A 56093-nucleotide genomic window follows, 5' to 3' on the forward strand; every position below is an offset into this window, starting at 1 on the left:
GAAGAACGCGATGCTCAACCCCCGCGCGCGGGCGATCACCAAGGAAGAGCTGACGCTGGACAAGTACATGGACGCGCGGCTGATCTCGACCCCGCTGTGCCTCTATGACTGCGACCGCTTCTCCGACGCATCGACGGTGATCATCGTATCGGCCGGCGACGCGCTGGACGAGATCAAGGCGACGCCGATCCGCATCGCCGCGAGCGCAGGCTCGGTGAACCGCTACTCCTGGGACCAGGTCGAATGGCCCGCCGCCTACGAAACCGGCGCGGACCTTTGGACCCGCACCGACTATACCGTCGACGATGTCGACACGGTGCAGTTCTATGATGGCTTCGCGTTCCTGCCGATCACATGGTTGGAAGGCCTTGGCTTTGTCGGCAAGGGCGAAGGCGGCAAGTTCATCGAGGGCGGGCAACGTATCGCCCGCGACGGCGAGTTGCCGATGAACACGGCGGGCGGCCAGCTTGGAGCCGGGCGCCTGCACGGCTTCGGCTTCGCGCACGAGGCGGTGACGCAGTTGCGCGGCGTGGGCGGAGAGCGGCAGATCCCGGGCGATCCGAAGGTGGCGGTCGCGACCTCGGGCGGCGGGCCGCTCGCGGCGGCGCTGTTGCTGGCGAGGGATTGAGGCGAACGAGCAGGCGAGATCCTCCCCTGCAAGGGAACGGGGACCGCCGCCGCAGGTGGTGGTGGAGGGGTTTAACCCCTTAAGGCAGGCAATCCGCTGACGGTGACACCCCTCCGTCACGCGCGATGCGCGCGCCACCTCCCCTTGCAGGGGAGGATCTCGCAGCGGGAGCTGTGACCGGGCCTTAGGCCGGAGCCCCTTCCGAGTCCTCTCCGGGCGGGGTTTCGATGGGCGCCTGGGCCCGCTTGGCGGTGCGCTTCAAGCCGATCAGCGGGCGCAGCGGCCCGATCGCGCGACCTCCGAAGTAAAAGGCCAGCGAGCCGACGGCAGTGCCGGCTACCAGCACCGCAAACTCGACGAGCGGGTCCGGGTGGAGCGGACGCAGCCAGTATCCGATCACCAAGATCAGAGTCTGGTGGATGATGTAGAACGGGAACACTGCCTCGGCCAGCGTCGTGCGCCAGCGCCCTTCGCGGTTCCAGTACCGGTCGGCGATGCCGAACAGCGCGATGATCGCGCACCACGACTGGGTCGCACGCGCTACCCGAAATGGGTCCTGCCAAGCCTCATGGATGCGGACATCGGCGAGGAAGTGCCACTCGTATGCCGACACGCCGAGGTAGCCGAGGACGGCCAGCGCCGCTGCCAGCTTCCATTGGCGCGCGATCGCCAACCGCACCCCTTCGGACTTACGCAGCAGCACCCCGAACAGGAACATCGGCAGGTACGCCGCATGCGCGTGAAGGTCGTTGACGAGGTCGTGGTTGTCGGTCCAGCCGCCGGGCAACCGCCGCGCCAGGTAGATCCAGCCGATTCCCAGCGGCAGGAGCAGCCATCCCTCCAGCGCCCGCTCGCCCGTATCGTGCAGCCATGTCCTCACCCTGGCCGGCAGCAGCTTGAGAGCGACGAGGACCAGCGTGTAGGCCAGCAAGTAGACCACGAACCACAAGTGCATCCAGCTCGGCACCATGACGCCGTCGAGGTTGCGGAAGGTGAAGTAGTCGTGCGCCAGGAACCACAAGTACGAGTGGTCGTAACCCTTGGCCATGGTCAGCCAGACCCACGGCTGTGGCGGCACGACGACCGCCATCCCGAACAGCAATGGGATACCGAGCCGGGCCAGCCGGCCGCGCAGGAAGGCCGCGGTGCCGCTTGCGCGCGCAAGCACCGCGGCGCTGGCATACCCCGATATCGCGAACAGCAGCGACAATCGCCAGGCATTGAGCGCCAGGAGCGGGTATGCCACCCACTCGTAGCTTCGCGCCGACTTCAACTCGTATGGCCAGGTCGAGAAGACCAGCCCGACATGGTACAGGATCAGCAGCGCAAAGGCACCGATGCGCAGCCAGTCCATTCCATAGTGCCGGGACGAGAGTGGGCCGGCAGGCGTGGCATAATGGGCTGACAATCGCGGCTCCGCTGCTGGGCTGCGCCGACGACGGGCCGCTCCGATGCTGGAACGGGGCTGCTAGCAGCGACCGTCCGGCGCTGGAATAGCGTTTCCGGCCAAGCGTGTGGAATGCGCCATGCCTGCAGCTAAACCTTAACCGGTGTGGCGGCCGCCTCTTCAGACCGCGAGCTTATGCTCTGTATCCACGCCCCAACTCGGGTATGCCCGCAGTCCGAATAGCAGGGCAGCGCTGAACAGCGTGACGACAAAGCCAGCCCACAGCAGCACCTCGTAGCTGCCCCAGGTGTCGTGGATCCATCCGCCCAGGACGGGGCCAAGGCCGGAGCCGGCGGCGATCAGGCTGGCCATGGCACCGAAGATCGTGCCGAACTTGCGCATTCCGGTGTAGGCGGCGGTCAGGTAGCCGACCAGCTGCAGCTTGGTGCCGCCGGCATAGCCGTTGATCATCATGGCGATGACGATCACCGCCGTCGGTGCTCCCGGCCACAGCAGCAACACGAACGTCAGCGACGTTGCGGCGATCGTGATCCCGCCGACCCAGCGTGCGGGATATCGGTCCAGCAGCACGCCCGTCACCAGCTTGCCGGCAATGCCGACGAACCCGGCAATACCGGCGTAAAGTGCAGCGGTAGTCCGATCGACGCCGACCTCCTCGAGTATCGGGATCTGGTGGACGACGAGCGCGATCGTCACCGTCATGATCACAAAGGTCGATATCGCGATCCGCCACAAGTCAGGGTTGCGCCATGCCTCGGCCACGCTCAGGCCGGGAACGTTCAGCAGCGGTGCTTTCGCGCTGGTGACCGGCTCGGCCAGACGCTTGCGCCGGCTGATGTCATAGCCGTCGCGCAGCCACGCCCCGCAAAGCAGCACGGCCAAGGCGCCCCAGCCCAGCCCCAGCCACACGTAGGCGCCGCGCCAGCCGAAAGCGTCGATCAGGTAGTTGGTCAGCGGCGGCGCAATCCCCTGCGCCAGCGCTGCCCCGGACAGGACCAGCCCCAACGCCAGCCCACGTCCCGCATCGAAGGTGCTGTTCACGGCCGCGGTCCAGACCGTCGACTTGGTGGCGAGCGCGGCCAGGGCATAGAGCGTCCAGATCGCGAACCATTGGATCCGCGATCCGGTGAGCAGGCTGAGCGAGGCGATCACGCCCGCCATCAGGATGAGCCCCGGGATCGCCATCCGGCGCGTGCCCCACTTGTCGATGAACACGCCGAACAGCGGCGAACCCAGGAAAGTCAGCACTGCCGTGATCGATACACCCGAGGAGACAAGCGTGCGGCTCCATCCGAATTCGCGGCTCAGCGGCTCGATGAACAGGCCGGTCGAGGAGGTGATCACGGACGTGAACGAAAACCCGATCGCCGCCGCCAGCATCATGCGCCAGTGCTTGCCGAATTCGCGCCGCGCACCCTCGTTCCAGACCGCCAAATCCCGCTCCTTGTTACCCGCGCTCTAGTCGGCGCGCGCAAAGGCTTACCCGGGATTTGTGCGACTGCCAAATAGTCGCACTACGAAGACGGGCGGAGCTGCATCGTGCAGCTCCGCCCGGTTGTGAGGATGAATCGGCAGCTTAGGTCAGGGTTGCGTCGCAGCGGCCTTTTCCTTCGGCGTCGTCACCTCATGATCCTTTGAGATCACCGGCTTCTCGCCCTGCTGCTTGTAGATCGACATCGAGTGCGAGACGTCCGCGCCGTTCTTGCTGGCATGGCTGCGAGACATGGACCGCGCACGCTCGTCGGCATCGCGCGCGGTTGCCGTGGTGCGCTGATTGGCCGAGTTCTGGTTGAGGGTAGCCGTGCCCTCGGTCGTCGCCGTGCCGCCGTTCGCAGCGCGTGCATCGCCCGTGCCGGAGACGCCGACGCTGTCGGGTGTGCCGGTCGCGCTGCCGCTAGTCGAGGCGGACACGTCACCGGTTGTCGGGGTGGAAGCCGAAGTGCTAGTGGTCGGCGCCTGCTGCGCCATTGCGGTGCCGGAAAGGCCTAATGCAAGCGCGGAGGCAGAAAGGATCAGTCTGTTCATGGCGATGTCTCCCATCGACTTGTTATTGTAAAATCAGCGGCCGGTTGCGGGTCGTTCGTCGATCACGATCGTGCAGCCTTTGTCATCCCGGGTCACGGTGACGGAGCGATGTCCGTCCGAAGACGTGGCGCTGCTCGAACTCGATTCACCGCTGCTGTGCGAAGAGGCCGACACCGAGCTATGCGATGTGCCGAGGCCCGAGCTATGCACGGTTGCCGATGCGGTGCCCGCCTGCACCGCGCCGTCGTCTGCGACCCAGCTTTCCTGCCGTGTGCCATCGGCCCAATACTGGATCTTGTGGCACTGCCCGCTCGTGGACGCAGCGGCCGCGAGTATGAGCAAGAAGGTCGGCATGACCGCTCTCCCAGAGCTTGGGGACGGGTAGACCCCGTCCCCTGCCCTTCACCTCGCCGTTAGCGCGGCGTGGTCGTGCCGGTCGGCGCCGTGGGTGCCGTCGGGGTGGTCGAGTTGGCGGTCGCGTCCCCATAGACCTCACCGGTCGAGCCGTTCTTGTCGGTCGAGCCATAGGCATCGATCGAGGTAGAGGTCGACTGGTCACCAGTGCCGGTGGCCGATCCGCCTGCATTCACGCCGCCGGTTGCGCGGTTACGGTCGGTGTAGATCGTGCCCGAACCATGCGTGCTGGCCGAGTTTGCTGCGTCCGAAGCCGCACCGCCCTGCGAGCCGCGCATTGAGTGGTTGCGATGCTTGCCGCGGGTCTGCGCACCTGCCGAAGCGCCGCCTGCAACCGAACCGTCCGGGGTGGACGCGCTCGCGCTGCCGGTTGCCGTGCCAGTCGTGTCCTGCGCCATTGCAGGAACCGCAGCGAGACCCAGGGCCGCTGCCGAAACAATAAGAAGCTTACGCATGATACTCTCCAAAGTTACGCCGCCTTATCCTTGGCGATCAGAGCCGCCTTCGTTGGCGACTGCGGAGAGTAAAGCGTCCGGCAGCTCTCTAAGTTCATGCACTCATCGGGTACAAGCAACGGTTCGACCCCGTCTTTCACTCGGCTGAACGGAGTTGATCCTCCCCGTTCAGCCCTGAGCGGGCTGGATCGGCAATCAGTCCTGATCGGGCTCCACCCACTTGGTCCGGGTCACCCGCGGCGAGAGGTACTTCGTAGCCGTCCATCCACCGTCGACGACGATCGACTGGCCGTTGATCATCTCGCTCCCCGGCAAGCATAGGAACGCGATCACGCTGGCGATGTCGTCGGGCTGGGCCAGCCGCGGATAAGGGGTGGTCTCGACATTGGCCCGCTTGAACCCCTCGTCCTCGAAGCGGTGTGCGACCATGTCGGTCATCGTCACGCCGGGGGCAACGCAGTTGGACCGGATGCCGCGCGGACCGTATTCGCACGCCATGTGCTCGGTCAGCGACTTGAGGCCACCCTTGGCCGCGGAGTAGGCGCCGCCGCGGCGCCCACCGATGTGCGCGAAAGTGCTGGTGACGTTCACAACGCTGGCGCCCTGCTCCAAGTGCGGGATCACGTCCCGGCACAAGCGGAACGGCGCAACCAGCATGATGTCCAGAAAGTCGTCGAGCGTGGCATCGTCCGTCTCGTCGAGCGGCTTGGGGCTACCGACACCGGCGTTGTTGACCAAGGCGTCGATGCGGCCGAAGCGTTCGATCGTCTGGCGGACCACGTCGCCAGGCGCTGCGGGATCGGTCAGGTCTGCACTGATCGCCAGCACGTGATCGGGATTGCCGATCTCGGCCTCCAACGTCGCCAGCTTGTCCTTGCTGCGGCCCACGCCGACGATCGCCCAGCCCTCGCCGTGCAGGATCTTCGCGGTGGCAAGCCCGATGCCGCTGCCCGCGCCGGTGATGATGGCCACTTTCATGTGCATTCCCTTCCCAGTCGTTGACGCCTCGATAACCGCAGTGCTCCGGCCCGTCGAGATGCCAGTGAACAACAGCGTTGAGTGGCTACCCCCTTCACCCGGGTGCGGTGCGGGGTTAGGGGATGGGCGAATCCGAAACCACGGGAGCGGCGGGATCATGACTGACAAGAGCGCATTGGCGGGCATCCGCGTGATCGACATGAGCCGCGTCTTCGCGGCACCGGTCGGGGCGCAGATCCTTGGCGATCTCGGGGCCGACGTGATCAAGATCGAGCGTCCGGGCGTGGGCGATGACGGCCGCGGCTATGGCTTCAGCTGGGTGCCCGGCAAGGACGGCATAGAAACCCGGCACTCCAGCTTCTTCACCGTGTCCAACCGCAACAAGCGCTCGCTGACGCTGAACCACTCCAAGCCCGAGGGGCAGGAGGTGATCCGCAAACTGGTCGAGACCGCGGACGTGCTGATCGAGAACTACAAGGTCGGTGACCTGAAGCGCTTCGGGCTCGATTACGAGAGCCTGAAGGCGGTCAATCCGCGGCTGATCTACTGCTCGGTGACGGGCTATGGCCAGAGCGGGCCGATGGCGGCACTGCCGGGCTATGATGGGCTGTTCCAGGCGATTGGCGGCATGATGGCGGTGACCGGCATTCCCGAGGGCCAGCCTGGCGCCGGACCGCTGAAGACCGGCCCGAGCCTCGTCGACTTCGTCACCGGCCACAACACCGCCCTCGCGATCATGGGCGCGCTGATGTACCGTGAGCGCACCGGCGAGGGCCAGTTCATCGACATCGCCCTGCTCGACAGCTCGGTGGCGATGGTCAGCCACATCATGCAGGACTACCTGATCAGCGGCAACGCACCGCCGCGGCTGGGCAATGGCGGCAATGGCGGCGGCCCGGCCGACCTTATCTATTGCAGCGACGGCATCATCTATCTTACCGCCGGCACCGACGAGCACTACCGGCGTTTGACCGTGCTGATGGAGCAGCCCGAGCTCAACACCGATCCGCGCTTCGACACCAACTTCAAGCGCGGCAAGACCAACCGGGCCGAGCTGATGAACATCATCAACACCTGGAGCCGCCAGTTCACCGCCGACGAGGTCCAAGCCAAGCTGGACGAGGCAGGCATCCCGGCCGCGCGCTACAACGAACTGGGCGACGTGTGGAAGGACCCGCAGGTCCAGCATCGCAACTTGCGCGCGACCACCCCGCACGCCTTTGCCGAAAGCGGCACGGTGGACCTGATCCAGAGCCCGCTCGCGCAGATGTCGGAGAGCCCGGCAACGATCCGCATGGCCCCGCCGATGCTCGGCGAGCACAGCGACGAGATCCTGGCCGAACTGGGCTACGATGACGCTGCGATTGCAGCCTTGAAGGACTCCAAGGTGGTCTAAAGAGCGCGCCCTTCTCCCGGGTCGGGGGAAGGATACGCAGGCTTGTCAGCTTGCTGACTCGCCGAAGTTGGATGGGGGTTCCAACGCTTGCCGGACAGCTCCAGCTCCCCATACAAGCTGCGCTAGTCTCCTGCAGAGCCAAGCTTCGCCATCCTTCCCCGACCCCGAAGGAAGGGGAACTTGCCGACGACGGCACCGCTCATTAGGACAGCGCCATGAAGCGCACCCACCTGCCCCTGAACGCCCTGCGCGTGTTCGATGCCGCGGCGCGCCACCTCTCCTTCACCCGCGCAGCCGACGAGCTTGCCGTCACCCCGGCCGCCGTCGGCCAGCAGATCCGCGCGCTTGAGGATGTGCTCGGCGTCGTGCTCTTCCGCCGCACCAGCAAGGGCCTGGAGCTGACTGAGGAAGCCGGCGCCGGCCTGGAAGCGCTACGCTCTGGCTTCTTGCACTTCGAGGACGCCGTGCAGGCGATGCAGGCGGGCCAATCCAGCCACGTCTACACCATCGCGGCCCCGCGGGAGTTCTTCGCGGCATGGCTGGCGCCACGCCTTGCCGCCTTCCGCAAGGACAATCCGCAGGTGCGCTACGTGATCGTCGATGGCGAAATGACCGACTTCACCGAAGCAAATCTCGACTTGGCGGTGCGGTGGACCGAGGGCCCGGGCGACCTGGAGGGCGTATCCCTTGGTGTCGCCGAGCAGGTCACCATTGGGGCCGGCGACTGGATCGGTTGGCCGGGCGATCCCAGCCCTGCAGGTGATGGCGAAGAAGGACCAGCCATCGTCGTAGGAGATGCCGGGCAGGCGATGTCTGCAGCAATCTCCGGCCTTGGCCGCGCTCGCGTCCCGCTCCTGCTGGCGCGCGAGATGCAGGACGCCGGACGCATCGGCGGACTCGGCGCGCCGGAACCCGCCAGGCGCGGCTACTGGTTGGTCGCACCTGCTCCACAGTGGCGCCAGAAGAAGGTGCGCGAATTGGTGGCAGCGCTGACGGCCTGAGGCCGGTCCCTAGCGTCTCTTCTTCGTGACGTTCAGTTCGACCGCGCGCCTGATCAGGTCGGCAAGTGCTGCCTCGTCCAGCGCGTCGCCTTCGCAGATGTCGATCGCCCGTCGCACGTTCCCGTCGAGGCTTGCGTTGAATAGCCCGTTTGGGTCCGCCAGCGCCGCACCGTTTGCAAACGTCAGCTTGACCTTGTCCTTGTAAGTCTCGCCCGTGCAGACGACGCCGCCGCGTTCCCAGGTCGGCACGCCGCGCCACTTCCAAGCCTCGGTGATCTCCGGCTCAGCAGCATGGATGATCGCGCGCACCCGCGTCAGAACTTCGCCGCGCCAGTCTCCTAGCGCGGCGATGCGTTCGTCGATCAGTTCGCCCGCCGGCTTGGACGGGCCCGGCTCAGAAGCCAAGATCCTCGATCTTGCCGTCGAAGTTGCCGCCCAGCAGATGGCTGGCCTTGGCGAGGTTCTCCTGCGGCACACCGGCGAGATAGCCGTCGATGATGCGCTGGTAGTTGCTGATCAGACCCTCGATGTCCTTGGACAGGCGCATGAACTCGAAGCCCTTGGCGTGCATGCCCTTCTGCTGAATCGGGATATTCGCATAGTCCTGCCGGGGGATCGGCGGGAAGTCCGGGCTGTCGTACGGCAGCACGATCGGCTCCATCACCGGGTCGGGTTCCTGGCCTTCGGGGAAGAAGGTGAGCGACCATAGCTCGAAGAAGCAGCTTTCCGGACCCAGGGGGCGGATGCGGTAGGCCGACATCGAGCTGAAATAGGGCAGCAGGAAGTAGTGCGGGAACAGGAACTCGACCGCGTTGATCGGGTCCGACTGGGTGACCGCGCACAAGTCCGGGATCGGCTCGCCCTTGGCCTTCAACTGCTCGCTGATCTGGTGCATCACCATGCCCAGCCACATGAACACCGCCTGGTTGCGATCTTCGGGCAGGCCTTCCTCGATGCCCACCATCTGGCGGGCGATCTCGACTTCCTTCTCGTGGAGCATGCCCGCCATGCCTTCACTCAGCAGCTCCATCGACTTGATCTGGAGCTTCTGGTTATCGACGTGGCTGAGCGACGGATCGGCCATCTGCGGGAACGGTCCGCGCTCTGTCTTGTACATCGAATCGTACATCATCGGCGCGGCATGCTGCAGCTGCGGGTGCGTCTGCATGACGTGATAGCCTTCCATGAAGGCCTCCATCGCGACCTTCCAGTTGGCCGGCAGCACCGTGCCGTAACACCATTCCGCCTTGAGGTGCTGCAGATGATGCGCCTCCAGCCGGTCGGCGAGCGGACCCAGCGTTTCGCGGAACGAGGGGGCGTCGTCGTCGTGGTTGATCCAGACACTGCCGCCGAACACTTCGGCGCGGCACGGCACGAGGTTGATGTCGTCAGCGTCGAGCTGCTTGTCGGAGAACAAGTGCTTGCCATAGACCAGCGTGTTCTCGCCATCCATGTTCCAACGCCAACCGTGGAACGGGCAAACAAACCCGCTCTTGGCGCAGTTACCATGCGCGACTGCGTGCGAGGAGCCGATGGTGGTGCCGCCCGCAATCGGCACGCCGCGGTGGCGGCAGGCGTTGTGAAAGGCCTTGATCCCGGTGGTTGTGCGCACCACGATCACCGACTTGCCGACGTTCTCGTACTCGATCCAGTCGCCGATGTCCTGCAGCTGCTCTTCGCGGCAGGCCATCTGCCACACGTGCGGCCACAAGTGCTCGACCTCGGCATCGTAGAACGCCTGGTCGTAGTAACGCGGCGCCGGGATCCGCTCGGGATCCTCGATCGGAAACGGTACGGACCGCAGCCCGCCTTCAGGTGTCTTGAGCACTCCCGGACCTCATTTGTTTGCGAGTCATGTTTTGCTGAACGACTGTATAGCACAGGCCAGCGGAAGCAATGACGGCAAGCTCCCTCTATCGCCTGCGCGTTGGCACTTGTCCCACGGTGCCCTGGCGAGAGATCGGGCTTGCAGGGGGCGAGACCTCGCGACAAAGGCAGCGTGGGCCGGCACTCAAGTGCCGCACGGGAGGCAAGGCACAATGGCGTTCAAGACCCGCATCACCGAACTGCTCGAGATCGAGCATCCGATCGTCCAGGGCGGCATGCAGGGCGTCGGCTACGCCGAGCTGGCGAGCGCAGTCTCGAACGCCGGTGGCCTGGGTACGCTCACCGCCCTCACCCAGCCCTCGCCCGAGGCGCTGCGCGAGGAGATCGAGCGCTGCCGTTCCATGACCGACAAGCCATTCGCGGTGAACATCACGGTGCTGCCCACGATCCTGCCGCCCGACTATGCCGGCTATGCCCGCGCCGTGATCGACGCCGGAGTCAAGGTGATCGAGACCGCCGGCACCCAGCAGGTGCGCGAGATCTGGGAGATGGTGAAGCCGCACGGCATCAAGGTGCTGCACAAGTGCACCGCCGTGCGCCACGCACTCTCGGCCGAGCGCGGCGGGTGCGACGTGATCTCGATCGACGGCTTCGAATGCGCCGGCCATCCGGGTGAGGACGACATTCCGGGCCTGATCCTGATCCCGGCTGCGGCCGACAAGGTGAAGATCCCGCTGCTCGCCAGCGGCGGCATTGGTGATGCGCGCGGCTTCCTGGCGGCGCTGGCGCTCGGCGCCGAGGGCATCAACATGGGCACCCGCTTCTGCGCCACGCAGGAAGCGCCGATCCACCCCAATGTGAAAGCCAAGTACGTCGAGAACGACGAGCGCGGCACCAACCTCATCTTCCGCAAATTCAAGAACACCGCGCGCGTTGGCAAGAACTCGGTGTCGGACAAGGTGGTCGAGATCTCGGCTCGGCCCGATGCCACCTTCGAGGATATCCGCCCCTACGTCGCTGGCGCCGTGGGCCGCGAGCTGCTGCAGACAGGCGATCTCGACAAGGGCATCTTTTGGGCCGGCATGGTGCAGGGCCTGATCCACGATATCCCGACGTGCCAGGAACTGATCGACAGCATCATCGGCGGCGCAGAGGCGATCGCGCGGGATCGTATCGGGGCGATGCTGGCCTAGCAGGAACCCGCACTCCCCTTCCCGTCCGCACCGAGCGAAGTCGAGACACGCTGGCCTTGCGCATACGCGTCGCGACTCTGCTCGACACGAACGGAGGTAGAGACGTAAAGCCTGGCTGCGGAAGTGGAGCCGAAATGACCTACCAGCATATCCTGTTCACCATAGAGGACGGCGTCGCGCGGCTGTCGCTGAACGATCCCAAGACGATGAACGGTGTCACCGAGGCCATGGGTGCCGAGATGGTCGACGCGTTGGACATCGCCGCTGCCGAAGCCCGTGCGGTGCTGATCACGGGCGAGGGCAAGGGCTTCTGCTCGGGCGCGAACCTTTCGGCGGCGCAGGACATGCTGGCGGATCCGCGGCGCGACATCGGCGGGCAGCTCGACCGCGTGTTCAACCCGGTGCAGCTGGCGATCAAGCGCATGGAACAGCCAGTGATCACCGCGATCCGTGGCCCCGCCGCGGGTTATGGCGTCGGCCTGGCAGCGGCCGGCGACGTCGTGCTGATGAGCGACAAAGCCTTCTTCTTCTGCGCCTTCGCGCACGTCGGCTTGGTGCCGGACGGCGGCGCGACCTGGCTGCTGGCCAAGGCGGTCGGCCGGGTCCGCGCGATGCGCATGATGCTTCTCGGCGAGAAGATCGATGCGAAGACCGCGCTCGATTGGGGCCTCGCCACCAAGGTCGTGCCTGACGAGGAACTCGATGCCGAAGCGATGAGGCTGGCCTGGCAGCTGGCGAACGGACCCAAGTCGCTCGGGCTGATCAAGCGCATGGCTTGGGACGCGCTCGACTGCGACTACGAGACGGCGCTGAATGCCGAACGCCGCGGCCAGCGCGATGCGGGGCGAACCGAAGACTTCCTCGAGGGCGTCAATGCGTTCGTGGAGAAGCGGAAGCCGAGCTTCAAGGGACGGTGACCGGCGTCGTCCCGGGCTTGGCCGGGACCGATTTCGCCCTGTCGCGCTCTCTCGTCAGGGCGGCAGCGCGAGAGGTCCATCGCTGCCGACACCGATCTCGCGTCAAGCCCAGGACGACGTGGGCCTATTCCCCGCAATCCAGGGCAAGGCTGGCGATCTTCACCTGCTTGCGAAAGCGCGCCTGCAACGTCAGCTTTCCCGCGCAGCCGACATCGCGTAGCCACAGCGCGTTGTGCAACGCGCCCCGGTACGGGACCAGCAGGTTCGCAATTGACCGCCTCGCCAGCGTCTTGCCGGCCTTGTCCGTGACCCAGATCTCCAGCGGATCGTCGACCGACTGCTCGTCGATGCCGTTGCCGAGCACCTTCACATCGACCAGCAGGTCCGTCGCCGCATCGCTGACCGGGCCCTCGCCGATTACGGTATTCCAACCGACAAACGGCTCCTTGCGCGCAAGGAGGTCGTCGGAGAGCTTGCCGCTGGTCTGGTAGAACAGCCGCGCTTCGATACCGGCAATGCGCACGGGCGGCGGCTTGGGCGGCTCGGCCGCGCCGGCGGAGGCACATAGCCCCAGCGCCAGCGCGGCGAGCCGAAGGTGCATCAGTACACGCGCGCCTTGGGCTTGATGTACTCGACGTCGTCGGTCAGCGTGTATTCGTGCACCGGGCGGTAGTCGATCCTGACTGCGCCGCCCTTGCCGCCCCAGCCGTCGAACCAGGTGGCGGTGTGCTTCATCCAGTTGGCATCGTCGCGGTTCGGGAAATCCTCGTGCGCGTGGGCGCCGCGGCTTTCCTTGCGGTTGTGCGCGCCGTGGAGCGTGACCGTCGCCTGGCTGATCAGGTTGTCGAGCTCCATGGTCTCGACCAGATCCGAGTTCCAGATCAGGCCGCGATCGGAGACGTGGACGTCTTCCATCCGCTTGTAGGTGGCCGCTAGCTTTTCCTTGCCCTCGGCCATCAGCTCGTCGTTGCGGAACACGGCCGCGTGCTGCGACATCGTGCGCTGCATGTCCGAGCGGATCTGTGCGGTCGGCGAGCCGCCCTTGGCGTTGCGGAAGTGATCGAGACGCGTCAGCGCCAGGTCGGCCGAGTCCTTGGGCAGTTCGTTGAACGCCTCGCCAGGCTTGATGTTGTCCTTGAGGTACAGGCCGGTCGCACGGCCGAATACCACGAGGTCGATCAGCGAGTTCGAGCCCAGGCGGTTGGCGCCGTGCACCGAGACGCAGGCTGCCTCACCAACGGCGAACAGACCCTCAACCGCGGTCTCGGGATTGCCATCCGGGCCGATCGTCATCACGCGGCCGTTAAAGTCGCACGGGATTCCGCCCATGTTGTAGTGCACGGTCGGCACGACAGGCAGCGGCTGGCGCGTCAGGTCGACGCCAGCGAAGATCTTGCCGCTTTCCGTGATGCCGGGCAGGCGCTCTGCCAGCACCTCGGGGGCGATGTGATCGAGGTGAAGGTAGATGTGGTCCTTGTTCGGACCCACGCCGCGCCCTTCGCGGATTTCCAGCGCCATCGAGCGGCTGACGACGTCGCGGCTGGCGAGGTCCTTGGCCGAGGGAGCATAGCGCTCCATAAAGCGCTCGCCCTCGGAGTTGGTCAGGTACCCGCCCTCACCACGCGCACCCTCGGTGATCAGCACGCCGGCGCCGTAGATGCCGGTCGGGTGGAATTGCACGAACTCCATGTCCTGCAGCGGCAGGCCGGCACGCAGCACCATGCCGCCGCCATCGCCGGTGCAGGTGTGGGCCGAGGTCGCGGTAAAGTACGAGCGGCCGTAACCGCCGGTCGCCAGCACCACCGCCTTGGCACGGAAGCGATGAATCGTGCCGTCGTCCATGCACAGCGCGATCACGCCGACGCACTTGCCGTTGTCCATGATCAAGTCGATGGCGAAGTATTCGATGAAGAAGTCCGCCGCGTACTTCAGGCTCTGCTGGTAAAGCGCGTGGAGCATCGCGTGGCCGGTACGGTCAGCGGCGGCGCAGGTGCGCTGCACCGGCGGGCCTTCGCCCATGTTCTGCATGTGGCCGCCGAACGGGCGCTGGTAGATCGTGCCGTCGGCGTTACGGCTGAAGGGCACGCCGGCGTGCTCCAGCTCGTAAACCGCGGCGGGCGCCTCGCGCACCATGTACTCGATCGCGTCCTGGTCGCCCAGCCAGTCCGACCCCTTGACGGTGTCGTACATGTGCCAGGTCCAGTGGTCCGGCGTGTTGTTCTTGAGGCTGGCTGCGATGCCGCCCTGCGCCGCCACGGTGTGCGAGCGGGTGGGAAACACCTTGGTGATGCACGCGGTCTTCAGGCCGGCCTCGGCCGAGCCCATCGTGGCGCGCAGACCCGAACCGCCGGCGCCGACGACGACGGTGTCGTAGGTGTGGTCGATGATCTTGTAGGCAGGCTGTGTCGTAGAAGCGGTAGCCATCTTATGCGCCTCCCAGCGCGAGGCGGATGACGCAGAACAGGCCGAATGCGGCGGCTGCGAAGCAGACGAGGTTGAGCGCGAGGAGCGAGGCAAACTTGTTGCCCTCCTCGTGCACGTAGTCTTCGATGACGACGCGCAGACCGAGCTGCGCATGCCAGACGTTGACCACGATGAAGAGTGCGAGCGCTGTCGCGGCCACCGGCGAGGCGAGCCATTCGCGCACCGCGGCGTAACCGAAGTTCGGCAGCATCAGCAGCGAGGCGCCGAACCAGATCGTCAGCAGCAGGCTGCCGACCGAGGTGTAGCGAAACAGCAGCCAGTGGTGAGCGCCGTTGTGTGCCGAGCCCTTGCCGCGCACGCGGCCGATGGAAGTTCCGTTGCCCATGTGTCTTAGCTCCTCAGCGCAGCAGCAGCGCGGCCCAGAACACCGCGGTCAGGATCACGCCCAGCGCTGTGCTGATGTTGGCCCACAGCTTGTTCTGCTGCAGCTCGTAACCGGCGCCGGTATCGAGCACGAAGTGGCGGATGCCGGTGACGGCATGCGCGATGACCGAATAGCTGATGCCGATCAGAACCAGGATGCCGATCGGCGAGTCCGCCAGGTCGGCGAACCGCGCGTAGGCAGCCGGTCCTGCGACCAAGGCGCCCAGCCACCACGCCAGGACAAGAATGCCCACGCTGGCACCGATACCGGTGGCGCGGTGCAGGATCGAGGACAGCATCCCCGGGCCCCAGCGCCAGATCTGCAGGTGCGGTGAAAGCGGACGGTTCCTGGTCCCGGCTTGCTGAGCCATGCTTGATCGAGTCCCCTGTGTCATGAATTAGGGTCATGCTTGGGCCTTCAACGGCCCCTTCGCCCCTCCCCTTAGCCGAATTGCTGCACCGCGCAAGGCTTGCGCAGGGGCGATCGGAGCGGGCCAGTCGTCGACATAGCCCCTGCTCTGGCTATCGTGGGCATGCGGCCTTAAGGGCAGCTACAGCCCCCGAAGACAACGATAAAGAAGACACGTGAGTCGCACCCACAAGATGACCCTGCTCGCAGGCCGCCAGGCGGTCGAGGCGGCGCTGGTCGCGCACGAGGACCAGGTCGATTGGGACGCCGAGATCGTCCTCGCTGGAACCGAGATCGCCGAAGACCGTCCCGAGGAGTGGAAGCTGGAAGCCTGGCTGCCGCGCGAGCCTTCTGCGCAGGATCGCGCCGCGGTGCTTGGCTTGTTCGGCAACGACAATCCCGAGCTGACGATCGAGCCGCTGGAGGACGAGGACTGGGTCGCCGTCAGCCAGGCAGACCTCGAACCGATCCACGCCGGCCGCTTCGTCGTCCGGACGCCCGAACACCCCACGCAAGAGGTGCCGGGCACCGTCGAGTTCGTCATCCCCGCAAGCCAGGCATTCGGCACGGGTCACCATGAGACCACCGCGGGCTGCCTCGCCATGCTCGACGCGATGAAGCAGCGCGGCGTGGTGGTGCGCAATCATCTCGATGTCGGCACCGGCACTGGCCTGCTCGCCTTTGCCGCCATGGCGCTGTGGCCGCGGGCGAGCGCGACGGCGAGCGACATTGATGCCGTCTGCGCCGATGTGGTGGACGAGAACGCCGCGGCGAACGCCATTCCGCTCGGCGCAAAGCCCGGCGAGTTGGTGATGACGATTGCCGAGGGCCTCGATCACCCGCTGATCGCAGCGCGCGGACCCTACGACCTTGTCATGGCGAACATCCTCGCCGGACCGCTCGTCGAACTCGCGCCCGGCTTCGGCGCGGCGCTGGTGCCCGGTGGCCATCTGCTGCTCGCCGGACTGCTGACGACGCAAGAGGACGCGGTGCGCGCCGCCTGCCGCCGTGCGGGACTGCGCCTGGCAGCGCGCATCGTTTCTGGCGACTGGTCGATCCTGTGGTTGCGGCGTCGGTCGCGCGCCTGAGCGGCCGGGCTCTGCGCTGGCTGGGCTGGACAATCGCCGCCCTCTTGCTGGCGGTAGTGCTCTACCTGCTGGCGGCTTGGCTCGGCTCGTCGATCCCGCGCAATGGCGACTGGCAGGAGCCGACCGCCGGCGGTGTCCTGATCGGGGTCGAGACCAACGGCGTCCATACCGCGCTGGTGCTGCCGCTGGTGACGTCCGCGAAGGACTGGCGGCGCGACTTCCCGCTCTCGGACGTGACGCGGCCCAGCCGACCCTACACCCACATCTCGATCAGCTGGGGTGAGCGCGAGGTGTTCCTCGACACCCCGACCTGGTGGGATCTCAAGGCCAGCACCGTGCTACGCGTGCTGACACGAGGCGGCGACGGCCTTGCCCATATCGCCTTCTACGCGCGGCCTGCCACATCGCGGGACCTTCGCCCGATTCGGCTGTCCGCTAACCAGTATGCCGCCCTCGTTGCCTCGATCGAGGCGCAGTTGCCCCGCGAGCGACCCATGCGCCGGCATCCCGGCTACGGTGCGTCGGACGTGTTCTACGAGGTGGGCGGACGGTACACGGCCGTTAACACTTGCAACCAGTGGACCGGCAACCGGCTCGCCGACGCGGGGGTGGGGATCGGCCGCTGGACGCCGCTGCAGAGCGGGGTGATGAAGTGGGCGCAGCTGCCAGCATCGCCCCTCGCGCTTATCTCGGAACCGTCAGGCCGCCCGCCGCAACCAGCTCGATCGCTTTGACCTGGAGGCAGTGGCTGCCGAGGTCCGCCAGGCTTGCGGCATCCAGCGGCTGATCGAAGGCAAAGCCGACGCGATCCTCCACGATCCAGCGGACAGTGCCGATCACCGGCGCATTGCCGCTCAGCTTGCAAGCCAGGCGAGTCCCTGCGCTCGGCCTGCTGCCCACCAGCGCGAACTGGCAGCCATCCGCCGTCACGTGGCGCGCGACCCCGAGCAGCACCGCGCGCTTGCCCGTGGCGTGCGCAGACGCGGCGAGAGATCCGGTGAGGTTCACGGGCGCATTCATCGGCTCAGGTTCCTTGGCTCCAAAAAACCGGTAATTAGGACAGGTAAACGCATCGTTTACAAATTGGCGGTTCTCCACAGTAATCGCCGTGCGCAGAATTCTGCCGAAAACAGGAAAACGCGTTAACGCCCATTAACCGTCCAACAGAAGCTCGCGTTAACCTTTTCAGCCGATTCTCTCCGTGAACTCCAGGGGGCTGGATCAGCATCTGAAGAGGCACGGCAATGCTTGATGGCGCAATCGAAAAGCCCGTCTCCGTCATTGGACCACTGGGCGAAGAACTGAAGAAGGACGATCTGCCGCCGCCGGAAACGTCGCGGTGGGTGGTCAGGCGCAAGGCGCAAGTGGTAGCGGCGGTTAACGGCGGACTGCTGACCATGCGCGAGGCTTGTGAGCGCTACGGCCTCACGCTCGAGGAACTCGCATCGTGGCAGCGCGCGATCGACCGCGAGGGCATGCCGGGCTTACGCGCCACGCGCGTGCAGCACTACCGCCAACTGCACGAGCGCGAGAGCCGCCGGGCCTGAGCCCCGCTCCTGTCGTTTCCCGCGGCGTGCGGTGCAGGTAGGCCACAAGGCTTGCCCGCGCCGCCGCAAAGGCTTAGGACTCTCATCATTCCCGTCATTGGGGAGTAGCCGACCGCTCGGGTTCGAGCGGGCCGCACGTCAACATACTTGGTCGAGAGGCTATGGCGTGCGGAGGGTGGCGCGAAGATCGCGGAAGCGGTCGGCGCCGTTCGGGCGAGACCAATGGCATGGTGCCTTCTGCCGGCCGGGCGGGAGGTGCGATGCCATTGTACCTCGCGCCCGGCCCGGAATTACACATCATGGAAGCCCTGCTTACATCGACCCTGGTGGTTGCGCTCGCCGAGATCGGCGACAAGACCCAGCTGCTCGCCATCGTCCTCGCCGCCCGGTTCAAGCGCCCGCTGCCGATCGTGCTCGGCATCCTGTGCGCGACCCTTGCGAACCACTTCCTCGCCGCGCTGGTGGGCGAACAAGCCGCCTCGTTCCTCGATGGATTGTGGTTCCGCTACGTCATCGCGGGCTCGTTCATCGCCATGGCCTTGTGGACGCTGATCCCCGACAAGCTGGACGAGGACGAGCAGAAGCCTGCGCGCTTCGGGGCGTTCCTGACCACGCTGGTCGCGTTCTTCCTCGTCGAAATGGGCGACAAGACCCAAATCGCTACCATCGCACTGGGCGCCCGCTTCCACTCGGTGCTGCCGGTCATGGCGGGCACGACGCTGGGCATGATGATTGCCAACGTGCCGGCAGTGTTCTTCGGTCATGAACTGATCCGCCGCGTGCCGCTCCACGTCGTGCGCTGGGTGGCAGCGGGGCTGTTCCTGATCATCGGCGTGTGGCTGCTGGTGCAGACCCTGGGCTGGGTCTGAGAGGGGCCATGCGGCCGGGTGAGTAAGTCGTGAGGTTGGCTAGCCTTGAGAGGCCATGTCGGCCTCACCCCGCGGCGGCGACGATCTGTGCCCACTCGGCCTCATCGATAACGCGGATACCGAGCTCCGCGGCCTTCTTGAGCTTGGAGCCGGCGCCCGGCCCTGCCACCACGAGATCGGTTTTGGCCGAGACCGTGCCCGCGGCCTTGGCGCCCAGCTTCTCGGCCTGGGATTTCGCCTCGTCGCGGCTCATGGTCTCGAGCTTGCCGGTGAAGACCACGGTCATGCCGGCCACTTCGCTGTCCTTGGTCTCCACGACATAGTCGGGCGGCGAGACCTCGCTCAGCAGGTCGTCCCAGACCTGGCGGTTGTGCTCCTCATGGAAGAACTCGCCGAGTGCTTCGACGACCACTGGCCCGACACCCTCGATCGAAAGCAGTTCAGTCCGCGCCTCTGCCGCATCGTCGGAGGGCAGCTCGCCCGCGGGAATGAAGGCCTTCTCCGCCGCGTCCCTCAACACCGGCAAAGAGACGAACCGCTTGAGCAGATCGCGCGCGGTAACGGCACCGACATGGCGGATGCCCAGCCCGAACAGCAGCCGCGCGGCATCGGGCGCACGCTTGTTTTCCACTGCTGCCAACAGGTTGTCCACAGACTTCTCCTTCCATCCTTCACGGCCGAGCAGCTCGGAGCGGCGCCGGCGTAGACGGAAGATGTCGGCCGGGCTCTCCAGCCAGCCGAGTGCGAAGAACTCGTCGATCGTTTTCTCGCCCAGGCCTTCGATGTCGAGCGCGGCGCGGCTGACGAAGTGCTTCAAGCGTTCGGTGCGCTGCGCCGCGCAGATGAGCCCGGCGGTGCAGCGCACGTCGACTTCGCCCTCCTCCGCCACAGCTTCCGAGCCGCACTGGGGGCAGTGGTCAGGGAACGCATATGCGGGGCGGTCGTCTTCGCGGGTGAGATTGTCGACCACTTGCGGGATCACGTCGCCGGCGCGCTGGAGCACCACGCGGTCTCCGGGGCGCACCCCCAGCCGCGCAATCTCGTCACGGTTGTGCAGAGTGACGTTGGTGACCGTGACGCCGCCAACCAGCACCGGTCGCAGCCGCCCGACCGGCGTCAGCTTGCCGGTGCGGCCGACCTGGATGTCTATGGCTTCCAGCACCGTCTCGGCGCGCTCGGCTGGGAACTTGTGCGCAAGTCCCCAGCGCGGCGCCTTGGCGACAAAGCCCAGCCGCCCCTGCCAGTCGAGCCGGTCGACCTTGTAGACGACCCCGTCGATCTCGTATCCCAGCCCCGAACGGCGCGCGCGGATCGCCTCGTACGCGGCAAGCATTTCGTCCAGCGTCTGGCAGAGCCGGAAGTCGGGCGAAACCGGCAGCCCCCATCCTGCGATCTTGCGAATGACCTCTTTCTGTGTGTCGCCGGGTACCGAGCTTGCTGCGCCCCAGCCGTGCGCCCAGAACCGCAAAGGTCGCTTGGCCGTGACGCTCGCATCTTTCTGACGAAGCGAGCCGGCGGCCGCGTTGCGGGGGTTGGCGAACTGGCGGACCTTGCTGTCGTCGAATGCCTCGCCTCGCGCCTCTGCCAAAGCGCGCGCATCGTCCATCAGCGTGCTGTTCAGCGAGAGGAACGCTGCTTTCTCCATGTAGACTTCGCCACGCACCTCGAAGATCTCGGGCACCTCGCCGGTGAGTTGCTGCGGAATGTCGGCGATGTGCGCCACGTTGGGCGTCACATCCTCACCCACCTGACCGTCGCCACGTGTCGCCGCGCGCACCAACTTGCCATGCTCGTAGCGCAGCGAGCAGGACAGGCCGTCGATCTTGTCCTCCGCCGTGACCGCCACCGGCGCGTCCTCGGGCAAGGCCAGGAAGCGGCGCACCCGCGCCAGGAACTCTGCCACCTCGTCAGGCGAAAAGGCATTGTCGAGGCTCATCATCCGCACCTCGTGCCGCACCTTCGACAAGGGCGAGGCAGCGACTTCGTGACCCACCTTGTTGGTCGGGCTATCGGGCCGGATCAGGTGCGGATAGGCCGCCTCCAGCTCGGCATTGCGGCGAACCAGCGCGTCGTACTCGGCGTCGGAGATCTCCGGCGCGTCCTCGGCATGGTAGAGCCGGTTCGCCCGCGCGATCGCCTTGGCGAGGCGCATGAGTTCGTTGGCGGCTTCGGCTTCGGAGGGCATTTCGCTCATGCCGATTTCCTAACGCGCAGCCACGCGAATGCCAGAGGTCAGTTGCGGCTCAAGCTCGTTCGAGCAACCGATCCGCCTGTGCTCGGGCTTCGTCGGTGACTTCGGCGCCGGAGAGCATGCGGGCGATCTCCTCCTTGCGCTGGGCTTCGCTCAGTAGCACCACCGAAGTGCGGGTGACGGTGCCCTCGCTAGACTTGGCGATCATGTAGTGGCGGGTGCCCCGCGCGGCGACCTGCGGGCTGTGGGTGACGGCGAGCAGCTGGCCGGCGCTGGCCAGCCGGGCGAGGCGTTCGCCAATGGCGCTCGCCACCGCGCCGCCGACGCCGCGGTCGATCTCGTCGAAGATCACCGTCGCGGCGCCGCCCTCTTCGGCGAGTGCGACCTTTAAAGCGAGGATGAAGCGCGAGAGTTCGCCGCCGCTGGCGATCTTGGCGAGCGCGGCGAACGGCGCGCCGGGGTTGGTGCTGATCAGGAACTCGACCTGATCCATGCCATGCGCGCCCCAGCGCTCTTCGGGCAAGTCGGCCACCGCAGTGCGGAAGCGCGCAGCGTCGAGCTTGAGCGGGGCGAGTTCGTTTGCCACCGCGTCGTCCAGGCGCAGCGCGGCGGCGACCCGGGTGGCGTGCAGCGCCTCGGCCTGGGCGCGATAGGTCTGGCCGGCAGCCGCAGCGGCGGCTTCGAAACGCACCAGTTCCTCGCTGCCGCCTTCGATCGCGTCGAGCGCCATGCGCATCTCGGCTAGCTTGGCCGGCAGGTCGTCCGCCTGGCAGCCGTGCTTGCGAGCGGCGGCGCGCAGTTCGAACAGGCGCGTTTCGATCCGGTCGAGCTCGGCGGCATCGAACGAGAGCGCTTCGGCGGCGGCCCGCACTTTGTCCTCGGCATCGTCCGCCTCGATCACGGCGCGGTCGAGCGCGGCCAGCGCCTCTTCCAGCAACGGGTGCTCCGACGCAATGCGGTCGAGCTTGCGTGCCGCCGTACGCAAGGAGGCGAGGGCCGAATCGGAGCCTTGGAACAGGTGCTCCAGATCGGCCATGTCCTCGGACAGCTTCTCGCCCTTCTGCATCGTCGCGCGGGCGAGCGCGAGTTCTTCCTCCTCGCCCGCTTCGGGTGCGAGCACAGTCAGCTCCTCGACGTAGGCGACGAGCAGATCGCGGTCCTCGGCCGCCTGGGCGACGCGAGCCTGCGCGGCGTCCAGCACGTCGCGCGCATCGCGCCATTCGCGCCAGGCGGCGGCGACCGTGGTCTCCTCGCCGCCGGCGAAGCGGTCGAGCAGTTGGCGGTGGCCGCGCGCGTTGACGAGGCCGCGATCGTCGTGCTGGCCGTGGATCTCGACGAGCGCGGGCGCGAGTTCGCGCAACAGCGCGACGCCGACAGGTTGGTCGTTGACGAAGCCCTTGCTTCCGCCGTCCGCACGCAGTTGCCGCTTGAGGATCAGCGGCTCGCCCGGCTCGATCTCGATCTCGGCGGTGTCGAGCGCCTGGCGCACCGAGTCGGGCAGCGCTGCAAATTCGAAGCTGGCGGTGACGCTGGCCCGATCCTCGCCGCTGCGGACCAGGCCGCTATCGGCACGGTTGCCGAGGACGAGGCCGAGCGCGTCGAGCAGGATCGACTTGCCCGCACCGGTCTCACCGGTGAGGACGCCAAGTCCGCCTGCAAATTCAAGGTCAAGCGCCTCAATCAGGACGATGTTGCGGATGGAAAGCCGGGTGAGCATGTTCGCTTCGCGTTCTAGCGCGCTGCGCGCGATGCGTCACCCGGCTTGTATCCGGCTCGCGGCAAGGGGATGCACGGCCGGAACACTTAACAATAACGTCTCAACTTAGCATAAGATGCGCAAAGTCGAGCGTACCAGTTGCCCCCGGCACCCACCTTTTACGAAGTCGCGGTGAACGCAGGGGAAAATTTGGCATCGGGGTTCTTACGATCAGAAGTTGTACTTGATCGTGCCGCCCCAGGTGCGTGGGTCGCCCGGCTGGCCGGCGATCAGGCCGACGTTGCCGGGAGCCACTTGCAGCAGGTCCTCGTAGTGGACGTCGAAGGCGTTTCGCACCCAGCCGAACACGTCGAAGCCCTCGGCCCGGAAGCCCGCGCGCAAGTTGGTCAGCGCGTAGCCCTTCACGTTGGTGTAGATCGAGGGCGATGCGTTGGAGTTCCAGTGCGACCGGTAGTTGCCATCGACGCCGAAGTAGACCTGGCCTTCGTTGCTCAGCAGCTCGACCGGCGCGTTGACCTCGGCACCGTAGGAGAACGCCCACTTGGATACGCCGGGCAGGTCCTGGCCCGAGATGTCGCACTGGCGCGGGCTGAGCGCACCGGGCACGCCTGGGCGCGAGTAGTCGGGCGTGGCGTTCGCGGCCTGCAGCGTGCCGCCGGCAAGCTCGGGCGGGCACGGCGCATTGGTGAACTTCTTGTACTTCGCGTCGGTGTAGGCGCCGTTGAGGTACGCCGTGAAGCGCTCGCTGGTGCGCACCTTGAAGTCCGCCTCGATACCCTGGGAGCGCACCTTCTCGGCATTGGCGAGATAGCCGCGCACGGTGCCGAACTGGCCACCGTTCACGGTCGCCTGGAAGTTCTTGATCTCGGTGCGGAAGGCCGTGAGGTTGAAGGTGGCGCGGCGGTCCCAGAACTGGGTCTTGAGACCCACTTCGAAGTGGTTGACCGATTCCGGCTTCACCGTGGCCGCATCGTAGTTGACGGTGTTGTCGGCGTTCAGCGGCAGGCCATTCTGGTTGATGCCCAGCGTCTTGAAGCTCTTGGCGTATGTCGCATAGGCAAGGACGTCGCGCGCGATCTTGTAGTTGACGTTGAGATCGTAGGTGAAGTTCCAGTCGCTATCCGATGGCGCGCTGATCTGCGGCTGATACACGCCGCACTGCGCGATGAGCACGGCATTGCCGGTCGTGGCTGAGGGTGCGCAGCTGGTGATCACCTGGCCGGCGCCATTCGTCACGATGCGCTGGTAGAAGCCGGACTTCTTGTCGTAGTTCAGGCGCAGGCCGGGCTGGATGGTCAGCTCCGGCGTGACCTTCCACGCGAGCTGGCCGAACAACGCGGCGCTGGTGCTCTTGAGGTACTGCGTGTTGCTGGCGGTCAGCCCGGCCAGCGTGCCCGGACGATTGGCGACGTTGTTGGGATCGGTCGACGGCGCCAGGCTCCACAGCGCAGCGTCGCTGCCCTGCTGCTCGGTGCCCTGCGTGTCGATGCGCTGCTTGAAGGCGAAGGCGCCGACCACGAAGTCGAACTGGTCGCTGGTGTAGTTGTAGCGCAGTTCCTGGCTGTACTGGTCCTGCTGCGATGGGTTCTGCGAGCGCGAGACGATGGACAGGCCAGTGAAGTCGCGGTCGTTCTCGGGCTTCCAATCCCAGAAGCGCCAGGCGGTGACGGAGGTCAGCGTGCCGCCGCCCACGTCCCACTTCACGCGTAGCGAGGCGCCGCCGATCTTGTTGCCGGCGTTGAGGTTGCTGTCGAGGTCCGTCAGGCGGTCGTAGGGATTGCGGCTCGGCACGGCATAGGCTGGCAGCCCCTGCGCAGCGCGCGCCGCGTTGATGCGAGCGACCAGTGCGTCATACTGGCGATTGAGCGGGCGCTGGGTGGTGCCGACACGGACGAACACGGTGCCGACGCCCTCGGGGTCCTGCTTGCTGTAGTCGCCCGAGAGCGTGATATCGAGATCATCGTTGGGGCGGAACAGCAGCTGGCCGCGCAGGCCCAGGTTGTCCTGTTCGTTGATGTAACGCTGCGTGCGTGTGTTGTAGTACACACCCCGGCGGCTGGTGGTGGCGACCGCGATGCGCGCGGCGACCTTGTCGCTTAGCGGGCCGGACACGGCGGCCTTGCCCTGCTTGAAGTTGAGGTTGCCGGCGCTGACTTCGGCGCGGCCTTCGAAGTCGAAGGTCGGCTGGTTGGTGGTAATGTTGATCGCGCCCGCGGTGGTGTTCTTGCCGTAGAGCGTGCCCTGAGGCCCTCGCAGCACTTCCACTTGCGCGACATCGAGGAAGTCGAAGGTCGCGGCGGCGACGCGGCTGTTGTAGACGTCGTCGACGTAGATACCGACGCCCTGCTCGAAGCCGTCGGAAGTAAGGCCGAACGGCACGCCCAGGCCGCGGATGTTGACCGAGGTGTTGCGGGGGTTCGAAGTGTAGACCTGCAGCGTCGGCGCCAGCTGCTGCAGCTTGACGACGTTGAAGTTGCCGGTCGCCTCGATGCTGTCACCCCGGATGACCGAGATCGCCAGCGGCACTTCCTGCGCGGTTTCCTGGCGGCGACGCGCGGTGACGATGATGACGTCGCTTGATGTCGCGGTGCGGGCAGAGCCGCCTTCCTGGTCTGCCGGCTGCTCCGCCGGGGCGGCAGCATCCGCTGCACCCGCGTCTGCGGCAAAGGCCTGAGCCGGCGCGATCAGCGCGGTCGATGCAATCAAGCTTAGACGGACGAACGCATTCATGTTCCAAATCCTTCGTAGGAAATTGGCAGCCCCGGTTTCTCTCCGGCCCCCACCGTTCATTGATGTTGCGTGTTGTCGGACGAGCCCCCTCGTCCTCCCTTCAGGTGAAGCGCTGGCGCTCCGTGACGTCGAGCTGGACCACCTTTCCGTCGTGTACGGTGAGGTGGACCGCGCCATAGCGAAGGCGTGACAAGGCATCGGCAACCGCGGCCAGAGTGGCGTGGTTGGCGCCCTCGCCTCGCGTGCCGTCACCACGAACGACCCCGTTGCCGCGATCGATCCTGGTCGGTTCAGTGGTGTTCGGCAGTCCCATGAGTCGCTCCCTTCGGCGACCCGTCTAACTCTACTTTGTAGATAGACAACGTAAGTTCATGTTGCATGCGCCCAAGCGAAACTTTGTTGAGCCAACTTGAATGGTAGAGTTTCGTTTGTCGTCGTTCCGCGCCAGACCCGCGACCGGTATCGGCATCTCGCGTGCTATCATGCTGGAGGCGATAGGTTCGTCACTGTCGGAACCGATCGCGGTCGAGCCCGGAACGACGGAGCCCTCAGGCTTCCGGCTCGCCCACGAACGGCGGCTCGGGCACGATCGGGTCGGCGAGCGACATGCGATCGAGCATGGTCGCCATCTCATCGCGCAGCAGCAGCATCAGCCCGCGCAGGCGGCAGTCGGCTTCGGGCAGGCAGTTGGCGCAGGTCTCGTGCGCATTGCGGCTGGCGCAGGGAACGAGCGCGAGGCTGCCGCGGGTGATGCGGATGATGTCGCCATAGCGGATGTCGACCGGCGGCAGCGCGAGTTCGTAGCCGCCCGACCGGCCGCGGTGCGAAATGACGATGCCCTCGCGCACCAGTTCGGACAGGATCACAGTCAGGAACTTGCGCGGGATATTCTGCGCAGTCGCCACTTCGTCGAGCCTGACCGGCCCTTGCTTGTAGCGATCCGCCAGGTGCTGGAGCGCGCGGATGGTGTAGCGGGTCTTCTGCGAAAGCATGCCGGCAGACTCAACGCCTGCCGCGCACAAATGTCAACTTTGTAGCTAGATGGATCAGGCTTTCGGCACGCTCACTTCGTCGTGAGACGGTAGCTCAGCGCTGCCGCAAAGTGGAACCTCACCCGCTCCTAGGCCGCGACCGTCTCAGGTGCATGACGGCCAAGCAGCTTGTAGGCGCGCTCGTACCAGACGCTGCCCGGATAGTTGCGCTGGAGCACGGCGGCGGCCTTCTGTGCCTCGTCCGGCACGCCCAGCGACATGTAGCCCTCGACCAGTCGGTAGAGCGCTTCGGGGGCGTGGCTGGTCGTCTGGTAATTGTCGACCACGTTGCGGAAGCGCAGCGTCGCCGCCAGCCACTTGCCGCTGCGCTCGTAATTGCGCCCGATCGTCATTTCCTTGCCGGCAAGGTGATCGTTGACGAGGTCCAGCTTGATCTTGGCGTCTGACGCGAAGCTGGTAGTCGGATAGCGGCGGACCACGTCGGTCAGCGCCTGCTTGGCCTGCTGAGTGATTTTCTGATCACGCGTCACGTCGCTGATCTGCTCGTAGTAACAGACGGCGATTAGGTAGTAGGCGTAAGGCGCGTCCTTGTTGCCCGGGTGGATCGAGAGGAACCGCTCGGCCGACTGCACCGCCTTGTTGTAGTCGCGTGCGACATAATAGCTGAACGCGCTCATCAGCTGAGCACGGCGCGCCCAGGGCGAGTACGGATGCTGGCGCTCGACCTCGTCGAACAGCGCGGCGGCCTGCTTGGTCTGGCCGTGATCCAGCCGATCCTGCGCGGCCGTGTAGAGCGTGTCGACATCGCGCGCGACGTACGCTGTGTCCTTCTTGCCGCCACCCCGACCGGCGCAACCCGCAGTCAGGATCATCGCTCCTGCAGCGGCGGCAAACAGGACGGGCTTCAATCGCGATTGGTCGAGCATGGCGGGTCTATAGCTACGCTGGGGCTGAACGCCAAGTGAAAGGCTGGGGGCGTTTGCACAGGTAGAGCGACCGTTTAATGCGTCCCACATCCCAGTTCGTGCCGAGCTCGGCTCGCGCGTCAGCTCAACCAAAAGCCTCCTCACCCTCCAGCTTGGTGCGCATCATCAGGCGGCCGGACTTGTGATCGTAGGGCAGCGCGCGGTGCATGGTGCCGGTGTTGTCCCAGATCACCATGTCGCCCAGCGACCAGGTGTGGCGATAGCAGAACTGCGGCTGCGTCGCCCAGGTGCGCAAGCGCACCAGCAGCTTCTCGCTCTCGACGATGTCGAGCCCTTCGACTTGCAGCGCGGTGGCGCCCAGCACCAGCGACTTGCGGCCGGAGCGATGCTTCCACACGAGCGGCAGGGTGTTGCTGCCGCGTGCCATCCAGGCGTCGAGTTCGCCGAAGCTGGGCTCTGGCTTCCAGTAGAGCTGCGAGCGCCACATGGCGTGGACGACCTGCAGGTCCGCGATCGCCGCCTTCTCGTCTTCGGGCAGCGCATCGTAGGACGCATAGGTGTTGCAGAAGTCGGTTTCGCCACCCTCCTGCGCCAGCGCCCGCGCGCTCATGATGGAGGCGAGGATCGGCTTGTCCGACATGGTGCCGTCGATGTGCCAGAAGAACGCGCCTTTAAGGTAGCTTGCGATCGGGTTGACGCTTTCGTCCATCGTGATCGGATAGACGGCGTCCTTGCCCTCTTTCGATCCCTCGCCGTCTTCGTGCGCGAACGTGCCTAGCGTGTGGGTGAAGGCGATCTGCTCCTCGTCGGAGAGGTTGATCTGCGGAAAGACGATCACGCCCCGCGCTTCCATCAGCTCGCGGATGTCGGATGCACGCGCGCCGCTCAGCAGCGTGTCCTTGTCGGTGCGGATGACGGTGCCGATCTTCTCGGCTGCGTCGCTGACGTCCCAGGTGCTGGTGACCGTTGCCATGTCTCGTCCCTTCCCGTGCCGGCATTCGCGCCGCATCGTTGTGCTGAACGAGTGTACAGCGCGGCGGGAGAGGGTCAAGCGATGGCGGGTGGCCAGCATCCTCTCCCCGCCGGGGAGAGGATCGGAACTTAAGCGTAGGCGAACGCCTCTTCGCCTTCCAGCTTGGTGCGGTGCATCATGCGGCCACAGGTCGGGTCGTAGGCTTCGGCGCGGTGCATGGTGCCGGTGTTGTCCCACATCACCAGATCGCCGATCTCCCACTCGTGGCTGTAGGTGAAGTCGGGGCCGGTCGCCCAATCACGCAAGCCATGGATGATCAGCGCGCTTTCCATAGGAGTCTTGCCCTCGACTGCCACCGAAGTGCAGCCGATCACCAGGCTCTTGCGGCCGGACTTGTGCTTCCACACCAGGGGCAGCACCTGCTCGCCGATGGCCATGTAGCCCTGCAGCTTGGCGAGGCTCGGCTCGGGCTCGTAGTAGAACAGCGACTCCCACGGGCCGTGAATGACCTTGTACTGCTCGTACTCGGCCTTCTTGTCTTCGGGCAGCGCCTCGAAGGCGCTGTAGGTGTTGGCAAAGCCGGTGTTGCCGGTGCCCTTGGGCGAGGGCTTGATGCAAGATAGCAGCGAGGCGAGGATCGGCACGTCATTGCGGGTGCCGTCGATGTGCCAATAGAGCGAGCCCTTCAGGTACTCGGCGCTGGACGGGTTCTCCTTGGCGTCGAGCGTGATCTTGGTGATGCCCTCGCCGTCACCGCGCTCGGGCGCGAAGGTGCCCAGCGTCTTGGTGAAGGCGACCTGCTCGTCGCTGGTGAAGCCGATCTTGGGGAATACCAGCACGCCGCGCGCTTCGAGCAGTTCGCGGATCTCGCCGGCGATCTCGCCCGACAGCAGCTCTTCCTTGGTGTTGAGCACGCGGGCGCCGATCTGCGGCTTGATGTCTTCGGCTTGCAGGACGGTCTTGGTGGCGACGGACATCGAAACTTCTCTCCGGAAAGTGCGGCGGGAACACTGTTCTTGCCGCTATAAGCCGCCACTGCGGCTTACGTCCAGAGCGCGCCGGCGATCACTCTGATCAACCGGATGCAGGCCCCTCAGTCAGGGACTTGGGCGACGCTTCGCGCGGTGAGCCGGCCCAGCCAGTCGCGCACGAACGCCAGTGCCTCTTCATGGCCGGACTTCACGCCCAGGTTTTCCTCCATGACGATCGCGCGGCCGATGCCGGCAAGGACCACGCTGAGCCCCGCAGGTGGGCAGCCGTCCGGACCGAGCAGCCGCTCGCCCAGCACATGCTCCAGGATCTCGACCTGGCGCCGGCGCATCGCTTCGCTGTGTTCGGCCATAGTCGCACGCAAGGCGTCGCGGTGGTTAGCCATGGCCATGAACTCCAGCGCCATCGCAGTGCGGCTGGTATCGACGAAAAAGCTCCATAGCGCGCCCAGCGGATCGTCGGAGGCAAGCGCCTCCTCGATCATGCGGTCGCTCTCCGCAGCGCCGCGGCGCGAGACTTCGATCAGCAGGTCGTCGGTGGTCGGGAAGTAGTAGTGTACCAGCGAAGGCTTGAGCCCGGCCCGAGCGGCGATGCGGCGCGTACTAACCGAGGCGTAGCCCTCGTCACGAATGAGGTCCTCGGCGGCCTTGACGATCAGCGCCCGCGTCGCCGACGTCTCTGCTCCAACCCTGCGCACTGCGACGGACATTCGGCTTCCCTTCCCGTTCAGCGTTGCGGGAGACCGCAGGCCAAGTCAACTGAGGCCACCTTCACCAAGATTCAACGCTCTGTACTTAGACGTATGCGAGGAAGCGGCACGGCGAAGGGCTTGCGGGTGGACAGATCAAGGCCGGATCATCTCGCCAGGTGGCTCCGGGCCTGGCCCTTGCTCCTGGGTGCGTTCGGCCTCTTGCTGGTGCTCCATCACTTGGTCGAATTCGCGCAAGTGCTGCGCGAGGGCGCTGGACATGCCGCGCTGACGCTCGACTTTCGCACCTACATGTGCGGCAGCGCCGACCTGATCCGGCCCTACGACATCTGCCACAACGACGAGTTCGTCAGCGGCTTCGTCTATCCGCCGCCCTCGATCCTCTACTTCCATGCCTTGTCGCAGGTACCGATCCAGACGGCGTTCTTGATCCACTCCGGGGTGGTCATCGCCGGGCTTGCCCTGGCCTGCGCGATGATCGTCGCGCTGTTGCCGATCGCGCGCCGGCACGCGTGGACCGCCGTCATCATGGGCCTGGCGATCGCGCCCATCGGCACTTGCCTTGCGGCCGGCCAAGTCAATGTGCTGCTGATGGTGAGCGCGGTTGCCGGCGTGTGGTTCGCCTCCCGCGGAGCGCCGGGACGGGCAGGTCTCGCGATCGCGCTAGGGTTCTGGCTCAAGATCTACCCGGCGCTCGTACCGGCGCTGTTCCTCACCCGCGCCAAGCTGCCTGCGGCGGTGGCGGCGGTGCTGTGGACGCTGGCGCTGGGGCTCGTCGGCCTGCTGTGGGCGGCGCCGGAGCTTTACCGGCAGTACTTCCTGCAACTGCTGCCCCACGCACAAGGCTACACGATGCCGGGCGTCGCCTACTCGATCGCCGGAGCCGCGGCGCATGTTGCAGCGGGCGGCGGCGCGCCGGTGCAGCACTTCGTGGCCATTCCGCAAGCCGTGCAGTGGCTGTCGAAAGCCATGCTTGCGGCAGGCATCCTAGCGGCCATGGCGCACCAGCGGCTGACGCAGGACACCCGCCCGCTCGAAAGCCTCAACGTGCTGCTGTGCGCCTCGCTGATCGCCGCGCCCAATGCCTGGGGCTATCACTACGCGATGGTCCTGCCCGCGATCGTCACCGCCCTCGCCCGCGAGTTCGCGCGGCCGAGCTGGGCGCTGCCGCTGGTGCTCGGCTGCTGGCTAGCGCTGATAGTGCCGGGCTGGACCGACCCGCCCGGCTTCATCGCCGATCGCCCGCTGCTAAACGTGCCGTTCCGCGAGCGCTACGCTCTTGCTGCAGCAGTGCTGCTGGTGCTGACCATGCTGCAACTCGTGCCGGTGCGACCCGGGGCTCGATTGCGTAAGTGGGATCAAATCGCGCCGTTCGTGGCCTGATCGGGCGACTTCAGCGGCCGAAGGTGTAGCGCACCCGCATGCCGTACATCCGCGGCTCGCCCGGAACTACCGCCTCGCCGCCCAGCGACGAGAGGCCGTTCACGATCGCGACCCAGTACTTTTCCTTGGTGACGTTGGTCGCGAACAACGCCAGGTCCACAGGTGAGCCGGCCACACCGCGCCAATTCAGGTTGAGGTTCAGCAAGTCCGTCGGCGGGCTGATCCCGGCGTCGTAAGGCAACGCACCTTGCGCAAAGGCCACCGCGTTGGAATAGCTCGATATCTGCTTGTCCGTATGGACATAGGTTGCGGAAAGCGCCAGGCGACCCATCGCCTCGTCCATCGGCACAGTGAAGGTGCCGGTCAGCGTCACCCGGTTCTTGGGCGAAAACGGCAAGGTCGCCCCTGCCCCCAGGAACGAGGCTTGCGAACAGACGAAGCTGGCGTTCGAGCAGATCGGCGCGCGTGCACTGCGGACCTTGGCCTGCAAGTACGAATAGCCGAAGTCCAGCCGCACCGGGCCATAGCCGACGCTGCCGTCCGCCTCGATGCCGCGCATGCGCGACTTGCCGATGTTCTGGATGCCGTTGATGCCGGTGGGGGCGGGATTGGTGCAAGCCGGATTGCCCAGCGGCGCGCACTGCGGAATGCTGACGGTGGTCTGCTGGTTGCTGAACTCATTCCAGTAACCACCGAGACTGACGTTGCCCGAGACCGGCCCGCGGAAGCTGCCCTTGAAGCCCACTTCGTAGTCGTCGACCTTTTCGGGAGCCCAGGTTTCCGCGCCCAGGTTCGCCTCGTTGATGCCGCCCGCCCGATAGCCGCGCGCGTACTTGGCGTAGAACAGCAGGTCGTCGTTGGGCTTGTAGTCGAGGTCGATCAGCCAGGTCGGCTTGTTCGACTTCACCGTAAACTCGCGGGTGCAGGCGCCGCTGGTCAGCAGTGCGTTGAGGCCGGGGTTCGGCACCGGCGTGCGCGCGCGCGAGCACGACACCGCGATCGCACCCGCAGCCGAAGGCACCACGCGCACGTTGTCCGCGGTCTCCTTCTCCCAGTCCCAGGTGTTGCGCCCGCCCAGTGTCAGGCTGAGTTGGTCGGTGAACTTGAAGGTGCCCTGCGCATAGAGCCCGTAGTTGTGGAAGGTGTAATTGTTGCGCGCAACCGAGACGCTGCTGACCGCGGGAGACAAGGTAGTGCAGCGGAAAGTATAGACGTCCGTGCAATTCGCCGCGACTTGCGTGTACTGCTCCTGGCTGCCGATCGGCTCGCTGATCTCCATGTAGTAACCGGCCTGCCAGGTGAACCTGTCGCTGGCGCTGCGGCCCTGCAGCTGGAACTCCTCGGAGAAGGTCGACTGCGAGCCTTGCGTGCGCCCGGTCGGCCCCGGGTAGGTGATGACGAAGGGAAACGCGACATTGTCGCCATCGAGCGAGAACGAATACCGCTCCCGCGCTTCGGCATAGCTGGCGATGTTCTTGATCGTCAGCATATCGGTGGCGTTCCAGGTCGTCGTGTTGACGATCTGCCAGGTCGTGCTCTTGACGTAAGGGTTCGGCGCGTTGTTCTCGACATCGTAGTAGCCATAGCCGGCGGCATTCTGGCGCAGGATCTGGTTGCGGATGCTGGGGCCCAGCAGGGCAGCCAGCCCGGTCGATCCCACCGACCCACGCAAGGGATTGGTCGCCACCGGATTGTCGAAGTAGCCGTTGGAATAGACCATCTTGGGCACGGTGCCGTTGGTCGAGGACCGCACGTAGCTGGCGACGGTGGTGTTCTCGAGCTCGGGCGTCAGCTCGGCCAGGATCGAAAGCCGCAGCGCGGTGTAGTTGATGTCGGTGAACTTGTCCGGTCCAATCCCGGAGCGGTTGTTCTGCCAGCCGTCGCGCTTGTTGCGGTCCACGCCGAAGCGCACCTTGAAGGCATTGCCAAGCGGCAGGTTCAGCACGGCTTGCACGCGCTTCTGGTCGTGGTTGCCGTAAGTGCCCTCCACATAGCCCTCGACGCGGTCCGTGGGCTTCTGCGGCACCAGCAGGATCGCGCCGCCGGTGGTGTTGCGGCCAAACAGCGTGCCCTGCGGACCTTTCAACACCTGGACGTTCTGAAGATCGAACATGGAGCCCGGTCCCGCGCCGTTGCCGCCGCCGATGTTGGACTGCAGGCGCGGCGCCACCGCATCGGCGAAGTAGACGCCGACCGTCGGCTGCGTGTTGAGCTCCTGCGAGAAGCCGCGGATGATGAAGCTCGCCTTGTCCGGGCCGTAGCGGCCGTTCAGCGCCAGGCCGGGCGTGTAGGTGGCGAGGTCGGTGGTGCTGGTGATGTTGCGATCGAGCAGCTGCTGCTGGTTGAACACCGTGATCGAGATCGGCACGTCCTGGACGTTTTCCTCGACCCGGCGGGCGGTAACCACGATCGCATCGGCGTCCTCGGCACCACCAGAGGCGTCCTGCGCATGGGCTGGCGCCGCCAGGATCGTGCCCGCTCCCAGGATCGTACCCAGGGCCGTCGCCGCAAGCAGGGCGCGCTTGCTGAAGTGGTAGTGCATCCTCGTTCCCTCCCGTGTCGATTGGAGCGACATGAGGGTCATCGGCGGCCTCTCGACCTTACCTGACAGCTTCCACATGTCGATCCGCGCCAGCGCTTGCTGCGCTGGTGATTGGCCTCGACATTTCGCCGAAATTGGACACGTGTCAAGCGATGAGAGTGTCCGCTGTCTGAGAACGCCGGTTCGGACGAGCGAGGGTCAGCAGACGCAAGATCCTCTCCTCTCCCCGCCGGGGAGAGGATACGCAGGCTTGGTCGCGGAGCGACTTAGCCGAAGTTGGAGGGGGCAGAGTGCGCACGCATCCCTCTCCAAGCTGCGCTAGTCCCTGGCGGAACAAGCTCCGCTGTCCTCTCCCCGGCGGGGAGAGGAGTTACGCCGCGACTAACCCCCAATAAACTCCAGGATTTGCGGGACCAGCTTGGGCCAGCTGCGGAACAGCGTATGACCCTCGGTGCCCGCCATCGTCTGGCCCGAGCGGTAGTTCCACTCGTCGTCGTTCCACGGCGGATCCTGCATGAATGAGTGGGGGACGAGGCGGTGCACCCACTCGCTGGTGGCGCGCGTGTGCGACAAGTCGCTCTTGCCGCTGCGGAAGACCAGCACCGGCATCGTCAGGCGCGCGAAGTCGCGCGGCGTCATGCCCGGCACCGGCGAGACTTCGGACGGCACGTAGGCTGCGGCCCAGCGCTGCATCACCTCGATGAACTTGTCCGGATCCTGGGACCGGATGAACTCGCGCGATTGCTCGCTCTTGCTGAAGTTCTCGGCCCAGGAGGTCGCCTTCATCACAGCCTCCATGCCGCCGACGCTCGCCAGTGTGCCGGCCTCGCCGCAGTAGTAGGTCGCCAGTTGCATCAGGCCGATCGGGTCGCCCGAGATCCACCACAACGCCAGGTGCGAGCATATCTCCGGATCACGTGCCGCGGCCAGCATCGACACACGCGACCCGCCAGAGCCACCGGCGATTACCGTTGGCCCAAGGTCGAGCTTGCGGATGAGGCCGCTCAGCGCCTCGGCCTGCGTCTCGGACTCGCTGGCGCCGAGCAGCGTCGCGTCGGAATAGCCGCAGTTGGGGCGGTCGTAGATCAGCACGCGCTTGCCGGCAGCGACGAAAGCCTCGGCCATCTCGCGCAAGCCGGGCACGTCCATGGTAAAGCGGCCGCCCGGGGTCAGCGCGACGGCAGGGTCGCCTTCCTTGCCCAGCAACTCATAGGCGATGTTGATCCCGTTGACGTCGATCTTCTGCACGGACCTCTCCCGATAGCGTTTGAACTACCGTTCAACGTTGGCGCGCGCGTGGCAAGTCCCCAGAGGCGAACATTGTCGTGCCAGGCTGAAGCGAGACGACATTAGGCCAGGTAAGTCCGATCCAGTTCGGCCAGCCGGTTCACGCCAACCATCGCCATGGCGACGTCGATCTCGTTCGCCAGCAGCGCGATGGCATGGCTCGCCCCCTGCTCTCCGCCCGCCGCACAGCCGTAGAGCGTGGCGCGACCCACCAGCACCGCCTTGGCCCCGATGGCCAGCGCCTTCACGATGTCCGCCCCGCGCCGAACGCCGCTGTCGAACAGCACGGTCAGGTCCTTGCCCACGGCGTCGACGATGCCGGGCAACACGCTGATCGCCGGCGGAGAGCTGTCGAAGTTGCGGCCGCCGTGGTTCGACACGGCGATGCCATCGACGCCGTGCTCCACCGCCAGCTTCGCATCGTCGACGCTGAGGATGCCCTTCAGGACCAGCTTGCCCGGCCAACGCCGCCGCAGCTCGGCGACGTCGTCCCAGCACACCGAGGCCGAGTTGGCGACGCGGCTGACGACGCCGGTCAGCTTGCCGCCGACTTCAGGCGGATAGTTGGCGAACTGCGGCAGCCCACCGTTCAGGTAGTACCGCGCGATCACGGAGGCGAGCCAGCTCGGCCGCTTGAGGAAGTCGCTGACCAGCACGGCATTGGGCCGGATCGGATTGGACATGCCCGCGCGCTTGTTGAACTCGCGCAGCGGCCACATCGGCGTATCGACCGTCAGCACCAGCACGTCGGCGCCGTTTTCGCCCGCCGCATCGACGACCCGCCATGACAGGTCGCGGCGCTCCCACAAGTACATCTGCATCCAGTGGCCGGAGGTGGCGCACTTGGCGATCTCGGCGAAGCTGGTGGTCGAACTGGTGGTCTGCGTGAACGGGATGCCCGCCTTCGCCGCCGCGGTCGCGATGGCGCGCTCGCCGCGATAGGCCAGCAGGTCGGACACGCCGGTCGGCGCGATGACGAAGGGCAGCGGCTGCTTGCGGCCGAACAGCTCGATCGAGGGATCGCGGTGATCGACATTGCGCAGCGTGCGCGGCACCAGGTTGATCGCCTGGAGCGCCGCGACGTTGCGGTTGATCAGCAGGTCGTCTTCGGTGCCGCGCTCGATGAACTCGAAGATCGCGCGCGGCAGGCGCCGCCGCGCCAGTTCGCGAAGCTGCGCGATGTTGTGCGCCTTGCCGGCGATACTCATGCGCGGATCAATCCAGGCCGAGATTGGCGCGGAAGGTCGTGCCTTCGTACTCGGTACGATACACGCCCTTCTTCTGCAGGATCGGTACGACCTGGTCGACGAAGTCCTCAACCGAAGAGGCCATCACGGTGGGCGTCATGTTGTAGCCGTAGCACCCGGTCTCGCGCCAGATCTGCTCGAGACGGTCGGCCACTTGCTCCGGCGCGCCGATGATCTGTGGCTTGCCGACGGCCAGGCCCCAGCGGATCGCCACCTCGCGCAAGGTGAGCGGCTTGTCGCCCTCGATGTTCGAGAAGGCCTTCATCAGCCCCTGCGAGCCTTGCGTCTTCATCTCGACGAGTGGCTGGTCGAGGTCCATGCCGGCGAAGTCGACGCCCATGGTGCCCGACAGACGCGCCAGGCAGCCGTCGATCGGCAACCGCTCGACCAGGTCCTGCAGCTTGCGCTTGGCTTCCTCCTCCGTGCCGCCAACGATCGGCTGGACGCCGAAGCTGACGCCCGGCGTCTTCTTGCCCGCGCCCTGCGCGGCCTCCTCGAGGTTGGTCATGAAGCGCTTCATGCCCGCGACGTTGGGCTGGATCGAGAACACCACGTCGGCATGGCTGACCGCGAACTGCTGGCCGCGGCCGGAGCTGCCTGCCTGGAACAGCACCGGATGGCCCTGCGGCGAAGGCAGCACCGGCGACACTGTCTGGCAGGAGAAGAACTCGCCCTGGTGGTCGATGAACTCGACTTTGTCGGGGTCGGCGTAGATGCCGGCTTCGCGATCGGCCAGTACGGCGCCCGGCTTCACCGAATTCCACAGCTTGTAGCAGACCTCCATGTATTCGTCCGCACGGTCGTAGCGGCGATCATGATCGAGCTGGTGGAGGCCGAGCGCCCGATGCTCACCGCGCAAGTGGCCGGTGACGATGTTCCAGCCGACGCGCCCGCCCGACAAGTAGTCCAGCGTGCCGAGCTGGCGCACGATGGTCCAGGGTTGGTACGAGCTGGTCGACATCGTCGCCGCCAGACCCAGGTGCGTGGTAGCCGCGGCCAAAGCGCTGAGCAGCACTACGGGATCGAAGCAGGGCCAGCACACGCCATACTTCACCGCGTCCTCGTGGCTCTCGCGATATCGGTCGAACACGCCGGGGGTGTCGGCGAAGAATATGCCATCGAATTTGCCGCGCTCCAGCGTGCGGGCAAGGTCCTGCCACAGCTTGAGCTCACCCAGCGCATCGAGCCGATTGTCGCCCGGCGCCGCCCAGCTGAGCACCGTGTGGTTGATCGGCGAGTTGATCAGGAAGCTGACGAGGTGGATGTGCTTGCTCATGCGGGGTGCCGATCTGCTTGTGGATCCTCTCGTCCGCGTCATGTGCGCTCATGCACCGAGCGGCAAGCAAAATCGTGCGCAATGTATCCAATCAGACCCGCTCGGCAGCGACCGTCCAGTCTGGATAGGTACGACCCAGCCTCTGTTGCCGCCGGGCATGGCAGCGCAGGCCCACGATCAGGACGAACAAGCCGACAGCGACGCCTCCCGTATCGATCAACTCGCAAGCAAGAAGGCTGCCCTCACCCAGGGTACGCGGCAGCGCATGAGCCGCTACGGCGATGATCTGCGCCCCGCCAAGCCATAGCGGATAGACCCGGTTGGCCCTGAGGGCGACGGCACATACTACCAGCAGGAGCACAAGCTCCAGCGCCAGGTAGATCGCGTCGTACTGAGTTGCGAACTCGCGTCCCACAAGCGCCGCGAAAGCCTCCTCGAGCAGCAGCGAAGCCAGGAACGCCGACGAGAGCACCCGTTCGGGCGCCGATCCATATCGCACAGCCGCACCGCAGGTCATCGCCGCGACGAGCAGCAGCACATCCTGAAAGGTCATGGAAGCGCGGGCAGTGCCTTGTGCGCGTCCGCCATGCGCTCGGCCATCGCAGGCAGCGCGTTCACCACGCCCAGACTCGCCAGCGCCACCACCAACAATCCTCCGGCGATGACCACCATCGCGGCAATGCGGTTCAACCCGGCGTTTGGCCCCACCATGGCTCCCGGCAGGATCCAGTCTGCGGCCTGCCGCTGCCACGCCGCAAGATCGGCATCGTTGCGTGCCGGTTCTGTCCCTTGAGAGACCGGCTTACAGTCGAAGAAGCCGCTTTCGAGATAACGCCGATATGCCCGTGCAAGCTCGGCACGAGGAGGGAAACCAGTCCGGCTGCGCACGGCCTCGATCCGCTGCACGATCGCGCTTTCGGACACCTGTAAGCGACCAGCAATCTCCTTGCTTGTCCTATTTTCTGCAAGGCATGCGAACACTTCATGTTGTTTGGCAGTCATTCCTGCGAACACTTCGCAGTAGACATCATTGTACAAGTGCTCAGCCGACGTATCGTCTTCGGCGATTGCATCCATCATATCTGGCCGGCGCTCCCCATTGCGCGCGGCAGCGCCCCGCTGCCCCCATAAGTGTATAGTTTACAAAGGGGCAGAGGCGTCAAGGTCAATTTCCGATAGCGTGGGGCTGATGCTAACGGCTCATCGTAAATACGCTTTTTACTCTGTCGTGCGCCTCTGCATTGCACCCGGGTCGCGGGCCCTGGTCGATATGACGTGCCGTCGCTGCCTCACGCATCCTCCTGCCAGCTGCAGTCCTTGATCTCCACTCCCAAATCCGCGACCGTGTTGCGGAAACCGAAGATGTCGAACGGACGTTCGCCCGCGGCGATACGCGCGCGAATGGTAACTTCGGTCTGGGCGCGCTTCTCCGCACCTTCGACGGCGTGCTGCAAGAGTGCGCGCGGTACGACCAGCACACCATCGGTATCGGCGCATACAAGGTCGCCGGGCTCCACCAGCACGCCATCGACCGTCAGGGGGACGTTCACCGCCGCGGGACCGCGCTTTTCAGGATGTTCGACCGAGACCGCGGTCGACCAGATCGGAAACTCCAGTTCGCGGATCGCGTCGATGTCTCGCGCGGCGCCCTCGATCACTGCGCCCGCGAGCCCCTGCTTTTTCGCGAAGCCACAAGCAACGTCACCCCATAGTGCGCCCTGATGGCCCCCGCCGTTGGTGAGGACAAGCACGTCACCTGCCTGTGCCACCTCCAGCGCGCAGTGGATCGCCAGATTGTCGCCTGGATAGTTCCATGCGGTAATCGCCGGCCCGACCACGGTGCCCTGCCCATCCTGACGCGACTGCATGCGCGGGCTCATCAGGCACATGCGACCGGCAACTGCGCCAAGGCCTTCATGCAGGTCGGCAATGCCGAACTTGCGCGCGCGCTCGATCAGGCCGGCGTCGGACCGGGGGATCTGCTTGTAGACGACGGATTTGACGGGACGCATGGCACTCTCCGCGTGACTTGGACGATTTGTCGAGGCAGGACCCATCGCATCGCGCTGCCGCATGCGCAACGGCAATATATACATTGGCGAGATGAGTGGCGCGCGCCTCGATCGCGTTGACGCCTCAGGCGAGCTGGGGGACTGCCCTGCGCTCGGGATCTCCGTAGAGCGTTGTGCGCCGCTTCAGCGGTCGTCCTGCCGCAGCCGCAGCGGCGTGCAAGTCATCCACGCTGACGTCCTGGCCATGGCTGGCTCCAGCCGCACGGCTGATGCTCTCGTTCATCAGCACGCCGCCCAGGTCGTTGGCTCCAGCTGCCAGCACCGCCGCCGCACCTTCGACACCCAGCTTCACCCAGGAGCACTGGATCGAGGAGATCGAGCCATGCAGCGCCAGTCGCGCCACGGCGTGCATCATCACCGCCTCGCGCCAGGTCGGACCCTTGCGGCTCTGCCCCCGGCGGTAGAACGGTGCTTCCATGTGGACCAGCGGCAGCGGCACGAACTCGGTGAAACCACCCGTGCGGTCCTGCTGGCGACGTAGCTCGAGCAGGTGCCGTGCCCAGTGCTCGGGACGTTCGAGGTGGCCGAACATGATTGTCGACGTCGTCGGCAAGCCGACCTCGTGCGCAGCACCGACAACGTCGAGCCATTCCTGCGTCGTCACCTTGTCCGGGCAGATCTGAGCGCGAATGTCGTCGCACAGGATCTCCGCCGCGGTACCCGGAAGCGAGCCGAGGCCGGCATCCTTCAGCATGCGCAAGTAATCGGGCACCGTCATGCTCAGCGTGCGCGCACCCTGGCTCACCTCGAGCGGCGAGAAGGCATGGACGTGAAGGTCGGGACACTCGGCCTTCACCGCGCGCAGGATAGAAAGGTACGTCTCGCCCGTGTAGCGCGGGTGGATACCGCCCTGCAGGCAGACCTCGGTCGCGCCCCGCTCCACCGCTTCGCGCGCGCGGCCCGCGATCTCGGACAGATCGAGGTCATAGGGCTTGTCGCGAAATCCGCCCTTGCTGCTGGTCTTGGAGAACGCGCAGAACGAGCAGGCATGCGTGCAGATGTTGGTGTAATTGATGTTGCGGTTGATGACGTAAGTCACCGCCTCGCCGCTCACTTGCGCACGCAGGGCGTCCGCCGTCTCCACGACTGCCTGCGCCGCAGCGCCGCGGGTGGCGAACAGGGCAACGATCTGGTCTTCGGCCAGCCCCTCACCGGCCGCGGCGCGATCGAGGATGCGGTGCAGTTGGCTGGCGACAGGCCCCTCGTGATGCGCGCCCAGCGGTTGACGAGGCGTCCCCGGGGCCGACTCGGCAACTCCGGGGCTCCAGCGGCTGTCACGGCCCAGACCGTCACTGTCGGAGAGCTTGAGCACGGCCGGCCGCAGCGTCGGATCAATCCAGGAGCGGTCGTCGGTAGCGACGAACCGCGGGTAGACCGTCAGACGCTCGACCAGCGGCAGCCCGGCTCGCGCGCAGATGGCGGCTAGGCGATCCACCTCGGGCCACGGCGCTTCGGGGTTCACGTGGTCCTGCGTAACGGGCGAGATGCCGCCCCAATCGTCGATGCCGCAGTCGATCAGTTCGGACAGGCGCTCGTCGTTGAGGTTGGGCGGCGCCTGCACGGACACCTCGTCGGGCAGGACGATGCGCGCCGCGGCGATCACCCGCAGGAAATCAGCCTCCGTCGCCTCCGGCGCTTCGGCCATCTTCGTACCCGGCTTGGGGCAGAAGTTCTGGACGATCACTTCCTGCAAGTGGCCGTGTTCGGCCTGCAGATCGCGCAGCGCGAGCAAGGCTTCGATACGCTCCGCCGCGGTCTCGCCGATGCCGATCAGGATGCCGCTGGTCACAGGCACGAGAGCCCGTCCGGCTGCCGCCAGTGATGCGAGGCGAACGGCCGGCACCTTGTCCGGCGAGCCGTGGTGGCAGGCGCCCTTCTCCAGCAGGCGCTCCGACGTGCTCTCCAGCATCAGCCCGCCAGAGGCCATGACCGGCCGCAGCATGCGCCAGTCCTCCTCGTCGAGCACTCCGGCATTGATATGCGGGAGAAGCCCCGTCTCCTTCAGTACGAGGCCGGCGCAATGGCGCACATAGTCGATCGTGCGCTCGAACCCATGTTCGGCCAGCCACTCGCGGGCGACCGCGTAGCGGCGCTCGGGCGCATCGCCGAGGGTGAACAGCGCCTCCTTGCACCCGGCGGCGGCACCCTCGCGCGCGATCTCCAGCACTTGCTCGGGCGTCAGGTAGGGTGCTTTCACGCGCGAGGGCGTAGTCGCGAAAGTGCAGTAGTGGCACACATCGGCGCACAGGCGGGTGAGCGGGATGAAGACCTTGCGCGAGTAGGTCATCCGCGCTGGCCGAGACGCATCGCGACGCGCGCGAGCCTCGGCCTGGAGCTCGGCCAGGGGAGCAAAAAGCAGTCGGTCCGTCAGTGCACGGTCAGCGGGTGCCATGGTCTTCCAGTTCGATGCGGGCAGCTGACAGTGCTACGCGCGCAAGCCTTTCCCGATCACCGGCATCGCACATGACTGTTCCGGTAATGGTGACCGAAACCCCGAGCCCGCGCAACCCCTCTGCATCGCCCACATCCGCCTCGTCGATGATCAGGTGATCGGCCAAGCCACGGTAATGGCTGGCAATCGCCAGGTTGTTCGCCTCGGCGTTGAGTTCGTCCAGGAGCTTGCCGAGCGGGCCTTTCAAGGCCTTGCCTCCGACGAGTGGCGAGACAACCACCAGCGGCACCGAACGGTTCTGCAGCGCCGTACGCACGCCATCGACCGCGAGGATGGGGTCTACGCTGAGGTAGGGATTCGAGGGACACACGATCACCGCGGCAAGGTCCGGTCGTGCCAACGCTGCCGTCAAACCGGGCGAGGGCCGCGCGCCGGGCACGCCTTGGAAGCGGATCGCACGCGCAACCGGCCGGCATTGCTCGCGCACGAAGTAGTGTTGGAAGTCGAGCGTACCTTGCGCCGTAACGATCTGCGTACGCACCGGATCGTCGCTCATCGGCACGATCGCGTGTGCGATTCCCAAATTGCGGGTCAAGCGCGCAGTGACCTCGGACAGGGTCTCGCCCGCGCGCAGCCGCCATGAGCGCGCCAGATGCATGCCCAAGTCGCGGTCACCCAGATTGAACCAGTCCTCTTCACCAAGCCCGCGCAGCATCGCCATCGCCTGCCAAGTCTCGCCGACCACGCCCCAGCCCCGATCGGTGTCATTGAGCCCGGCCATCGCGTAGGTCACCGAGTCGATGTCGGGGCAGATCGTCAGCCCCAGATGCTCGAAGTCGTCGCCGGTGTTGACGGCGATGGTGAGGTCCTCAGGCGCGAGCACCGCCGCCAGCCCAGCCGCCAGCTTCGCCCCGCCGACGCCGCCAGAGAGCGCGAGAACGTGTCCGCTCACCGGAACATGTCCTGCGCGATCGGGCGCAGGCCGCTGGCGGCTCCAGGGCCATCGTCGTCGCGGACCCATGCACCCACGCCGCGCACCAGCGCTGCCGGAGTGCCCTCGTCGCTCTCGCCCATGGCCAGCGATGCGAGTGCGGCGACCGAGTCCGCGACGGCGATCTGCGTCGCCTGCAGCGTGCGGCCAAACAAGTCGACGCCGGTGCCTCGCTTGTCGTCGACCACGGTCAGGCCCGCGCAGCCGATCGCGGTGCCGACAGTGCCGACGCGCCAGGCGCGCCCCATACTGTCGGCGATCACTACTGCGGGGTTGAGGCCGGTCAGCGCCACGATGTCGGCCCGAATCGCGCGCGCGGACGCATCCGGGTCGCGCGGCCAGAGCAGGACGGTGCCGCTCTCCCCGCCCTCGACGTTCGACGCGTCGATCCCCGCGTTGGCCAGCACGTGCCCGGTGCGATGGCGTGCGATGATGGCGGCAGGCGTGGTGCGCAGCAGCTCCTCGCTTTCGTCCAGGATGAGTTGCACCATCTGCGGCTCGCGCGCGGTCTCGACCGCGATGCGGTGCGCCTCGTCACCCGGTGTCACCGACGAGAGGTCGATTGTTCTGCCCTCAGCCTTGGAGACGATCTTCTGTGCGACGACGATGACGTCGTCCCCGCCCAGCACTTCGCCTGCGCGATCAATCGCCGCGCAGATCTCACGCGCCAGCGCCATACCGGTCTCGAAAAGCGGCATACCATGCAGCGGGATAGCCCGGATCGCGGTCACCGGGCGTGCTCTGGCGAGGATGCTGGCACTTGCATCGATGCTCCCAAACGTGGACTTTTCGTTGGCATCGCCAAGCCGCTATCGGCAATGCCCATGGCCACGCAACAGGCAATTCGACGGGAGACGGACGAGACATGGCATCCATCGCGGTGATCGGAGGGACTGGCGCACTCGGCAAGGGTATCGCCCGCAGGCTCGTCAAGGCAGGCCACGAAGTAACGATCGGGTCGCGCTCTGCCGAAAAGGCGCAAGGCACCGCTGAGGAGCTCGGGGCTGCGGGCTATGCGGCAAACGCCGACGCCGCAGGGGGCAAGGATATCGTCATCGTCACCGTCCCTCACGCCTCACAGGGAGACACCCTGGTGCAGATAAAGGACAAGGTCGGCAACGCCATCGTCGTCGACACCACCGTGCCGTTGGTGCCGCCCAAGGTCATGCGCGTGCAGCTGCCGGCCGAAGGCAGCGCGGCGTTGCAAGCGCAGGCGCACCTCGGGCCCGACGTGCGGCTGGTCACAGCGTTCCACAACGTCTCGGCTCACCACCTCGACAGCGATCACGCGATCGAGTGCGACGTGCTGGTGTTCTCCGACGACATCGAAGCGCGCAAGACGATCGTCGACTTGTGCCCGGGCATGGGCCTCCGTGGCCTCGCCGGCGGCGCACTGGCGAACTCGGCCGCAGCCGAGGCGCTGACCTCGATCCTGATCTACATGAACAAGACCTACAAGGCCGACGGCGCGGGCATCCGCTTCACCAACCTGACGGACGCCCCGGCGATCCCGTGAACGGCGGCACGCCTCCCCGCTTGCCGCCGGTGTGCTGGGTGGTGATCCCAGTCAAAGCGCCTGGCGAGGGCAAGACGCGCCTTGCCGAAGTGCTGGATGGACGTCAGCGGCAGGCGCTCGTATCCGCCATGCTGGAGCGGGTCATCGACGCTGCAAGAGGGTGCAAGGCGGTGAGACGGGTGTGCCTGGTGGGGCCGTCGGACCACGGGCTGGGTATCACGCTGCTGGACGAGCATGGAGATGGCCTCAACCAAGTCCTTTTTTCGACAGTCCGGCAGCTGAGCGAAGGAATAGCATCGTCCTGGGAGGCGGAACCCAACCGCATCATCATCGCCCCGGCCGACCTGCCCCGGATCGACGCGAACGACTTCGACATGCTTGCCGGCGTCCCTGGCGATGCGATCGGCATTGCCCCTGACCGCCATGGCACCGGCACCAACGCGCTATCTTTGCCGTCGGCTTGCACCGACCAGTTCACTTTCGCCTACGGCACTGCCAGCTTTGCCGCACACCGCGCCGAAGCGGAGCGACTCGGATACAAGATCGAGGTGCTCCTCAGCGCCGGGCTGGAGAAAGATATAGACGAACCTGCCGATTTGGCGGATGCAACAGGCTGCATGCAGGAAGCGTAGCCAAGCGCCGAGGGAGAGAATGGATACAAACGACATCAGCCTGACCGGCTCGGCCGCCTTCGTTACGGGCGGTGGCGGAGGCATCGGCCGGGCCTCGGCGCTGTGCCTTGCCGACATGGGTGCCGATGTTGCGGTGGTCGACGTCATCCCCGAGCGTTGCGAGCAGATGGTGGCCGAGATCGAGCGACGCGGTGGCAAGGCGCTGGGCCTGCCGGTCAACGTCATGGAAGTCGGCCCTCTCCAGGATGCGGTCAAGCGCGCTGCGGACACCTTCGGGCGCATGGACGTGCTGGTGAACAATGCCGGCGGCGTCACTCGCCGCCCATTCCTCGACTTGCAGGAGAAGAACTGGCGCCGCCACATTGACCTCAATCTGATCAGCAACCTGGCCGCCACGCAAGCGGCCGTGCCGGTGATGATCGAAGGCGGGCGCGGCGGTTCGGTGATCAACGTCAGCAGCATCGAGGGATCGCGCGCGGCGCCAGGCTATGCCGTCTACGCGGCGTGCAAGGCTGGCATCAACAACCTCACTCGCACGCTGGCGCTTGAGTTCGCCGAGCAAGGCGTGCGCGTGAACACGATCGCGCCCGACTATACCCGCACCTCGGGCACGAACGGCCAGTTCACCGGCCCCATCGACGAGAGCCAATGGCCCCCGCTCAGCGATGCCGCGCTCGACTCGATCCGCCGCCGTATCCCCCTCGGTCGCGCCGGGCTGGAGGAGGAGTGCGGCAAGGTCGTCGTGTTCCTCGCCTCGCCGCTTGCCAGCTACGTGACCGGCACGATCATTCCGGTCGACGGCGGCTCCTGGGCATCGAGCGGCTGGGTGCGCAACGCCAACGAAGACTGGGTCCTGCCGCCGGAAATCGCGCGCTGAACCTCACGCCATCATCAGGACGCAAAGACATGACCTTCACCTTGAGCACCACCCTCCCCTTCGACCACATCCAGCATCCGGACGAATTCGTCTCGATGGATGCCGTGCACCAATGCGCCAAGGCGATCGAGCAGGCAGGCTTTTATGCCGGCACCGTAACCGACCACCCGGTGCCGAGCGCCCGCTGGCTCGACAGCGGCGGCCACTATGCGCAGGACCCCTTCGTCATGCTCTCGATGGTGGGTGCGGTCACCACCACGCTGCGGCTGCAGACCAACATCCTGGTGCTGCCCTATCGCAACCCGTTCATCACCGCGCGCATGGTCTCCTCGCTCGATCGGTTCACCAACGGGCGGGTGATCCTGGGTCTGGGCGCCGGTTACCTCAAGGCCGAATACAAAGCGCTGGGTGTCGAGTTCGACAACCGCAACGACCTGATGGACGAGTACATGAAGGCCATGAAGCTGGCCTGGACCGGCGAGGATTTCGAGTTCGAAGGCACCGGCTACAAGGCGCTCGGCAACCGCATGCTGCCGACCCCGGTGCAGACGCCGCACCCGCCGCTGCTGGTCGGCGGCAACTCGAAGCGCGCGCTGCGCCGTGCGGTGGAACTGGGCGATGCCTGGCACCCGTTCTTCGTGCCCAAGCAGGTGACCGACACCGCGCGTACCGCGAACCTGTCCGAGGACCAGGACATCCTCGACGCCATCGCCTACATGGCTGAGCACGCGCAGAAGATCGGTCGCGAGACGCCGCCAAAGGTCATCGCCTCCTCCACCTTCTCGCTGCAGGGCAACTGGAGCGCGCAGGAGGCGATCGACCACTACGCGCACCTGAAGTCCATGGGCGTCGATGGCTCGGGCGCCAGCATCTACACCGATAGCCGCACCGAATATTGCGAACAGGCGCTGAAGTTCGGTGAGGACGTGATCGCCAAGATCGACTTCTAACTCGACATGTGTCTACCCTAAAGCGCCACTCTCCTGAACCTCAGGAGAGGATAGAAAATCGGCGCGACGGAAGAGGTTCGGCATGGAAGAAGCGCTGACGGCTCGCGCCGAATGGAGACGATCGTGGCCGACCGTGCTGGCGGCCATGATCGGGATGTCGTTCTATTCGGTCATCACCTACTCGCTGGGCACGTTCATCGGCCCGCTGGAGCGCGAGTTCGGCTGGAGCCGCACCGCGCTCTCCTCCGGGCTGACGATCTTCGCCGGCATCTCCATGCTGGGTGGACCGTTCGTGGGCGTGCTGCTCGATCGCGTCGGCACCCGCAAGATAGCAATCGCCGGCTTGGCCATCTGCGGCTGCATCTTCGCTGCCTTCAGCACGCTCAACGGTGCGCTCTGGCAGTGGATCGCTCTTTATGTGAGCTATGGCCTGTTCGCGCTGCTGTTCAAGTCGACCGTATGGAGCGCGGGCATCTCCAGCGTGTTCACCCATGGCCGCAGCCTCGCGCTCGCAGTCATGCTGAGCGGCGCGGCGATCGGGCAGACGTTCGCACCGATCGCCGCGAATGCGCTGATCAATGCGTTCGGCTGGCGCGTCGCCTACATCGCCATCGGCCTTGGCTGGGCAGGCGTGTCGCTGCTGCTGGTCGTTCCGCTCTACTTCGACGCCAAGGCGCGGGTGGCGCGCACCGCGGTTCCCAACAGCCCGCTCCCTGACAAGATCATCCTTCCCGGCCTGACGGTCCGCGAGGCGAGCCGCGACAGCCGTGTCATCCGCATCGGCTTGGCGGCGCTGCTCTCCTCGGTCGTGGGGTCGGGCGTGACCGTCCACCTCGTCCGGATCGTCTCGGAAACCGGCATCCCGATGAACCGAGCGGTCGAAATCGCCGCGCTTGCGGGCGTCGCCGGGCTGGTCGGCAAGCTGGCGGTCGGCTGGCTGCTCGACAAGGTCCAGGGCAGCCTGCTGCCGTTCTCCGGCTTCGCCATCGGAGCGCTCGGCCACTTCCTTCTCATCGGCTTGTTCGGAGGAACGACTCCCAAGATCGTCGGCGTTATGTGCGTCGGCTTCGCGAGCGGCGCAGGGCTCCAGATCTCCACCTACCTCGCCAGCCGCTATGCCGGCATGCGCAACTTCGGCGCGATCTTCGGGACGATCAGCTCGGCGATGATGGCAGGCGCCGCTTTCGGGCCACTGTTTGCCGGTATGATCCACGACGCGACCGGCAGCTACGACATGCTGGAATCGATCGCCGCCCCCGTGATGCTCCTCGCCGCCTTCATGTTCGTCGGTCTGGGCTCCTACCCCGTGTTCCGGAACCCCGAGGACGAGTTCGCCTGATCAGGCGCGAGCCGCCGCGATCGCCTCATGGAAGGCCCGAACCGCGGCGGCTTCGTCTCCGTTCCAGACGGCGCCGCTGACGGCTAGGAAGTCTGCCCCGGCCCTCACTAGCGGTGCGCAGTTGGCGGGCGTGATGCCGCCAATCGCCACGCATGGCAGCTCGAACACGGCTTGCCACCACTCGAGCAGGTCCAGGCCGGCGGTGTGCTTCACCTCCTTGGTCGTAGTCGGGTAGAAGGCGCCGAATGCGACGTAGTCCGCGCCGAGTTCGCCAGCTTCCATCGCCATGTGGCGGCTGTCGTGGCACGTCACCCCGATCTGGGCATCGCGGCCGAGTTCCTGGCGCGCCTCGGTCGGGTCGCCGTCATCCTGGCCCAGGTGCACGCCATCGGCGCCCAGGCGCTTAGCAAGGCCGATCGAGTCATTGACGATGAAGGTCACGTCTCGCGCCTCACAGATCGCCTGCAGCGGCTCTGCTAGGCGCGCAGCCTCATGCTGGTCGACGTTCTTGACCCGGAACTGGAACGCGGTGACTGGCCCGGCGTCGAGCGCCCGGGCGAGTCGATCGGGAAACTGACCGCCGACATCCAGCGGCGATATCAGGTAGAGGTGGCACTCGGGTGGTGGATCGTCTTTGTCGAACATCACCGCGCTCTAGCTGTAGTGTTCGGGCCCGCCAAGCGTTCCGCATGCATTCAGCCGGCAGCCTGGATCTAGGATCAATGAGAACGATCCTCCTTGCCGCCTTGGCGATGGCTCTCACCGGCTGCACCGCCACCGCGCCGCCACCCACCTCCGTCGAGCAAGCGGACGGACTGGCCCGCGCCGCCCTCGGGCAGACGGTCGGCGTCGGCGGGCCCAAGGTCACGCCGCTTGGGGTGCTGGAAGACAGCCGCTGTCCCATGAACGCGCGCTGCGTCTGGGCCGGGCGCGTACGCCTCAGTGTCCGCGTCGATCTGGGCCGCGGCAGCCAGGTGCTGGAACTGACACAAGGACAGCCGAGGCCCGTGGCGGACGGCACGCTTGAACTGGTGGAAGTGCAACCCGACCGCGTCGCAGGCGAAAAAGGCCTGACGATCGCGCCGGCCGACTACCGCTTCGCGTTCCGCTTCATGGGCGGACTGTAAGAGTGCGCGGATCACTCCCCTCCCCGCCGGGGAGAGGTTAGCGAAGCTTGGCCCGCAAGGGCCTAGCGCAGCTTGGAGAGGGCTGCGTGCGCGTTCTGCCCTCTCCAACTCCAGCTAAGTCGCTTCGCTCCTAAGCCTGCGTATCCTCTGCCCGGCGGAGAGAGGATCATCTTCCCCGTCACCCCGACGCAAAACGGGCCGGAAGCTCGCGCTTCCGACCCGCTTGTGACTTTCGCGACAGAGGACCGAAGATCAGCCCTGCAGCGCCGCAACCTCGGCTGCGAAGTCGCTGACCTGCTTTTCGATGCCCTCACCCAGCTGGAAGCGCACGAAGTCCTTGAGGACGATCTTGGTGCCGGCTTCCTTGCCAGCCTGGTCGACGACCTGCTGGATCGGCGTCTTGTTGTCGATCACGAACAGCTGGCTGAGGAGAGCGTTCTCCTTGGCGTACTTGGCGATCGCACCGTCGACCATCTTGGCCTGGACCGCCTCGGGCTTGCCGCTCTCGGCAGCCTTCTCGGCCGCGACCTTGCGCTCGCGCTCGATCAGGTCGGCGTCGAGATCGTCGGCGTTCAGCGCCAGCGGGAAGGCCGCGGCGATGTGCATGGCGATCTGCTTGCCCAGCGCCTCGAGCACTTCGGCCGAAGCTTCGGACTCGAGCGCCACAAGCACGCCGATCTTGCCGAGGTTCGGCGCGGCGGCGTTGTGCATGTAAGGCACGATCAGACCCTGCGAGACTTTGACCGTCTTGATGCGGCGGATCTGCTGGTTTTCACCGATGGTGGCGACGTTGTTGGTCAGCGCATCGCCGACGGTGCCGCCGGTCGGGTAGGCCGCGGCCTTGAGCGCCTCGACGTCGTCGCCCGAAACCTCGAGCGCGGCCTGGGTGGCGTTGCGCACGAAATCCTGGAACTGCTCGTTCTTGGCCACGAAGTCGGTCTCGGAGTTCACCTCGACGGCGACGCCCTTGGTGCCGGTCACGGCCACGCCGACCAGGCCCTCGGCCGCGGTGCGGCTGGACTTCTTGGCGGCGGCGGCCAGGCCCTTGGAGCGCAGCGCGTCGACGGCTGCCTCGAAGTCGCCGTCCGTCTCGGTCAGCGCCTTCTTGCAGTCCATCATGCCGGCGCCGGTGCGCTCGCGCAGGTTCTTCACGTCAGCGGCGGTGTAAGCCATCGCTCAAATTCCTCTTGCTTGAATGGACAGACGCGCCGGACCCATTGGGCCCGGCGCGCGACATTTCGATGACGAAAGTGCCGTGGAACGTCGGGCTCAGGCCTCGACGGTTTCCTCGACCGGAACGTCCAGGGCGCCGATGTCGATCCCTGAGTCCACCACGCCTTCGCGGTGACCCTTGGTCGCGGCCTGGGCCACGGCGTCGCAGTACAGGCGCACGGCGCGGCTGGCGTCGTCGTTCGCCGGGATCGGGAACGCGATGCCCTGCGGGTTCACGTTGGTGTCGAGGATCGCCACGACGGGAATGCCGAGCACGTTGGCTTCCTTGATCGCCAGATCTTCCTTGTTGGCGTCGATCACGAACATCACGTCCGGGATGCCGCCCATGTCGCGAATGCCGCCGAGCGAAAGCTCCAGCTTGTCGCGCTCACGGGTGAGCTGAAGGATTTCCTTCTTGGTCAGGCCGTGGGTATCGCCCGAGAGCTGCTCTTCCAGGCTCTTAAGGCGCTTGATCGAGCCCGAGATCGTCTTCCAGTTGGTGAGCATGCCGCCCAGCCAGCGGTGGTTGACGAAGTGCTGGCCGCAGGCGCGAGCCGCCTGAGCGATAGGCTCTTGCGCCTGACGCTTGGTGCCAACGAACAGCACCTTGCCGCCGGCCTGAACCGTCGACTGGATGAAGTCGAGCGCGCGCGCAAACAGCGGCACGGTCTGCGACAGGTCGATGATGTGGATGCCGTTGCGGGCGCCGAAGATGTACGGCTTCATCCGCGGGTTCCAGCGATGGGTCTGGTGGCCGAAGTGCGAGCCGGCCTCGATCAATTGCTGCATGGTGACGACAGGAGCCGCCATAGATAATTCCTTTCCGGTTGAAGGTCTTCACCTGAAGACCTGCCTCTGGGACGCTGGAACCGTGCGGAGACCCCGCTGCGGCACCGGTATGTGGTGCGTCCCATGTGGATTCGCCGTTGCCCTTGCCACCCGTGAATCGGGAGGAAACGCTGCGGCGCGCTGCCTCTACAGCCTTCACTCGGCGAAATCTACCGGCATTTCACCGCACGCCGCCTTCAACTCGCCTCAAAGTGGATGATTATCGCGCAGGTACAGGAACTTATCATGGTTAATCCGTATTTGGTGAATATCTGACGACGATCAGGCCGCGACACGAAGACCATCGCGGAGGGTCGACAGGTCGGATGAAGTTGCAGGCGCAAGCCCTGCCCGGAGACGCCGTATGAGCATCGTTGCACCCGTCCTGTTCGCCTTTGTCGGTCTGCTCTCGCTGCTGGTGATCTGGCGCAGCGTTGCTTCGAACCTCGACGCGGTTCTCGAACTCAAGCGTCGGGTCGCGATGCCAGCCTATGGTAGCGAGATCGTGGTGAACTTCCGCGAGCCCGCACTGGATCTCGATGCCGTGTCGAGCGTGCGTCGCCCTCGCCAGTCGCGGCATGCCCTAGCCAAGCCGATCACGCACCGTCTGCACCAGTTCATCAAGCCGCGCTCGGCGGCTTGATGGGCGAAAGCTACTCAAGCTTATGCAAGAGCCTCGCCCTCAATGAGGGCGAAGCTTCATTCAATCCTCTGCCCATGACGGATGTGAGCGAACCGGCTCCCCATCTTGGACGGTCGGGATCAGGTGATCTTGCCACCCCGAAGAAGCCGACAATCACGAATCGGTTGACGGTACGAACAAAACGTGAACATTGTCTCCTCAGAACATTGATAGAACGAATTTGGCTCATCCACAAGCTATCCACAGCTTGTCAGAGGCACGAGCCACAACCGTCGAGGAGACAATGCCATGCTGACCAGTGCGTGCGTCGTTCTTTTCGCGCTCGGCGCGATCACAGCTCTTGCCACTATCATAGTCACACTGCGTGACTATGCGCCGGACGTGGCATGCCTACGGGTACGCCGGCGGGTTGGCGCGCAGCCCCTGCTGGTGAATTGGCAGATCACGGGAATGCCGGCTGCTTCAGCGCCGGCATTGGCGATCAGGGTGTCAGCCCTACGGGCGGATTTTGGAGGACGCCTTCCGGAGCTTGGCTCGCTGAGGCACGCCGCCTGATCCGCAGATAACGCGCAACGCCAAGCGGGATGAGCGCGAGGTAGGCTAGCGTGATCCCTGCCAGGGTCAGCCAAGGCTCCGTGAGCAGCGCTGCCATCAGGATGCCGATCAGAGCCAGCAAGCCGATACGCAAATGGTTGGGCGGACGCACGCGTGACCAGCTGAACGTCGGCATGTTGGAGATCAGCAAGAAGGCGACAAGCAGCATCCAGATCCCGACACCGACCGGATTGGCGAACTCCTCGCGGCCGCTCGCCAGCCAGATGTAGATCGGCAGGAACGCGAGCCCCGCCCCAACCGGAGCAGGTACCCCGGTGAGAAATCCTGCCTGCTTGTGCGGCTGGTCCAGGGTGTCGAGCCGGGAATTGAAGCGCGCCAGCCGCAGCACGCAGCAGATCGCAAAGGCGAGCGCGGCGATCCAACCGAAGCTGGGCAACTCGCGCAAGGACCACAAATAGACGATCAGCGCCGGCGCCACGCCGAACGAGATAGAATCCGCCAGGCTGTCGAGCTCTGCGCCGAAGCGCGACTGCGCCTTCAGCAGGCGTGCAGCGCGCCCGTCAATCCCGTCGAGTAGTCCGGCCAGGATCACTGCCTGAACCGATTTCTCGAAATCCCCGGCGATGGCGAAGCGAATGCCAGTCAGCCCCGAGCACAGCGCGGCGGCCGTGATTGCATTGGGGACCAAAGCGCGCAAGCTGAGGCTGCGAGCCAGGCGCCGGTCCGCGCGTGCGTCGTCCACGTCGATCGTCATCGAACGTCCGGGCGGATCGACGTGGCTGCGATCACTGGGCAATGCCTTCGATCACGCGCGCATCACCGACTTCGGCCAGCACAGTCTCGCCGGCGATGACCTTCTGGCCCAGCAGCACGCGCGGCTCGGTGCCAGCCGGCAGGTAGACGTCGACGCGGCTGCCGAAGCGGATCAGTCCTACGCGCTGGCCGCCCGCGATCATGTCGCCGGGCTTGATGAAGGGCACGATGCGACGCGCGACCAGGCCGGCGATCTGCGTGAAGCACAAGGTCAGACCGTCGCCACGCTCGATCATGACGTGCTGGCGCTCGTTCTCCTCACTCGCCTTGTCGAGGTCGGCGTTCACGAACTTGCCCGGGATGTAGACCACCCGGCGCACGGTGCCGCCGATCGGCGCGCGATTGATGTGGACATCGAACACGCTCATGAAGATGGAGACGCGCGTCACCGGCTCGGCGCTGAGCGGACGCGTGCCGCTGCCATCGTCCATCGTCAGTTCGCGTGGCGGTGGCACCTTGCCGATCAGCGTGATCAGGCCATCGGCTGGCGAGACGATGCTGCGATCGTCCTGCGGCACCACGCGCTGCGGATCGCGGAAGAAGGCGAGCACACAGACTGTCAGGATCGCGAGGGGCCAGGCCAGCCAGGACCAGCCCAGGATAATCGTGAGCAGGCAGAGCGCCGCCACGATCGCGCCGAACTTGCGGCCTTCGGGATGGATCGGCGGCCAGCGCCATGACGCTTCGCCGCGTCCCTGATTGTCTAGAATTTCGCCGGGCATTCGATCCATCTAAGCTCTGCGCCCTCCCACGGCAATGACGCGAGGATAAATGCCTGGGATGCTGGGTTGTTTCTGCTGGTCGCGGAAAGGAAGGGGTGGTGGACAGGGCTGGATTCGAACCAGCGTACGCTTGCACGGGCAGATTTACAGTCTGCTGCCTTTAACCACTCGGCCACCTGTCCACACCGTTTCCGCGGTTGGCGGGAGACCCGCCGTACGGTGCCCGAAGGCTCCGCGTCGCCGAGAGGTGGCGCCAATGCCGAAGCGAGCCTTGCCTGTCAATGGGGTGACTGGCAGGGAGCGCCGCAATCGAGTGATTGGCGCGAAGATCGGCGCCGGGTTGGAAGGACGATGACATGGCTAAGGGCGGCGGCTCCAGGGGAGCAGGAGGGGAAGCGGGCAGCTCGGCTGGCGGCAGGGCCCTGCGCGGTCGCGCGGGCCGGATGAAGAACGGCCGCGGCTCTGGCCGCGCCTCGTCCGGCGCGGTTCGCCTCTGGGGGCGCCACGCCGTGGAGGCCGCCCTGCTCAACCCCGACCGCGTGCACCGCAAGCTCTGGGCCACGCGCGAGGGTGTCGAGTCGCTGAACGGTGACCTTCCGCCCGACTTTCCCGTCGAGTGGGCGCAGGCGGCCGACCTCGCCCGGCTGGTTGCACGCGACGCGCCGCACCAGGGATTGGTGCTGGAATGCGAGCCCCTGGAGGACGTGTTCCTGTCGGACGTGCTCGAAGGCGAGGCGCAGCGCGCGATCCTGGTGCTCGATCAGGTTACCGACCCGCATAACGTCGGCGCCCTGATGCGAACCGCTGCGGCGTTCGATGCGGTCGCGGTGGTCACGCAGGATCGCCACGCTCCGCCCGAATCGGGCACGCTCGCCAAGTCGGCCTCCGGCGCGCTGGAGATCGTGCCCTGGGTGCGCGTGGTGAACCTCGCCCGGGCACTGGAGGAGATCGCCGAGGCGGGCTACTGGCGTATCGGCCTTGCCGGCGAGGCGGAGACGACCCTGGCCGAAGCGCTGCCCGCCGGGCCGGTCGCGCTGGTGCTCGGCGCAGAGGGCGAAGGCATGCGCCACAACATCACCCAGCACTGCGATGCGCTGGCCCGGCTGCCGATCCACGAGTCGATGGAGAGCCTGAACGTCAGCAATGCCGGCGCGATTGCGCTCTACGCCGTGGCGACGCGATAGTGTAATCAGGCCGGCGGGGGACTGAGGGGATGATGATGGGCTTGGATCGACGCCGGCTGAGAGCCGCAGTGGTCGCCACGGTGGGTTCGCTCTTGCTCGCGGCCTGCCTGCTGATCCCCGGCAAGTTCACCGCCGACCTCGATGTGCGGCGCAACGGCACCTTCTCGTTCCGGTACGCTGGCGGCATCACCCTCCTCTCCTTGGCCATGACCGGCACAAAGGCGACCTTCGTGCCTGAAGCTTGCAAGGACGACGACGGCGAGACCGAACGCGCC

The 56093-nt window shown here is 66.0% G+C and carries 56 protein-coding genes, 1 tRNA gene and 1 riboswitch (2 of these 58 only partly in view); of the genes, 19 read left to right on the forward strand and 38 right to left on the reverse strand.

Annotation, left to right across the window (positions count from 1 at the left end):
- Nucleotides 1-628, forward strand: partial view of a thiolase family protein gene (locus tag GV044_RS07775; protein ID WP_201299032.1) — the 3' portion only. Its footprint begins 539 nt before the window's first position; the window shows 628 of its 1167 coding nt (coding positions 540-1167); its start codon lies off the left edge, out of view; it ends in the stop codon at nt 626-628.
- A 184-nt stretch (nt 629-812) separates the two neighbouring features.
- Here the strand turns inward: GV044_RS07775 and GV044_RS07780 are convergent, their stop codons facing one another.
- From GV044_RS07780 to GV044_RS07805, 6 genes are all read right to left on the reverse strand, one after another.
- On the reverse strand, nt 813-1982 hold the full coding sequence (locus GV044_RS07780; protein ID WP_159867756.1) for an acyltransferase family protein: 1170 nt from the start codon (nt 1980-1982) through the stop codon (nt 813-815).
- A gap of 213 nt (nt 1983-2195) precedes the next feature.
- A complete protein-coding gene (locus tag GV044_RS07785) occupies nt 2196-3470 on the reverse strand; it encodes an MFS transporter (protein WP_159867759.1) in 1275 nt (424 codons plus the stop codon).
- Between the two features lie 147 nt (nt 3471-3617).
- On the reverse strand, nt 3618-4061 hold the full coding sequence (locus tag GV044_RS07790) for a hypothetical protein (RefSeq protein WP_159867762.1): 444 nt from the start codon (nt 4059-4061) through the stop codon (nt 3618-3620).
- Nucleotides 4062-4094: 33 nt separating this feature from the next.
- The gene (locus tag GV044_RS07795) at nt 4095-4415 is read right to left on the reverse strand and encodes a hypothetical protein (RefSeq protein WP_159867765.1); all 321 of its coding nucleotides are present in this window, start codon (nt 4413-4415) and stop codon (nt 4095-4097) included.
- 59 nt (nt 4416-4474) lie between these two features.
- Complete coding sequence (locus tag GV044_RS07800; RefSeq protein WP_159867768.1) at nt 4475-4930, reverse strand: hypothetical protein; 456 nt, start codon at nt 4928-4930, stop codon at nt 4475-4477.
- Nucleotides 4931-5125: 195 nt separating this feature from the next.
- A complete protein-coding gene (locus GV044_RS07805; protein WP_159867771.1) occupies nt 5126-5908 on the reverse strand; it encodes an SDR family NAD(P)-dependent oxidoreductase in 783 nt (260 codons plus the stop codon).
- Nucleotides 5909-6065: 157 nt separating this feature from the next.
- On the opposite strand from GV044_RS07805, the gene GV044_RS07810 reads away from it, so the two are divergent.
- Together GV044_RS07810 and GV044_RS07815 are read left to right on the forward strand one after the other, a co-directional pair.
- A complete protein-coding gene (locus GV044_RS07810; protein WP_159867774.1) occupies nt 6066-7304 on the forward strand; it encodes a CaiB/BaiF CoA-transferase family protein in 1239 nt (412 codons plus the stop codon).
- Between the two features lie 215 nt (nt 7305-7519).
- Nucleotides 7520-8305: a LysR family transcriptional regulator gene (locus GV044_RS07815; protein WP_159867777.1), complete on the forward strand. Its 786-nt coding sequence runs from the start codon at nt 7520-7522 to the stop codon at nt 8303-8305.
- A gap of 9 nt (nt 8306-8314) precedes the next feature.
- On the opposite strand, the gene GV044_RS07820 is transcribed toward GV044_RS07815, so the two are convergent.
- A complete protein-coding gene (locus GV044_RS07820; protein ID WP_201299033.1) occupies nt 8315-8710 on the reverse strand; it encodes a DUF1801 domain-containing protein in 396 nt (131 codons plus the stop codon).
- Nucleotides 8700-10133, reverse strand: a complete 1434-nt coding sequence (locus tag GV044_RS07825) for an SRPBCC family protein (RefSeq protein WP_159867779.1) — start codon at nt 10131-10133, stop codon at nt 8700-8702. The genes GV044_RS07820 and GV044_RS07825 overlap by 11 nt, the downstream gene beginning before the upstream one ends.
- Nucleotides 10134-10344: 211 nt before the next feature.
- On the opposite strand from GV044_RS07825, the gene GV044_RS07830 reads away from it, so the two are divergent.
- Together GV044_RS07830 and GV044_RS07835 are read left to right on the forward strand one after the other, a co-directional pair.
- Nucleotides 10345-11325 carry a nitronate monooxygenase family protein gene (locus tag GV044_RS07830; protein ID WP_159867782.1) on the forward strand — a complete coding sequence of 327 codons (981 nt, stop codon included), beginning with the start codon at nt 10345-10347 and terminating at the stop codon, nt 11323-11325.
- A gap of 134 nt (nt 11326-11459) precedes the next feature.
- On the forward strand, nt 11460-12242 hold the full coding sequence (locus GV044_RS07835) for an enoyl-CoA hydratase-related protein (RefSeq protein WP_159867785.1): 783 nt from the start codon (nt 11460-11462) through the stop codon (nt 12240-12242).
- A gap of 124 nt (nt 12243-12366) precedes the next feature.
- On the opposite strand, the gene GV044_RS07840 is transcribed toward GV044_RS07835, so the two are convergent.
- Genes GV044_RS07840 through sdhC form a run of 4 tightly spaced genes read right to left on the reverse strand, consistent with a single transcriptional unit; the run spans nt 12367 to nt 15460 of the window.
- The gene (locus tag GV044_RS07840; RefSeq protein WP_159867788.1) at nt 12367-12843 is read right to left on the reverse strand and encodes a hypothetical protein; all 477 of its coding nucleotides are present in this window, start codon (nt 12841-12843) and stop codon (nt 12367-12369) included.
- A complete protein-coding gene (gene sdhA / locus GV044_RS07845; protein ID WP_159867791.1) occupies nt 12843-14666 on the reverse strand; it encodes a succinate dehydrogenase flavoprotein subunit in 1824 nt (607 codons plus the stop codon). Before sdhA ends, GV044_RS07840 begins: the two co-directional genes overlap by 1 nt.
- A 1-nt stretch (nt 14667) precedes the next feature.
- Complete coding sequence (sdhD, locus tag GV044_RS07850) at nt 14668-15051, reverse strand: succinate dehydrogenase, hydrophobic membrane anchor protein (RefSeq protein WP_159867794.1); 384 nt, start codon at nt 15049-15051, stop codon at nt 14668-14670.
- Between the two features lie 13 nt (nt 15052-15064).
- Nucleotides 15065-15460: a succinate dehydrogenase, cytochrome b556 subunit gene (sdhC, locus tag GV044_RS07855; protein WP_159867797.1), complete on the reverse strand. Its 396-nt coding sequence runs from the start codon at nt 15458-15460 to the stop codon at nt 15065-15067.
- A gap of 232 nt (nt 15461-15692) precedes the next feature.
- Here sdhC and GV044_RS07860 point away from each other — a divergent pair, with 232 nt between their 5' ends.
- The gene (locus GV044_RS07860; protein ID WP_159871069.1) at nt 15693-16586 is read left to right on the forward strand and encodes a 50S ribosomal protein L11 methyltransferase; all 894 of its coding nucleotides are present in this window, start codon (nt 15693-15695) and stop codon (nt 16584-16586) included.
- A complete protein-coding gene (locus GV044_RS07865; protein ID WP_236554790.1) occupies nt 16559-17320 on the forward strand; it encodes a DUF2459 domain-containing protein in 762 nt (253 codons plus the stop codon). Before GV044_RS07860 ends, GV044_RS07865 begins: the two co-directional genes overlap by 28 nt.
- On the opposite strand, the gene GV044_RS07870 is transcribed toward GV044_RS07865, so the two are convergent.
- Nucleotides 17271-17606, reverse strand: coding sequence for a hypothetical protein (locus GV044_RS07870; RefSeq protein WP_159867800.1), 336 nt, complete (start codon nt 17604-17606; stop codon nt 17271-17273). The genes GV044_RS07865 and GV044_RS07870 overlap by 50 nt on opposite strands.
- A gap of 224 nt (nt 17607-17830) precedes the next feature.
- On the opposite strand from GV044_RS07870, the gene GV044_RS07875 reads away from it, so the two are divergent.
- Nucleotides 17831-18133, forward strand: a complete 303-nt coding sequence (locus tag GV044_RS07875) for a DUF1153 domain-containing protein (protein ID WP_159867803.1) — start codon at nt 17831-17833, stop codon at nt 18131-18133.
- 87 nt (nt 18134-18220) lie between these two features.
- Nucleotides 18221-18372: riboswitch (yybP-ykoY riboswitch) on the forward strand.
- A gap of 60 nt (nt 18373-18432) precedes the next feature.
- Nucleotides 18433-19002 (forward strand): TMEM165/GDT1 family protein, encoded by a 570-nt coding sequence (locus GV044_RS07880; protein ID WP_159871075.1) that lies wholly within the window; start codon nt 18433-18435, stop codon nt 19000-19002.
- A 64-nt stretch (nt 19003-19066) separates the two neighbouring features.
- Here GV044_RS07880 and ligA read toward each other — a convergent pair whose 3' ends face one another.
- The 9 genes from ligA to GV044_RS07925 all read right to left on the reverse strand — a co-directional run bounded on the left by ligA (nt 19067) and on the right by GV044_RS07925 (nt 30230).
- Entirely contained in the window at nt 19067-21196 is a 2130-nt protein-coding gene (gene ligA, locus GV044_RS07885; protein WP_159867806.1) for an NAD-dependent DNA ligase LigA, read from the reverse strand.
- A gap of 49 nt (nt 21197-21245) precedes the next feature.
- On the reverse strand, nt 21246-22910 hold the full coding sequence (gene recN, locus GV044_RS07890) for a DNA repair protein RecN (protein ID WP_159867809.1): 1665 nt from the start codon (nt 22908-22910) through the stop codon (nt 21246-21248).
- A gap of 210 nt (nt 22911-23120) precedes the next feature.
- Nucleotides 23121-25640 carry a TonB-dependent receptor gene (locus GV044_RS07895; RefSeq protein WP_159867812.1) on the reverse strand — a complete coding sequence of 840 codons (2520 nt, stop codon included), beginning with the start codon at nt 25638-25640 and terminating at the stop codon, nt 23121-23123.
- A 100-nt stretch (nt 25641-25740) separates the two neighbouring features.
- A complete protein-coding gene (locus tag GV044_RS07900; protein ID WP_159867815.1) occupies nt 25741-25953 on the reverse strand; it encodes a YezD family protein in 213 nt (70 codons plus the stop codon).
- 235 nt (nt 25954-26188) lie between these two features.
- Entirely contained in the window at nt 26189-26632 is a 444-nt protein-coding gene (locus tag GV044_RS07905) for an Rrf2 family transcriptional regulator (protein WP_159867818.1), read from the reverse strand.
- A gap of 128 nt (nt 26633-26760) precedes the next feature.
- Nucleotides 26761-27558, reverse strand: a complete 798-nt coding sequence (locus GV044_RS07910; RefSeq protein WP_159867821.1) for an outer membrane protein assembly factor BamD — start codon at nt 27556-27558, stop codon at nt 26761-26763.
- A gap of 124 nt (nt 27559-27682) precedes the next feature.
- On the reverse strand, nt 27683-28531 hold the full coding sequence (locus tag GV044_RS07915) for a TauD/TfdA family dioxygenase (RefSeq protein ID WP_159867824.1): 849 nt from the start codon (nt 28529-28531) through the stop codon (nt 27683-27685).
- A gap of 128 nt (nt 28532-28659) precedes the next feature.
- On the reverse strand, nt 28660-29508 hold the full coding sequence (locus GV044_RS07920; protein WP_159867827.1) for a TauD/TfdA family dioxygenase: 849 nt from the start codon (nt 29506-29508) through the stop codon (nt 28660-28662).
- A 116-nt stretch (nt 29509-29624) separates the two neighbouring features.
- Entirely contained in the window at nt 29625-30230 is a 606-nt protein-coding gene (locus GV044_RS07925) for a TetR/AcrR family transcriptional regulator (protein WP_159867830.1), read from the reverse strand.
- Nucleotides 30231-30437: 207 nt separating this feature from the next.
- On the opposite strand from GV044_RS07925, the gene GV044_RS07930 reads away from it, so the two are divergent.
- On the forward strand, nt 30438-31613 hold the full coding sequence (locus GV044_RS07930) for a glycosyltransferase family 87 protein (RefSeq protein ID WP_236554792.1): 1176 nt from the start codon (nt 30438-30440) through the stop codon (nt 31611-31613).
- A gap of 10 nt (nt 31614-31623) precedes the next feature.
- Here the strand turns inward: GV044_RS07930 and GV044_RS07935 are convergent, their stop codons facing one another.
- The 10 genes from GV044_RS07935 to cofE all read right to left on the reverse strand — a co-directional run bounded on the left by GV044_RS07935 (nt 31624) and on the right by cofE (nt 44151).
- Entirely contained in the window at nt 31624-34155 is a 2532-nt protein-coding gene (locus tag GV044_RS07935; RefSeq protein ID WP_159867836.1) for a TonB-dependent receptor, read from the reverse strand.
- Nucleotides 34156-34536: 381 nt separating this feature from the next.
- On the reverse strand, nt 34537-35403 hold the full coding sequence (locus GV044_RS07940) for an alpha/beta fold hydrolase (RefSeq protein ID WP_159867839.1): 867 nt from the start codon (nt 35401-35403) through the stop codon (nt 34537-34539).
- A 101-nt stretch (nt 35404-35504) separates the two neighbouring features.
- Nucleotides 35505-36650, reverse strand: coding sequence for an alpha-hydroxy acid oxidase (locus GV044_RS07945; protein WP_159867842.1), 1146 nt, complete (start codon nt 36648-36650; stop codon nt 35505-35507).
- Between the two features lie 7 nt (nt 36651-36657).
- A complete protein-coding gene (locus GV044_RS07950; RefSeq protein WP_159867845.1) occupies nt 36658-37965 on the reverse strand; it encodes an NtaA/DmoA family FMN-dependent monooxygenase in 1308 nt (435 codons plus the stop codon).
- A gap of 91 nt (nt 37966-38056) precedes the next feature.
- Nucleotides 38057-38518 carry a hypothetical protein gene (locus tag GV044_RS07955; protein ID WP_159867848.1) on the reverse strand — a complete coding sequence of 154 codons (462 nt, stop codon included), beginning with the start codon at nt 38516-38518 and terminating at the stop codon, nt 38057-38059.
- Nucleotides 38515-39045, reverse strand: a complete 531-nt coding sequence (locus GV044_RS07960) for a LuxR family transcriptional regulator (RefSeq protein WP_236554794.1) — start codon at nt 39043-39045, stop codon at nt 38515-38517. The genes GV044_RS07955 and GV044_RS07960 overlap by 4 nt, the downstream gene beginning before the upstream one ends.
- Before the next feature lie 209 nt (nt 39046-39254).
- On the reverse strand, nt 39255-39977 hold the full coding sequence (locus tag GV044_RS07965) for an RraA family protein (protein ID WP_159867851.1): 723 nt from the start codon (nt 39975-39977) through the stop codon (nt 39255-39257).
- A 124-nt stretch (nt 39978-40101) separates the two neighbouring features.
- Entirely contained in the window at nt 40102-42429 is a 2328-nt protein-coding gene (cofH, locus tag GV044_RS07970) for a 5-amino-6-(D-ribitylamino)uracil--L-tyrosine 4-hydroxyphenyl transferase CofH (protein WP_159867856.1), read from the reverse strand.
- Nucleotides 42416-43381, reverse strand: coding sequence for a 2-phospho-L-lactate transferase (gene cofD, locus GV044_RS07975; protein ID WP_159867859.1), 966 nt, complete (start codon nt 43379-43381; stop codon nt 42416-42418). The genes cofH and cofD overlap by 14 nt, the downstream gene beginning before the upstream one ends.
- Complete coding sequence (cofE, locus tag GV044_RS07980; protein WP_236554796.1) at nt 43378-44151, reverse strand: coenzyme F420-0:L-glutamate ligase; 774 nt, start codon at nt 44149-44151, stop codon at nt 43378-43380. The genes cofD and cofE overlap by 4 nt, the downstream gene beginning before the upstream one ends.
- A 134-nt stretch (nt 44152-44285) precedes the next feature.
- Here cofE and npdG point away from each other — a divergent pair, with 134 nt between their 5' ends.
- From npdG to GV044_RS08005, 5 genes are all read left to right on the forward strand, one after another.
- On the forward strand, nt 44286-44936 hold the full coding sequence (gene npdG, locus GV044_RS07985) for an NADPH-dependent F420 reductase (RefSeq protein WP_159867862.1): 651 nt from the start codon (nt 44286-44288) through the stop codon (nt 44934-44936).
- Nucleotides 44937-44977: 41 nt separating this feature from the next.
- On the forward strand, nt 44978-45568 hold the full coding sequence (gene cofC / locus GV044_RS07990; RefSeq protein WP_236554798.1) for a 2-phospho-L-lactate guanylyltransferase: 591 nt from the start codon (nt 44978-44980) through the stop codon (nt 45566-45568).
- A 19-nt stretch (nt 45569-45587) separates the two neighbouring features.
- Nucleotides 45588-46445 (forward strand): SDR family NAD(P)-dependent oxidoreductase, encoded by an 858-nt coding sequence (locus GV044_RS07995; RefSeq protein ID WP_159867865.1) that lies wholly within the window; start codon nt 45588-45590, stop codon nt 46443-46445.
- Nucleotides 46446-46474: 29 nt separating this feature from the next.
- Nucleotides 46475-47395, forward strand: a complete 921-nt coding sequence (locus GV044_RS08000) for an LLM class F420-dependent oxidoreductase (protein WP_159867868.1) — start codon at nt 46475-46477, stop codon at nt 47393-47395.
- A gap of 82 nt (nt 47396-47477) precedes the next feature.
- Nucleotides 47478-48734, forward strand: coding sequence for an MFS transporter (locus GV044_RS08005; protein WP_159867871.1), 1257 nt, complete (start codon nt 47478-47480; stop codon nt 48732-48734).
- Here GV044_RS08005 and thiE read toward each other — a convergent pair whose 3' ends face one another.
- Nucleotides 48735-49379: a thiamine phosphate synthase gene (thiE, locus tag GV044_RS08010; RefSeq protein ID WP_159867874.1), complete on the reverse strand. Its 645-nt coding sequence runs from the start codon at nt 49377-49379 to the stop codon at nt 48735-48737.
- Nucleotides 49380-49456: 77 nt separating this feature from the next.
- On the opposite strand from thiE, the gene GV044_RS08015 reads away from it, so the two are divergent.
- Nucleotides 49457-49861 carry a hypothetical protein gene (locus GV044_RS08015; protein ID WP_159867877.1) on the forward strand — a complete coding sequence of 135 codons (405 nt, stop codon included), beginning with the start codon at nt 49457-49459 and terminating at the stop codon, nt 49859-49861.
- A 252-nt stretch (nt 49862-50113) separates the two neighbouring features.
- Here the strand turns inward: GV044_RS08015 and tsf are convergent, their stop codons facing one another.
- Entirely contained in the window at nt 50114-51034 is a 921-nt protein-coding gene (tsf, locus tag GV044_RS08020) for a translation elongation factor Ts (RefSeq protein WP_159867880.1), read from the reverse strand.
- Between the two features lie 96 nt (nt 51035-51130).
- On the reverse strand, nt 51131-51883 hold the full coding sequence (rpsB, locus tag GV044_RS08025; RefSeq protein ID WP_159867883.1) for a 30S ribosomal protein S2: 753 nt from the start codon (nt 51881-51883) through the stop codon (nt 51131-51133).
- Between the two features lie 382 nt (nt 51884-52265).
- Here rpsB and GV044_RS08030 point away from each other — a divergent pair, with 382 nt between their 5' ends.
- Nucleotides 52266-52544 carry a hypothetical protein gene (locus GV044_RS08030; protein ID WP_159867886.1) on the forward strand — a complete coding sequence of 93 codons (279 nt, stop codon included), beginning with the start codon at nt 52266-52268 and terminating at the stop codon, nt 52542-52544.
- A gap of 481 nt (nt 52545-53025) precedes the next feature.
- Here GV044_RS08030 and GV044_RS08035 read toward each other — a convergent pair whose 3' ends face one another.
- From GV044_RS08035 to GV044_RS08045, 3 genes are all read right to left on the reverse strand, one after another.
- On the reverse strand, nt 53026-53853 hold the full coding sequence (locus GV044_RS08035; protein ID WP_159871086.1) for a phosphatidylcholine/phosphatidylserine synthase: 828 nt from the start codon (nt 53851-53853) through the stop codon (nt 53026-53028).
- A 31-nt stretch (nt 53854-53884) separates the two neighbouring features.
- Complete coding sequence (locus GV044_RS08040; protein ID WP_159867889.1) at nt 53885-54634, reverse strand: phosphatidylserine decarboxylase; 750 nt, start codon at nt 54632-54634, stop codon at nt 53885-53887.
- A gap of 96 nt (nt 54635-54730) precedes the next feature.
- Nucleotides 54731-54816 (reverse strand) — tRNA-Tyr (locus GV044_RS08045).
- A 174-nt stretch (nt 54817-54990) separates the two neighbouring features.
- Between GV044_RS08045 and rlmB the strand changes: the two genes are divergently transcribed.
- A complete protein-coding gene (rlmB, locus tag GV044_RS08050) occupies nt 54991-55818 on the forward strand; it encodes a 23S rRNA (guanosine(2251)-2'-O)-methyltransferase RlmB (protein WP_159867892.1) in 828 nt (275 codons plus the stop codon).
- A gap of 35 nt (nt 55819-55853) precedes the next feature.
- Nucleotides 55854-56093, forward strand: the start of a protein-coding gene (locus tag GV044_RS08055; protein ID WP_236554799.1) for a hypothetical protein. It continues 594 nt past the right edge of the window; only the first 240 of its 834 coding nucleotides appear in the window; the start codon lies at nt 55854-55856; the stop codon falls past the right edge of the window.

Source organism: Novosphingobium sp. 9U, assembly GCF_902506425.1.
Classification (GTDB): domain Bacteria; phylum Pseudomonadota; class Alphaproteobacteria; order Sphingomonadales; family Sphingomonadaceae; genus Novosphingobium.

What these genes read in the sequence shown, in the direction of transcription:
- GV044_RS07780 (WP_159867756.1), bottom strand. Translation starts at nt 1,982, where the DNA reads ATGGACTGGCTGCGCATCGGTGCCTTTGCGCTGCTGATCCTGTACCAT.
- GV044_RS07790 (WP_159867762.1), bottom strand. Translation starts at nt 4,061, where the DNA reads ATGAACAGACTGATCCTTTCTGCCTCCGCGCTTGCATTAGGCCTTTCC.
- GV044_RS07795 (WP_159867765.1), bottom strand. Translation starts at nt 4,415, where the DNA reads ATGCCGACCTTCTTGCTCATACTCGCGGCCGCTGCGTCCACGAGCGGG.
- GV044_RS07800 (WP_159867768.1), bottom strand. Translation starts at nt 4,930, where the DNA reads ATGCGTAAGCTTCTTATTGTTTCGGCAGCGGCCCTGGGTCTCGCTGCG.
- GV044_RS07805 (WP_159867771.1), bottom strand. Translation starts at nt 5,908, where the DNA reads ATGAAAGTGGCCATCATCACCGGCGCGGGCAGCGGCATCGGGCTTGCC.
- GV044_RS07810 (WP_159867774.1), top strand. Translation starts at nt 6,066, where the DNA reads ATGACTGACAAGAGCGCATTGGCGGGCATCCGCGTGATCGACATGAGC.
- GV044_RS07815 (WP_159867777.1), top strand. Translation starts at nt 7,520, where the DNA reads ATGAAGCGCACCCACCTGCCCCTGAACGCCCTGCGCGTGTTCGATGCC.
- GV044_RS07830 (WP_159867782.1), top strand. Translation starts at nt 10,345, where the DNA reads ATGGCGTTCAAGACCCGCATCACCGAACTGCTCGAGATCGAGCATCCG.
- GV044_RS07835 (WP_159867785.1), top strand. Translation starts at nt 11,460, where the DNA reads ATGACCTACCAGCATATCCTGTTCACCATAGAGGACGGCGTCGCGCGG.
- GV044_RS07840 (WP_159867788.1), bottom strand. Translation starts at nt 12,843, where the DNA reads ATGCACCTTCGGCTCGCCGCGCTGGCGCTGGGGCTATGTGCCTCCGCC.
- sdhA (WP_159867791.1), bottom strand. Translation starts at nt 14,666, where the DNA reads ATGGCTACCGCTTCTACGACACAGCCTGCCTACAAGATCATCGACCAC.
- sdhD (WP_159867794.1), bottom strand. Translation starts at nt 15,051, where the DNA reads ATGGGCAACGGAACTTCCATCGGCCGCGTGCGCGGCAAGGGCTCGGCA.
- sdhC (WP_159867797.1), bottom strand. Translation starts at nt 15,460, where the DNA reads ATGGCTCAGCAAGCCGGGACCAGGAACCGTCCGCTTTCACCGCACCTG.
- GV044_RS07860 (WP_159871069.1), top strand. Translation starts at nt 15,693, where the DNA reads ATGACCCTGCTCGCAGGCCGCCAGGCGGTCGAGGCGGCGCTGGTCGCG.
- GV044_RS07870 (WP_159867800.1), bottom strand. Translation starts at nt 17,606, where the DNA reads ATGAATGCGCCCGTGAACCTCACCGGATCTCTCGCCGCGTCTGCGCAC.
- GV044_RS07875 (WP_159867803.1), top strand. Translation starts at nt 17,831, where the DNA reads ATGCTTGATGGCGCAATCGAAAAGCCCGTCTCCGTCATTGGACCACTG.
- GV044_RS07880 (WP_159871075.1), top strand. Translation starts at nt 18,433, where the DNA reads ATGGAAGCCCTGCTTACATCGACCCTGGTGGTTGCGCTCGCCGAGATC.
- ligA (WP_159867806.1), bottom strand. Translation starts at nt 21,196, where the DNA reads ATGAGCGAAATGCCCTCCGAAGCCGAAGCCGCCAACGAACTCATGCGC.
- recN (WP_159867809.1), bottom strand. Translation starts at nt 22,910, where the DNA reads ATGCTCACCCGGCTTTCCATCCGCAACATCGTCCTGATTGAGGCGCTT.
- GV044_RS07895 (WP_159867812.1), bottom strand. Translation starts at nt 25,640, where the DNA reads ATGAATGCGTTCGTCCGTCTAAGCTTGATTGCATCGACCGCGCTGATC.
- GV044_RS07900 (WP_159867815.1), bottom strand. Translation starts at nt 25,953, where the DNA reads ATGGGACTGCCGAACACCACTGAACCGACCAGGATCGATCGCGGCAAC.
- GV044_RS07905 (WP_159867818.1), bottom strand. Translation starts at nt 26,632, where the DNA reads ATGCTTTCGCAGAAGACCCGCTACACCATCCGCGCGCTCCAGCACCTG.
- GV044_RS07910 (WP_159867821.1), bottom strand. Translation starts at nt 27,558, where the DNA reads ATGCTCGACCAATCGCGATTGAAGCCCGTCCTGTTTGCCGCCGCTGCA.
- GV044_RS07915 (WP_159867824.1), bottom strand. Translation starts at nt 28,531, where the DNA reads ATGGCAACGGTCACCAGCACCTGGGACGTCAGCGACGCAGCCGAGAAG.
- GV044_RS07920 (WP_159867827.1), bottom strand. Translation starts at nt 29,508, where the DNA reads ATGTCCGTCGCCACCAAGACCGTCCTGCAAGCCGAAGACATCAAGCCG.
- GV044_RS07925 (WP_159867830.1), bottom strand. Translation starts at nt 30,230, where the DNA reads ATGTCCGTCGCAGTGCGCAGGGTTGGAGCAGAGACGTCGGCGACGCGG.
- GV044_RS07935 (WP_159867836.1), bottom strand. Translation starts at nt 34,155, where the DNA reads ATGCACTACCACTTCAGCAAGCGCGCCCTGCTTGCGGCGACGGCCCTG.
- GV044_RS07945 (WP_159867842.1), bottom strand. Translation starts at nt 36,650, where the DNA reads ATGAGTATCGCCGGCAAGGCGCACAACATCGCGCAGCTTCGCGAACTG.
- GV044_RS07950 (WP_159867845.1), bottom strand. Translation starts at nt 37,965, where the DNA reads ATGAGCAAGCACATCCACCTCGTCAGCTTCCTGATCAACTCGCCGATC.
- GV044_RS07955 (WP_159867848.1), bottom strand. Translation starts at nt 38,518, where the DNA reads ATGACCTTTCAGGATGTGCTGCTGCTCGTCGCGGCGATGACCTGCGGT.
- GV044_RS07960 (WP_236554794.1), bottom strand. Translation starts at nt 39,045, where the DNA reads ATGATGGATGCAATCGCCGAAGACGATACGTCGGCTGAGCACTTGTAC.
- GV044_RS07965 (WP_159867851.1), bottom strand. Translation starts at nt 39,977, where the DNA reads ATGCGTCCCGTCAAATCCGTCGTCTACAAGCAGATCCCCCGGTCCGAC.
- cofH (WP_159867856.1), bottom strand. Translation starts at nt 42,429, where the DNA reads ATGGCACCCGCTGACCGTGCACTGACGGACCGACTGCTTTTTGCTCCC.
- npdG (WP_159867862.1), top strand. Translation starts at nt 44,286, where the DNA reads ATGGCATCCATCGCGGTGATCGGAGGGACTGGCGCACTCGGCAAGGGT.
- GV044_RS07995 (WP_159867865.1), top strand. Translation starts at nt 45,588, where the DNA reads ATGGATACAAACGACATCAGCCTGACCGGCTCGGCCGCCTTCGTTACG.
- GV044_RS08000 (WP_159867868.1), top strand. Translation starts at nt 46,475, where the DNA reads ATGACCTTCACCTTGAGCACCACCCTCCCCTTCGACCACATCCAGCAT.
- GV044_RS08005 (WP_159867871.1), top strand. Translation starts at nt 47,478, where the DNA reads ATGGAAGAAGCGCTGACGGCTCGCGCCGAATGGAGACGATCGTGGCCG.
- thiE (WP_159867874.1), bottom strand. Translation starts at nt 49,379, where the DNA reads ATGTTCGACAAAGACGATCCACCACCCGAGTGCCACCTCTACCTGATA.
- GV044_RS08015 (WP_159867877.1), top strand. Translation starts at nt 49,457, where the DNA reads ATGAGAACGATCCTCCTTGCCGCCTTGGCGATGGCTCTCACCGGCTGC.
- tsf (WP_159867880.1), bottom strand. Translation starts at nt 51,034, where the DNA reads ATGGCTTACACCGCCGCTGACGTGAAGAACCTGCGCGAGCGCACCGGC.
- rpsB (WP_159867883.1), bottom strand. Translation starts at nt 51,883, where the DNA reads ATGGCGGCTCCTGTCGTCACCATGCAGCAATTGATCGAGGCCGGCTCG.
- GV044_RS08030 (WP_159867886.1), top strand. Translation starts at nt 52,266, where the DNA reads ATGAGCATCGTTGCACCCGTCCTGTTCGCCTTTGTCGGTCTGCTCTCG.
- GV044_RS08035 (WP_159871086.1), bottom strand. Translation starts at nt 53,853, where the DNA reads ATGACGATCGACGTGGACGACGCACGCGCGGACCGGCGCCTGGCTCGC.
- GV044_RS08040 (WP_159867889.1), bottom strand. Translation starts at nt 54,634, where the DNA reads ATGCCCGGCGAAATTCTAGACAATCAGGGACGCGGCGAAGCGTCATGG.
- rlmB (WP_159867892.1), top strand. Translation starts at nt 54,991, where the DNA reads ATGGCTAAGGGCGGCGGCTCCAGGGGAGCAGGAGGGGAAGCGGGCAGC.